Below are 57,671 nucleotides of genomic sequence, written 5' to 3'. Positions count from 1 at the left end.
GAATGCCGGATTCTTTTGGCGCAATGAAATCCGACAAGGCGTAATAAGGCTGTCCGTCGACTTTTTCGGCCTGCTGACGGAGGGTATGTATTTTAACCGATTGCCCTTCGTTACCAGAAATTTGCTGGCCTTGCGCATCGTAATCGGACACCCGCAGCTCGATATCATCTCCTACCGCATTTGCCGGCCAAAAACCGATTACGCCCCTTGCGGTTAGCAATTTTTCATCTAAAATCCGTTTCAGCAAAAGCTGCGCATCATCAAAAAGCTTTCTAGCTTCGTCGCCAACATTCTTATCCTCAAAAATCTTTGGGTAGCTGCCCCGAAGTTCCCAAGTGTGGAAAAATGGTGTCCAATCGATATACGGAACCAGTTCTTCCAATGAATAGTTATCAAAAACTCTCGTGCCAATAAATTCAGGCACGGGTAAGTCTGGCTTAAAGTCTATCTTAAATTTATTAGTTCTCGCTTCTTCCAAGGTTTTAAAGCGTTTATCAGAACGCTTATTCAAATGCGCTTCGCGTGCTTTTTCATACTCAGCTTTAATGCCGGCAACATAATCATTTTTTGTCTCAGGATTCATTAAAGTGCTGCAAACCGTTACGCTACGAGATGCATCTAAAACGTGTATCGCCGGACCAGAATAATTAGGAGCAACCTTAACGGCCGCATGTATACGCGATGTGGTCGCCCCACCAATTATCAATGGAATCGTAAATCCCTCCCGCTCCATTTCTTTCGCAAAATGAACCATTTCATCTAAAGAAGGTGTAATTAAGCCACTAAGGCCAATAATGTCTGCATTTATTTCTTTGGCTTTTTTGATGATTTCCTGTGCCGGAACCATTACGCCCATATCTACAATTTCAAAATTATTACAGGCGAGCACAACGCCCACAATATTTTTCCCAATATCATGAACATCACCTTTAACAGTTGCCATCAAAACTCTTCCTGCTGATGAATTCTGATCTTGATCAGGATTATCTAGCTTCTCCTGCTCAATGAAGGGCAGCAGGTAAGCCACCGCTTTTTTCATTACCCGGGCCGACTTTACAACCTGAGGCAGGAACATTTTTCCAGCTCCGAACAAGTCGCCGACAATGTTCATTCCATCCATCAGCGGACCTTCAATAACCTGAATTGGCCGGGGATATTTCTGACGTGCCTCTTCAACATCATCATCCAGATATTCAACAATACCTTTAACCAAGGCATGGGATAATCTTTCCTCTACCGGAGCCTTTCGCCACTCTTCATCTTTAACTATTTCTTTTCCTTTGGATTTTACCGTCTCGGCGTACTCAACCAATCGTTCGGTTGCATCTTCCCTGCGATTTAAAAGCACATCTTCTACACGTTCTAAAAGTTCTGGCGGAATCTCCTGGTAAACTTCGAGCATACCGGCATTTACAATGCCCATATCTAAACCCGCCTGGATGGCATGGTAAAGAAATGCGGAGTGCATCGCCTCGCGTACAACATTGTTACCTCTAAAAGAAAACGAAATATTTGAAACGCCACCACTTACTTTAGCGTGAGGGAGGTTTTCTTTTATCCATCGGGTTGCATTTATGAAATCGACAGCGTAGTTATTATGCTCCTCTAAACCTGTTGCTACAGTTAATATGTTCGGGTCAAAAATAATATCCTCTGCAGGGAAGCCAATTTCGTATACCAAAATATCGTAACTTCTTTTGCAAATTTCTTTTCTGCGCTCGTAATTGTCGGCCTGGCCCTGCTCATCGAAAGCCATTACAACAACGGCAGCACCATATTGCATAATTTTGCGGGCACTTTCGCGAAATTTATCTTCGCCCTCCTTTAATGAAATGGAATTTACAATTCCTTTGCCCTGCAGGCACTTTAACCCATTCTCAATTACCGACCATTTAGACGAATCGACCATAATAGGCAGCTTTGCAATATCAGGTTCGGAAGCAATTAGGTTCAGGAATTTAGTCATCGCGGCTTCCGAGTCGAGCATTCCCTCATCCATGTTTACGTCGATAACCTGGGCACCACCTTCAACCTGCTGCAAGGCAACAGCAAGGGCGGCCTCATAATCGCCACCTAAAATCAGTTTCGAGAATTTTGGCGAACCTGTTATGTTTGTTCTTTCGCCGATGTTTACAAAAATACTTTCAGGTGTTATGGTAACGGGCTCCAAACCGCTTAAACGCATAAAAGGCTCAATTTTGGGTATTTTCCTTGGCGATGCCTTTCGGGCATTTGCAGCAATACAGCCAATATGGTCTGGCGTGGTGCCGCAGCAACCGCCGACAATGTTCACAAATCCAGAGGCTATAAAATCATCAACAAGATGGGCAGTTTCATGGGGTTGTTCATCGTAAGCACCAAACTCGTTTGGCAAGCCGGCATTTGGATAAGCCGATACATAACATCCTGCCTTAGCAGCCAGTTCTTCAATATGGGGGCGCATTTCTTTGGCCCCAAGTGCGCAGTTGAAACCAATACTTAAGGGTTTTGCATGCATTACAGAGTTTAAAAAAGCTTCAGCTGTTTGTCCGGAAAGTGTTCTCCCTGACGCGTCGGTAATGGTCCCCGAAATCATAATTTCGAGTTTTCGACCAATTACCTCTTCGTATTTTTTAATGGCAACTATAGCCACCTTAGCATTTAGGGTATCGAAAATGGTTTCAATTAGCAGCACATCAGAACCGCCATCTACCAAACCGCGAACCTGCTCGTAATAGGCAGCTTCCAATTCGTCGAAATAAACAGCTCTAAAACCAGGGTCGTTTACATTTGGCGACATAGAAAGGGTGCGGTTAGTTGGGCCAATTGCACCAGCAACAAAGCATTTCCTGTCCGGGTTTGCTGCCATAAACTCTTCGACCGCCTGTTTAGCGACACGAGCACCCTCGAAACTCATTTCGTAGGATAGATCTTCCATCTGGTAATCGGCCATGGAAATGCGTTGCGTACTAAAGGTGTTTGTTTCGATAATATCTGCGCCAGCATTGAGGTACTCTAAATGTATGGCTTTAATAATATCTGGGCGGGTAATGTTAAGCAAATCGTTGTTGCCCTTTACATCACAGGGATGGTTTTTAAACCGTTCGCCCCGAAAATCTTCTTCGGTTAAAGTATAGCGCTGAATCATAGTGCCCATCGCACCATCAATCACCAAAATACGCTTTTCTAATTCTTCTCTAATGCTCATACTAGTATTTAGTAGTTAGTATCGAGTATCAATACATTCGACACGAGATGTAACTACGTTTCGACCCAATATGCAATCTGGAATTTATCGAAAAATACCCTAGATTATATACTAAGTACCAAAAAAAGCTTATTTAAAAAGTTGGCAATTAATTACCTTCCAAAACTTATCTTCTCTCGCTACTGCTGAGATTAGAATTTAGCACCTTGTTGGCACAGGTTGCTAAGACATCGTTGGGTCTAATCCCTCCGTCTTTCTTAATAAGCGTACAAAAATGCAACAAAGCAACATCAATTCCAAAAATTATCGTTTAGCAACCAAATAAAATTACAAAGGCCACGCAAAGTTGCATGGCCTAAAGAATATTGTTTTGTGTTAGACTTATTTTCTACTTCCAAAAATGCGAAGTAAGAAAAGGAATATGTTCAAGAAATCAAGGTATAAAGACAATGCGGCTACGATTGCCATTTTTTTCGATTCTACAGCCAATACTTGTTCGCCACTAGCCTCAATTCCTTCGCCAATACGCTTAATTTTTTGAACATCATAAGCAGTTAAAGCAGTAAAGATTGCTATACCAATGAAAGCCATTATCAAACTAAACTGCTCGCTTTGAATAAACATGTTTACCACGCTTGCTATTACCAAGCCAATTACGCCCACCATCAAAATGGGACCGAACTTACTCAAATCGATGTTTGTAGTGTAGCCCATTATCGCCATAATACCAAAAATACCCGCTGCACCTGCGAAACAGCTCACAACCGACCCTGAAGTATATGCAAGCAAAATAAAGCTTAAGCTTATACCTGTTAGCACTGAATAAAGTACGAAAACACCTACTAAAGCCGGTAAAGATAGTCTGCTTAAACCAAAGCCCATTAGTAAAACCAACCCAAGCGGTGCAAACATGGCAGCGTAGCCGAAGATGGACATTCCAACCTTTCCGGTTTCTGGATTGATAGTCATTAGGTACTGCATTAACTGTTCGTTAGTGCCGAAAAGATAAGCAGCCACAGTTGATAAACTCAACGCTACAAACATCCATAAAAAGACATTTGCAAAGAATTTTTTGGAAACAGAGCCTTCTTGTACGAAAACACTGTTGTCCTGATATTGATAATTTTGTTGATCCATTTTTGTTTTTTGTATTTAAATTATATAAAAATAAATATTTTAATTCAATCTTTTTGTCAGGAATTCTTCAACTTTTTTAAAGAATTGAAGTGGCTTTAAAGTGCGCCAGGGCATATTATCGAAAGCACCGCCAAAGTTAATGTAATAATCGATACTGTTTTCCTTAAACTCTCTTATTACATGTTCCTGAAAATTTACCCCAACAATCCAGCCGTCTTCAACTTCCTGAAACCATTCTTCGTAATAGCTATCATCTGAAGCGTGGAAGTTTAAAATATTTTCACCTATCAGGATAAATTTATTGATACCTTCATCCATCATCAGTTCCAGAATGTCCCGCTTCAAAAGCATTATATCGTTGTTAATGGCGTCGTTCCATTCCCCTATAAATTCGATAACAGCATAGCTCCTGTCGTAATCGGCGAAAAGCACTTTCATGTAAAGTGTATTAGAGCCAAATTCATCCCACTGCGGATGTAACAAAAAATTATATATCTGTTTATCGAAATATAATTCAGAATACTCGGTATTGTAGAAAGGTGAACGATCGTCTTCTGCCGAAATGTATTCATCTCTCCACTGGTAATAAGGCTCTATTTCGTGCATTTTCTATCTTTATTGAATAAGTGATTTTTGCATGAAAAAGTTTTAATTGAGCGAATCGTATTCACAACCGGCCAATAAAATTCAGGCTTACGTGCGTACACTTATTGAACAATTTTTTAACCCAATCATTAAGAATTTATCACCTAATCTTTCCCTAATAAGGTTACTTTTGCCCCGCTTCTACCGCTTTGCGAACGCTTCCATAACGGTTAAGTAAATCTGCAGCATTTTCATATTCAATGTTCAATTCATCGGCTACCATTTGCGTTCCGCGATCTACAAGCTTATTATTGGTTAACTGCATATCAACCATTTTATTGCCAACCACACGGCCCAGCTGAACCATAACTGTGGTACTCAGCATATTTAAAACTAATTTTTGCGCTGTTCCTGATTTCATTCTGGTAGAGCCGGTAATAAACTCCGGGCCAACTACAACTTCAACAGGGAAATCAGATTCTGCCGCTATCGGCCCACCGGTATTACAAACAATGCAGCCGGTTAAAACGCCAATTTTGCGGGCCGTATTTAAGCCGCCAATTACGTACGGTGTTGTGCCTGAAGCCGCTAAGCCAACCAGGCAGTCTTTTTCATTAATGTTGAATTCCTGCAAATCTTTCCAGGCTTGTTCGGGATCATCTTCTGCAAATTCTACGGCTTTTCTAATCGCTGTATCTCCACCCGCAATAATACCCACAACCCAATCGAAAGGAACTCCATAAGTTGGCGGACATTCAGATGCATCGACAACGCCTAAACGGCCGCTGGTACCCGCACCAATATAAAACAAACGCCCACCTTTTTTCATTCTTTCAGCAACTGCCGATGTAAGTTTTTCAATCTGAGGCAAACATTTTTCAACTGCAAAAGCAACAGTTTTATCTTCATTATTTATGCCTTGCAGCACTTCCAAAACAGACATTTTCTCTATGTTGTTATAATTGGATTCGTGCTCGGTAACTCTGTCCATAATTTTAATTTTGATAAAATTCGGTAATTTCTTTTTAAAATCTACCCTAAAAATCCAAAAATATCGATACCTGAATTTTGATGCGTTAATAATTGTTAAATATTAGAAACAAAAGACGATAAAAAGCAGTTAAAAAATTAATCAACCCGCTAATTTTCATAAATTTGCACAACGTCGATGAAAAAAAATACCCGCAATAACATCCTGATTGCTTTGAGCTATTCATTAATTTTGATAGTCGGGATGTTTTTGGGCATAAAATTTATTAAAGACCAGGGATTTGGCGTTGAGAGAAGTCCGGCCTTAACTGCAAAAAATTCTGACAAACTCGACGAAATTCTTCATATTATCAATGGCAACTACGTAGATGATATCAATACTGATTCGTTACAAAATCTGCCTATAGACAGTGTTCTGCATCAGCTGGATCCGCACAGCGTTTACCTCCCGCCGGCTAATGCTCAAGACATGCAAAATGATTTGGAGGGTAACTTTGAAGGTGTAGGCATTGAATATTATATGCTAAACGATACCATGATGGTTACCGGCGTTATTAAAGACGGACCTGCTTATCAGGCTGGTATAAAACTCGGCGATAAAATTTTAAGTATTGATACAGCAGTTGTTAGTGGCCGCAAATTACCTAAAGATCAACTCAGCGGCCGTTTTAGAGGTAAAGCAGGCAGCGGTGTAAACGTACTTTTAATGCACAGCGGAAGCCAGTTGCCTAACCGCGTAATGGTAACCAGGGGCAAAGTAAATATTAGCAGTATCGATGCCGCTTACATGATTAATACAGAAACCGGCTATGTACGCATCAGCAAATTTGGCGCAAATACCGACAGCGATTTTTCTGCTGCTGCCGCAAGCTTGAAGGCAAAAGGAATGAAAAAACTTATCCTCGATTTACGGGATAACGGCGGAGGTTACTTTAGTGCCGCTACAGGCCTCGCCGATCAGTTTTTGCCAGAAAACAAACTCATTGTTTACACGCAGGGTAAGCACGAACCGCGTACAGATTATTTCTCGACCGGCACCGGAGCCTTTCAACAAGGCAAACTTGCTATTTTAATAAATGAAAACACAGCTTCGGCAAGCGAAATTGTTGCCGGTGCAATACAGGATTTAGGTCGCGGAATAATTGTTGGCCGCCGTTCTTTTGGTAAAGGGCTTGTGCAGGAACAATTCTCTTTTGAAGATGGTTCTGCCTTAAACTTAACAATTGCCAGATATTATACTCCATCCGGAAAAAGCATCCAAAAATCTTATAAAAAAGGTTACGATGCGTACAAACATGAATTAGATGAAAGAATGACAGACGGAGAACTAACCGGCGACTTAACATCTTTCAGAGATTCTGTCGAAAAAAATGGGGGTATAAATTTGTCGCAGCCCAGAAAACCTAAAACGAGTGGTGGCATACAGCCCGATGTTTTTGTGAAGCTGGATACAACGGGTTACAACAAATTTTACAGTTCATTAGTTAGTAAAAGAGTCCTTTCCGATTACGTGTTCAATGTGCTCACAAGTAAATATACTGGTGCTTACATCGAACAAAATATTAATGTATTTAACTTAAACGACACGGACTTTAAAGATTTTATCGGCTTTCTGCAACGGAAAAATGTGCCGATAGACCGCTTTCAGCTGTATAATTCCAAAATAGTGATACTTAATGACTTGAAAGCACTTCTATGCAGATACTACCTTGGCGATGTTGGTTATTACCGTGCCGCCAACCAGAATGACAATGCGGTAAAGCAAGCACTTGCAAACCTACAGTAATTGCTGATTTGCAGTAATTTTAGCTCTTATTAATTCAACCTGCGGTATTTGGAAACTCGAAAATCTATCCTCCCAAATTCGAACTTAAACATGATAGAAACGGAAAGACTCATACTTCACCCGCTTACACACAACCAACTTTTAAAATACATTGCTAATGATAATTCGCTCGAGCAAGAATTGCAATTGCTTCCTTCTGAAAAGAAAATTTCTAATGAATTGAAAGAGGCTTTGGAGCAAACAATTTTACCCAATGTGCACAATAAGGATAAAAACTACCTATACAATACTTTGTGGGCATTGATTTCAAAAGCGGATAGAAAACTGATTGGCGATTTATGTTTTGTTGGCGAACCGGATGCGAACGGTGAAATAGAAATTGGTTACGGCACCTATGAAGCGTTTAGGGGAAAAGGATTTATGACCGAAGCAGTTGCCAGAATAATTGAATGGGCGAAGCAACAAGAAGGCGTGAAAATAATTACAGCATCAACAGCGGTCGATAATGTGGCATCGTACGCTATATTGGAAAAAAATAATTTTGTGAAAATTGCTGAAGGTGAGGGTATGTTTACCTGGAAATTAGACCTTCAATAATTAAACTTCGATTTCAAACAGACTTAAACTTATGCCTTCATAATGTTTTGGCAGACCTTCTGTTTTTTCCATAACAGCAACACCAACATAGTTAAAACCGCAGCCAGTATAATATTCTAATAACTTTTCATTGTCGGCCCAGGTATCCATTCTGATAAACTTAATGCCATTTTTAAGGGAAAATGCTTTTGCCCATTTAATAATCTCCTTTACAAAAGCAAAACCTCGAAATTTTGAATGTGTTACAATACGATGGATGTAAATTGAATCCTGATCTTTGTTGCCCCAAATCAGTTTATCGTTGAAAGTGACTGCAAAGATACAGGCCGTGGCACCATCTACCAGAATTTTATACTGCCTGTTCTCTGAAATTTCTGTTTCAATTAATGCCCTGCTGAAACCTTGCCAATGCTTATTAAAAACTTTTTTTTGATGAGCAACTGCGATATCGTAAAACTCGAAAATGAGTTCCATATCTGAAATTTGGCTGTTTTTAACCTCGATTTGCATTGTGCGAAGATAAGGATTACGATTTTAAATTATTTAAACCTGATTGAAGCGGAAATACTTTTTGATGAAGTTTGCAACGGGTTCACACTGACAAATCGCAAAAAGATTTTAGCAAAAAGCAGGGCTGCTTTCTCCGATGGAATGCGAACCCTGCTTTTCTGAATATTATAAATTTTAATCCGGCTTACTTCTGTCTGAAATAAATCTGAATCGGCGCACCCGAGAAATCAAAATTCTCTCTAAGCTTATTTTCTATGAAACGCTTATATGGATCCTTAATGTACTGAGGCAAGTTGCAGAAAAACGCGAACATTGGCGAAGTAGCATTAATTTGGGTGATGTATTTTATTTTGATGTGCTTACCTTTTAATGCCGGCGGTGGAAATTTCTCAATTAAAGGCAACATCACGTCGTTTAATTTTGACGTAGGTATTTTCTTGCTACGGTTCTTATAAACCTCGAGCGCAGCCTCAATAGCTTTAAAAATCCGCTGTTTGTTTAAAACCGAAGTAAAAACAATCGGTACATCGGTAAAAGGGCGAATACGTTCCTGAATCTGCTCTTCGAAAGCCTTCATGGTTTGCGTATTCTTCTCAATCAAATCCCACTTATTTACCAAAATAACAATACCTTTTTTGTTTTTTTCGGCAAGGTGGAAAATATTTATATCCTGGCTTTCGATACCTTCCTGCGCATCAATCATCAAAACAACAACATCGGCTTCTTCTAAAGCCTTTATGGTACGCATTACCGAATAAAATTCAAGGTTTTCTTTAACCTTGGTTTTCTTACGCAGCCCGGCTGTATCAATTAACATAAATTCATGCCCAAACTGGTTGTAATGAATTTTAATCGAATCGCGGGTTGTGCCAGCATTTGCCGTTACAATATTGCGCTCTTTACCAATTAAGGCATTAACTAAAGATGATTTACCAACATTCGGCCTTCCAGCAATGGTTATTTTTGGCAACTGGTTTTCTTCTTCCGGAATATCTTCGAAATGTTTAACTATTTCGTCAAGTAATTCGCCAGTTCCGGAGCCAGTCATTGATGAAAGTGGGAAAACCTCACCTAAGCCAAATCCGTAAAAAGTACTTATTTCGCTATGTAACGCTGTATTATCAACTTTATTTGCGGTAACAAACACTGGTTTATTGCTTTTGCGAAGAACCTGCGCAATGTCATCATCTAAATCGGTAATGCCGGTAGTTACATCAACCATAAAAATAAGCACGCTGGCTTCTTCTATGGCAATCATTACCTGCTCCCTGATTGCCGCTTCATAAACATCTTCAGAATTTGCAACATAGCCACCCGTATCAATCACGGTAAACTGCCTGTCGGTCCATTCGGCTGTACCGTAATGCCTGTCGCGGGTTACGCCACTTAAGTCATCTACAATAGCTTTACGGCTTTCGGTTAATCTGTTAAAAAGTGTGCTCTTGCCTACGTTTGGCCTGCCTACGATGGCTATAATGTTACTCATGGTATGTCTTAATTGATAGTTAATGGCTTATAGTTAACGGTCTGGATGTTCAGCAAGCTGCTTAAACTAATTAGGCTATCAGCCATTGACTATCAACTACTAACCGATTTATTTCGGGCTGCAAAGGTACGGTTAATTATCGTAACCAAAACTTTTTAGGTAGTTCTTTTTACTTCTCCAATCGGGAATTACTTTTACAAACATTTCGAGAAACACTTTTGTATCTAAAAACTTCTCGATTTCGATACGTGCTTCTGTACCAACTTTTTTAAGCATGCTGCCGCCAGTACCAATTAAAATATTTTTTTGCGAATCTCTTTCTACAACAATTTCTGCGGTAATGCGAACCATAGCCCCTTTACCATTTTTCATTTCTTCTTCTTTGAAACTCTTAACGATAACTTCGGTACTGTAAGGAATTTCTTTTTGATAGTTAAGAAAAATTTTCTCGCGAATAATCTCTGAAACGAAGAATCGCTCTGAGCGATCCGTCAAATCTTCTTTATCGTAGTACGGTGGGTGTTCGGGCAGCATTTCCAAAACCCTGTCCAGCAAACCATCAACATTATGGTTGTGTAGCGCCGAAATTGCATAAATAGCAACCGGATTTAATTTTTCCTGCCAAAAGGCTATCTTCTCATCAACCTGCTCTTGCAGGGCTTTGTCTATCTTGTTTATCAGAACAATAGTTGGGATGTTTCTATTAAGAATTTTCTCCAAAACATCTTCTTCATCGTAAGCTTCATTAATGTCGGTTACAAATAAAAGTACGTCTGCATCGGTCAAAGATCCGTTCACAAAACTCATCATACTCTCTTGTAAACTGTATTTTGGCTTGATAATTCCTGGAGTATCTGAGAAAACTATCTGATATTCTGCTTCATTTACGATACCTAAAATACGGTGTCTTGTGGTTTGAGCTTTAGGTGTAATAATGCTAAGTCGCTCGCCTACAAGCACATTCATGAGGGTTGATTTACCTACATTTGGTTTACCTATTATACTTACAAAACCTGCTTTATGCGCCATTAAAATATTTTTTAAAAAAAATTTGCAGTACAAAGAAACGAATTATATCTTTGCATTCCAATTCGGAAACAGAGTTAAGGATTTAATTGAATTGAAAAAACGAGTTGTATAAAGTGCGGGGTGGAGCAGTTGGTAGCTCGTCGGGCTCATAACCCGAAGGTCGCACGTTCGAGTCGTGTCCCCGCTACCAAATTGAGTGACGATTTTAGATTGACGATTTGAGATTTTTTAAATCATAATTCTAAAATTTCAAATCGTAAATCAAATGGCCCGTTCGTCTAGGGGTGAGGACGCCAGATTTTCATTCTGGAAACAGGGGTTCGATTCCCCTACGGGCTACGAAACCGCTTGACAAAAGTTTAGCGGTTTTTTTATCAAAAAAGGTTGGTATATCCTTAAAAATACAATAGAATGCGGGGTGGAGCAGTTGGTAGCTCGTCGGGCTCATAACCCGAAGGTCGCACGTTCGAGTCGTGTCCCCGCTACCAAATTGAGTGACGATTTTAGATTTTAGATTTTTTTTTAAATCGTACTTCTAAAATCGTAAATCAAATGGCCCGTTCGTCTAGGGGTGAGGACGCCAGATTTTCATTCTGGAAACAGGGGTTCGATTCCCCTACGGGCTACGAAAAAGCATTAACCTTGGGGTTGATGCTTTTTTTATATATAATCATTTCTAAAGATTTTCCTCCATTTTTCCTGGTTGCAAGTTGCCATAAATTTAGGTGACTATAATTTTAAACCGAATCGATTTCCCTTGCTAGATGCCTTCGAATTCGGCTTCTGTTACCGTTTTATAAAATATTTACAAAGTTTACATCTTTATTTACAATCCAAAATGTATTGCAGAAAAGCTATCAACGTAGATTTGTTCTATAAATACTGAAGGATATGAAAATTCAAAAAACTGTAATCTAGGCGCTGATTGTATCAATGGTGATAATAAGCGGACTTGTGTTTGCCAATCGTGAAATTAAGGGAGTAGACAGGCCTTTATCTGATAGTTCTAACAACGCCAGCTTGAATGAACGCAAAAGATGGGAAGCATCGCCAGACGGTATAAAATATAAAAAATGGGACGCATCGCCCGAAGGCAAGAAAGTACACGCCAGCAACGATAGAATAAAGCACTATTTAAAAAATTTTGAAAACATGGAGGCCGTGGTAAAGTCTGTTACTTTTTCGCGTCAGGGTGCCAAATCATCTTCACCAAAATGGCTCATTGTTGAGATTGATGGCGCAACATATATGATGCAATTTACCCTGAAAGAGTTTCGGCAATTTAGTAGTTTGAAAGTTGACGACAAAATAATTGTACGCAGCCACAGTGCCGGCTTTTCGCCCAATCATCCATACCTAATCGTATCGGGCGACTATATTGAGCAAAATAAAAAAGTGATTTTTAAACGCGACTTTAATAAAAATAATGGCTGTTAAGCTCTTTATTAACTGGTATTTGCAAAGGTCTTGGAACACTTTTCATAAGCGTCGCCCCTACTTGTTGCAGCGAAAAGCATTAATCTTTTGGTTGATGCTTTTTGCTAAATGCCACCATTTTTTACAACAGCGACAGTTACCATTAACTGACCCACATGACGCATTGTGTGTTCCGCCCCATGCACCAGTAAACCTATAACTGTAGATGGCAAACCTGCACGGCCAATGCCCCTGAAATCGCCGAAGGTGGATTCATCGGTAACCTTAATTTGCGCTAATGCCACATCAACCTGTTTGTTAAACCTTCCAACTAAATCTGAAACCGTATAGCCGATTGCCGAATCATTACCTTCTTCTGCAAGCTGCTCAAATTGAAATTCGGAAAGTTTTTCATTCCTTGCATAAGTAAAAACCCGGTCTAAAACTCCACTTAAATGCTGCAAATGAAAACCGGTAGAAGCCATACCGGCAGGACGATGCCAAAGCAATTCAACAGGAAAAGCAAACATATATTCATTAACCTCTTCTCTTGCCTGCAATAATGCATGGGCAATTGGCTGTAAAACCGGTAATATATCGGGCAATGGACCACGCTGCCAAACTTCTAATTTCTGAGCCATTTTAATTCTAAATTTTTGCTACCCAAATATTAGCGTTATGGAAAGAATAAAAATTAGCCATAGCGACAAAATTGCGACAAAATAAGGTTTTGTCAAGGCTTTATTCTTCTTTGCCCCCGCCACAGAGGTTACTCCGAAAAAAAATTCTAAAACTAATTCGATCATAACAATTTTTAAACTAAGATACTAAAAATGAAAATGTTGTTACAAAAATTGTCATTTTTAATTGTCTCATTCTATCCCTTAGTTTGTCTTAAGCTAACCGATCGTAACTTAGGTTTATCAATTAGCTTTGTTTCTAGTCTAGAATATATGAAAACCATACTAAACAAAGAAAATAGAGCAGAAATATTAAACAGAATTTCAAGCTTAAATGAAAACAACGAACCACTCTGGGGGAAAATGAACGTTTACCAAATGCTTAAACATTGTGTTCTTGCGGAAGAAATGTATTTAGGAAAAACACGGTATAAAAGAACATTTTTAGGTTTGCTCCTTGGCAAAATGATGTTAAAAAAGATGCTTAAAGATGGTCCAATGGAGAAAAACGCACCGACTAGCGCTCACTTTGTAATTCGAGAAACTGAAGGCGTTGCAGATACCGAGAAACAGAACTGGATTTCGTTGATTAAAGAATATGAATTTCTGCCGGACGATAACCTCAATCACTGGTTTTTTGGTAAAATGACTAAAGAACAAATAGGATACTTTGTATATAAACATGCTGATCATCACCTTCGTCAGTTTAACAACTAAAATAAAACCTTATCCATGAACAGGTTAACCTACAAAATAATTATTTTTATGCTAGTAGAATCACTCTTATTTTTATGGTCTACGCCTTTAAGTGCGCAGAACACTGCCGAGATGAAACAATCGATGAGTGCAGGTTATGCCCCTGTAAACGGAATAAAAATGTACTATGAGGTTTACGGGGAAGGCAATATCCCTCTGATATTAATTCATGGCGGCGGCTCGACAATCGAAACCTCTTTTGGAAACTTATTGCCTTTGCTTCACGACTATGGAAAAATTATAGCTGTAGAGTTGCAGGCACATGGCCGCACCACTGACCGTAATAAGCCGGAAACCTTTGAGCAGGACGCAGATGATGTGGCCGCTTTAATTAAATTTTTAAAACTGGAAAAAGTAAATATTTTAGGTTTCAGCAATGGTGGTACCACCACATTACAAATCGCAATCAGGCACCCCGAAGTGGTAAATAAAATTGTTGCGATCTCAGCCAGCTACAAACGCGATGGATTAATAAGTGGTTTCTTCGACGGCATGAAAAATGCCAGTTTGGACAACATGCCAGCACCCTTAAAAAAAGGATTTTTAGACGTAAATCCGAGCCAAAAAGGATTGCAGACAATGTTTGAAAAAGACAAAAACCGGATGATTAACTTCAAAGATTATGATGACGAAGCAATAAAATTTGTTAAAGCTAAAGCATTATTTATTGTTGCTGATAATGATGTAATCACCATCGAACACACGGTAAAAATGTCGCGTATGGTTTCAGGGTCGCAGCTTGCAGTTTTACCAGGAGTTCATGGCTCGTGTATTGGCGAAGTTTGTGTGAACATTGAAGGAAGCAAAATACCAGAAGCGACCTCACTCCTGATAAAAGAATTTCTAAATGAGCAACATTAACCGGCAGGCAAGTTAATATGATAACGTTATCGGAAAAAATAAGATATCTGGGCTTCCTAAAAGCATTAGCCGAATTACTGAATTTTAACAGCTTTGACTAAATAACCATTGCTCCTGTTATTTGGATCATGAACTACGGTAGCATCTATTAAAACTTTTGCGGCGTATTGAGGGTCTGATTGAAATTTGGGCGCTAATGCCAATACCTCTTCTAACTGTTTCTTCACTAAATCGTTATCAGCCCTTAGTACGTAGCTTCCATAAAAAAATGTTTGCTTATCAAGGCGTAATGCCAAACCTGTTGAGAAAAGCCTGTTGCTCTTCAATGAAATATTAAATGGTTCGTTCCCTGAATAAATTTCCTTATTAAGCACTTTCACAAACTTATACCACCTGCTTGGGCCATCCATTGGTGCAACATCGGGTATGTAAATTTCGGCGCTCACCTTGTAAGTATAGCCCAGTTCGCGTTCGTCAAATCCCTCCAGATAAGTATCAACAGGCGTTTTTGCCGGCAAATTAAAAATCATTTGTGCATCTGCGGTAGCATAATGGTCAACAAATAATTCGACGACCTTACCGTTTTCAGAATTCTTTTTGCACCCGATGGATAGCAACACTAAAAGTACAAGAGGAAGATAGCGCATAACTTATTTTTTTGACTGTAACGTTAGAAGATTTAAAAACGCTACTTCGAACATACATATTTTTTTCCAAGCCGTTGTGCACAATTTAGAATCTTCACCATCAAAAAGTTACGCGACTAACAAGTTGTTAATGATGGTTTAAATTATATTTGTTTGGCAAAACAAAATTTTACCCAGGTTTTGGTTTGCATCCTTAAACCAAATCTATTCCCATATGATTAAAAAACTTTACGCATTAGCGATGCTTGCACCACTATTTGTTTGCGAAACTACGTACGCACAAATTGCCCCTGCAGGTGCAAGAACGCAAACAGTAGCGCCCGCAACAAGCATTTCTGCCTTTACCAAAGATTTCAAAAAACAGGAAGGGTATTTTAATTTCTATTACGATGAAAAATCTGGAAAAGTGTTTCTGGAAATTTCTGCCTTTGATAAAGATTTCTTGTACTTCAGTTCGTTAACGGATGGAGCCGGAAGAAATGCGGAGCGTGGTGGGGCATCTACAGATGTTGCCCGTTTCATAAGGGTTGGTCCTAAAGTTTTTTTGCTTGAACCTAATCTGGCTTACCGTGCAGGGAATGGCAATCCTGATGAAGTAAAAACTGTTGAAGGATCGTTTGCGAAATCAGTTATTTGGGGCTTTGCGCCTGTTGCAATAGAAGGCGAGAAGGTTTTAGTTGATTTAACGCCGTTCATCATTCGTGATAGTCAGAATATTGGCGGTACCATTGGTGCGCCTGCTTCTTCTGGTGGTGCAGGCGGAAGAGGCGCAGCAAGTGGCGGCGGAACGTATCGTGTAGACGAAACACGCTCGGCAGTATATCTACCTAATACAAAAAACTTCCCAAAAAATACAGAGTTTGAGGCCATGCTCACTTTCACGGGTGGCGCACCGAGCGGAAGAGGCAACATAGCGCCCGACGCAAACGCGGTAACTGTCAGAATGCATCAATCTTTCGTCGAACTACCTGACAACAACTTCAAACAACGGAAATTTGATCCCCGTTCCAGTTACCAGCTTTTCAGTTACACTGATTTTTCTGCGCCAATGTCCGAACCGCTTGTTAAGCGCTTTACCAGAAGACATCGCCTGGAAAAAAAAGACCCGAATGCTAAAATGAGTGAGGCGGTTAAGCCAATTGTTTATTATATTGATAGAGGTGCGCCGGCGCCGATAAAGAAAGCATTAATTGAGGGTGGTGCCTTTTGGAATGAAGCTTTTGAAGCCGCTGGTTATAAAAATGCTTTTCAGGTAAAAGAATTACCTGAAGGTGCTGACCCAATGGATATCCGTTACAATGTTGTAAACTGGATTACCAGGGCCGGAAGCCCGAGGGCCTTCTCCTACGGTTCTTCTTATAGCGACCCAAGAACAGGTGAGATTATTAAAGGTGTGGTAACTTTGGGTTCCGACCGCCACCGCCAGGATTATTTAATTGCCGAAGGTTTATTGCAACCTTACGCAGATGGTAAACCCGTAAGCAAAGCGATGGAAGAGATGGCAATTGCCCGGATCAGACAATTATCAGCGCATGAAATCGGCCATACACTTGGTTTAAACCACAATTTTGCAGCGAGCCCGAAAGAGCGGGCCTCGGTAATGGATTACCCGTTTCCGCGTATCAAACAAAAAGCTGATGGTAGCATTGATTTATCTGATGCTTATGCAAAGGAAATTGGGAGCTGGGATAAAAGGGCAATAATTTGGGGTTACAGCGATTTCCCGAAAGGGGCAGATGAAAATGTCGAACTGGATAAAATTATGAACGAAACCTTAAAACAGGGGTTTCAGTACATTCCCGATATCGGTGGCTACACGCATCCAAATGCAAACCAATGGGAAGACGGCGAAAATACCATTACCGAACTGAACAGGTTAATGAAAATTCGCAGACAGGTTTTAGATAACTTTTCGGAGAAAGCTATTGTTAAAGACGCACCGATGGCTACACTACAAGAGGTTCTAGTGCCAATTTATTTATTGCACCGCTACGAAATTGAAGCTGTAGCAAAAAACATTGGCGGCTTATACTTTACGCATGCCGTAAAAAACGATGGACAAAAACCCACAAAAATGGTAGACCCTGCGCAACAATGGGCTGCTTTTGATGCATTGCTTGCAACTGTTAGCCCAGAGGCCTTAGCGCTACCTGAAAGCCTTATACAAAAAATTCCACCCCGCCCTTCCGGCTATCCCGCATCTGCTGAAACCTTTAGCGGCTACACGGGCCCAACATTCGACCCGATTGCTACCGCAGAGGCTGCGGCGAATGAGACCATTTCGTCGTTGTTAAATCCGGAGCGGGCATCACGTTTAGTCGAATATAATTCACGCGATTCAGAACAACCTGGCTTAATTGCCGTTGTCGAAAAATTACTATCAAAAACCTGGAGAGCCGAGCTTTTACCGGGCTATAAAGGCCAGTTGCAAGTTATGGTAAATAACCTTACGCTTAAATATTTGCTCCAGCTCGCTGCCAACAGTCGTGCTTCAGAAAGTGTTAGAGGCGAAGCGCTTCTGGAAATATCCGAACTAAAATCCTGGATGAACGGAAAACTAAGTGCTGCTGAGCCAAAGCGGAAGGCAAATATTCTATATGGCCTGTCGCAAATTAGGGCGTTTGAAGAGTCGCCCGCCAAATTTCAGCCAGAACCAGCACAGGTAATGCCGCCGGGTGCGCCAATTGGTATGGGTAGCATGGATTTTACCGAAGATTGGAAATAGCAAAAATACTAATGAAAGCATCAATCAGAAATGCCTGATGCTTTCATATTTTAGGTAATCATCCAATCATCCGTGGCTGATATGCCCCCCTCTGTCCAGATCCATTCTATTTTTTGATAGGAGAATGACACCTCTTCATACTCGTTAAATTTTGCAAGTTCAGGGTCTTTAACGTTAGGCATAACAAACCGAATGTTGCTAACTCTCGCATTTGTAAGGATTACCGTGTATTTCTGTATTTCGTTTCCAGCGCCGGCAACTTCAGCAGATGGCCCCCAGAACTCCAGTTTCCACTCTGTTATGTTTTCATTGGTCGCCAAAGCATTATACAAAAGAGGAGAAGATCTATCGAGCTCCTTAGTGATAACAAAAGGGGAATGAATTTTCCGCCCAACCGCCACAGCGCTTGCCAAACTTGTTGGCGTACTTAATTGATGGCTGGCTGCAATAACCAAAATCTTATCTTCTCTGCCTTTGATGGTCACCGATCCTTTTATCAGGCCAGACCTTTTACCTTTAATTGTTAAAAATGCGTTGAGCGCCATAATGCCATTGTTAGCGTGAACATAGAAGTTAACCAAATAAATATACTGATTATTAATGCTTTGCACAAAATAACTTATTGCAAATCCTGCGATTAGAGCCTTTCTAAATTAGAATGAAATTATGTTAGCACAAGCTATTGTTCTAAGTTTGCAGGTAAAACAAAACATAATTATGTCCAAAACAAAACTTACAATTAACAATAACGGTTCGGTTAAAATAGAGGGCGATTTCGAAATCGTAGATAGAAATGGCAACGAATACGGCTTGCAAGGCAGAACCATTGTTTCGATTTGCAGATGCGGACTATCCAAAAATAAACCCTTTTGCGATGGTGCACACAACGGCCATTTTGAGCATGAGGCCATTGCTTTTGACCTTCCTCCAAAAAAAGTTTAAAAAGAATTAAGTCGTCATTTCGGCCGCCGCTGCGAAGTGTTTTCACGTTGAAAATTTTGCGATGTGACGAAGATTTCGCTCAGAGATTAGAAACTGAGTGCCAACCGAAATGACGACTATTTATGCCTTAATGAAAGTTCCTGGGGGCATTATTTATTCCGCATCGTAGATAATTACTTTTTCGAATAAGCTGCGGAACTCATCTAAAAATGCTTTGTGTATTTCGTGAACCTGGTAAACATCGTGTGCAGCCAAATCTTCAAAAAACAAAACCAAACTGAAAGAATAAGTGCTATCTACAACTGCACGCTCAATTGGTGCAGGTATGCCAATATGGAATGTTTTTACAACTTCAATATTTTCCAGACTTTCTAAACCTTTGCGAAAAGCGGCTTTTTGTTCATTACTTGTATCGGCTTTAAGCCAGAATAAAACGTGATGTGCTATCATAAATATATTTTTTTCAAATATAATGATAAGCCAGATTTAAAAGCGTTTTAAGTCGAACTACCTTCCAAAATGCAAATTTTCCAATTTTTCATATTCCAGTTTAAGGTTTGGATAACGCCGAATTGCCTGTTTTCTCGTTTCGTAATTAGCGCAATGATTAAGCTCATCTATTTCTCCGGAACCTTTATTAGTGTTTTGCTGTTAAGATGTTAGTTAACCTAAAAATCAGAAATAATGGCTAAAGAAAAAAAGAAAACAGGCAAGAAAAAAGGTGGCAAGAAGAAGGATAAGAAAAAGAAGAAAGGCGTTAAAAAAAATAAGCTGGGTGTGAAAAATTCACTTGTCAACAATATCAACGCCCGCAAGAAAAAAGGGAAATCGCGATCGAAAAAGAAATCCAAAGTTAGTAAGAAAGCTTATGAAAAGATGCAGAAAGGCTGGAAGAAATAATCTCCAGCCCTTTCTCTGCGAAAAATCTTTTAAATGTCAATAAATTCTATCGGATAAAAATTAGCATAAATTATGTGTTATATTTGTAAGGTAAACTTATAAGTTTTACTTACAACTATGAGCATAGAAAAGAGCATAAAAATTGCGTCAGAACTTCGGCCTGTACTCGCGAGGCTAAATCGAAAACTGCGCAAATTATCTCCGTCTAATACCGCTTTGTCTCAAACCGAACGTTCAGTTTTAGTTTTGCTGGAACAGCATGAATATCTGCTTTCTGCGGAACTCGCTGTGTTGGAAAAAATCACACCGCAGAGCATGGGTGCTTTGTTAAATCACCTTGCCGAACTTAAGCTGATTTCTAAAACTGCATCTGAAAACGATAAGCGGAAAATACACATTTCGTTATCTGCCAGTGGAAAAGAAATGCTTGAACAGGTTAGGCATGAACGCGATGAATGGTTGGGTAAAACCATTGCAGAAGTTTGCACAGAAAATGAACAATTAATTTTAAAAGAAGCTATAGGTCCTTTAACAAAGCTGGTTAATTTTTAATCAAACGGCCTTGAATTATGAAAATAAGTACATTTAATGCTTTTAAAAGTAGAAATTATCGCCTCTATTTTGGCGGACAATCCGTTTCGTTAATCGGAACCTGGATGCAAAAAACCGCCGTAAGCTGGGTAGTTTACGAGCAAACGCATTCCAATTTTATGCTAGGGCTAACGCTGTTTGCAAGTTTATTTCCCTCGTTTATTTTTTCATTCATCGGTGGTGTCGCGTCAGACAGGTACAACAGGTATAAACTCTTATTGATAACGCAAATCGCATCAATGGTGCAGGCCATTTTAATGACGATATTAATTTTCTCCAAACACTATGAAATGTGGCAAATTATTGCACTAAGCGCATTTTTGGGAATGATAAATGCTTTTGATGTTCCGGCAAGACAATCGTTGGTTTACGAAATGGTTGATAATAAAGAGGATTTACCAAATGCTTTAGCCCTCAATTCATCAATGGTAAACCTATCAAGGCTCATCGGCCCCGGTCTAGCGGGTTTAGCATTAGAGAAACTTGGGGACGACGTGTGTTTTGGCTTAAACGCAGTGAGTTTCATCGCAGTTATTGGCTCATTACTGATGATGAGGTTACCAAAATATGTTGAAAAACCACACACCAAAAATATTATCGGTGAACTTAAGGAGGGTTTTGCCTACATCAAACAAACCCCTTCCATTGCTCATGTTTTAACCATGCTTGCGCTGATAAGTTTATTTGTTTTACCATTTAGCACACTCATTCCGGTTTATGCTAAAGATATTTTCCGTGGAACAGCTTCAACATTTGGTGTAATAGATAGCGTAATCGGATTGGGAGCCTTTACGGGCGCTATATTTCTCGCTTCGCTTAAACCCGGCCGAAACCTTCGAAAAATACTGGCCATAAACACTTTAATTTTTGGAGCGGGCTTAGCCTTGTTTTCGCACACTACCTTGTATCCGGTAGCTTTAATCTTTGCAGCCATTTCAGGTTTCGGTATGATGTCGCAAATTACAATTAGCAATACTTTAATTCAAACCACGGTTGATCCAGATATGCGTGGCAGAGTTATCAGCTTTTATGCAATGGCTTTTTTCGGTATGCAACCACTGGGCGGTTTGTTAATTGGTAGTGTATCCCAATTGGTGGGCACACAAAATACAGTGCTGTTTCAAGGCGCAATTGCTTTTCTAATCGGCATCATATCTTACAGGAAATTATATAAAGGAGAAATTAAAAACCTAAAGCCCGTTAAGCCAGTAAGCGAACTCGTTTTGGAAAAAGTATAAACGATAGCTCAAAAAAATTGCGCCATCGCCTGGAGTGGTTTTGAACTAAGCTAAACTAAGCCAAAAACTAATTATCGCTAAGTACTTTTGTGTTTATGTTGTTTTTCTAATTAAGCGTAGCTAGTTTTACTATCAAAAAGATACTACTTTCCAAAAGGATAGCGGTATCGTTTCGGAAAGCCATTAACTTTGAGTATGCCTTTTAAAAAAGAACAACACAGTAAAGAAAGTTGCAATACCCACCTAAATGCCGTTAAAGACGCTTTATATGTTTTGAACGGAAAATGGAAACTTCCTTTGATTTTAGCCCTGCAAAACGGCCCGCTCCGTTTCAACGAAATACAAAAATCACTCGGGGAGATTACACCGAAAATTTTATCGAAGGAATTAAAAGATTTGGAGTTAAATGAGTTTTTAAACCGCAAAGTTTTTTCTACAACACCAGTTACCGTTACATACGAATTGACAGCATACAGCGCCAGCTTAGAACGGGTAATTGACGAACTCAGAATTTGGGGAACGCAACACCGTGAAAGATTGGTGAACCATAGAAAAACCGACTACCGTATGCAAGAGGTGGCAACCTAAATAGCGGGCAGTCAGACTTTATTGCCAGGAAAAGATTGGCAAACAAAAGGTTTTGGGCCACCAGGATAAAAGTTTAAATCTGGTATTTACATGATTATCTGTAATATCGGTTATCTTTGTTCAAAATTTTAACAATGGCGGTATTACATAGAAAAGAAGAAAAAATTCAGGCAGTGTTGGGCAGGTTGCCTAAAAAATATACAGACGAACAATTTGTTGAGCAGTTTATTAAACTTTACTCTAAAGATTGGGGAAAAATTAAATCGGCTTACATTAAACAATCGCAGGATAAAGAACCTGGAACGGTGATTAACATGCCTAAGCCAGAAGTTTATCTGAAACAGGTTTTGGCTAATTATTTGCAACAAGCCGATGCGCCTAAAGCTGCTGAATTGAATGAGGAAGTTGTAGCAGAGCAGCCAGCTGTAGAGTTGAAAAAGGCCAAAGCGCCTGCAAAGAAAAAAGAGGTTGTTGCAGAAGCCATTACTGCTGAACCTAAAAAGAAAGCGCCCGCTAAAAAGAAAGTAGAAGCTGTTGAAGAACTTGTTACTGAAGTTAAAAAAACTAAAGCACCAGCAAAGAAAAAAGCCGAAGTTGTTGAAGAAGTTCCTGCTGTTGAGAAAAAACCAAAAGCCGCAGCAAAAAAACCTGCAGCAAAAAAATAAAAAAATTCGATACGATATAATAAATCTGCTTTTTGGTTGTTTATATATCTGAGAGCGTTAATTTAGATGACGGGGATAGGTCGGTATGATTTATCCCCGTTCCTTTTTTTAGGCTTTACCTAAACACACACTCAAGCGCATAAAAAAAGCCGCCAATTACTTGGCGACTTAACAATTAAACTAACCTAAAGTCTATTTATCGATCATTTTATAATATCGAACGTAATCAACTTCCATTGCTTGTGGCCAGATGGAATCATCTACACCTTGAGCGCCACCCCAATCGCCACCAACAGCAACATTTAACAACAGGTGAAATTTTTTATCAAATGGCCAGGCTTTATAACCTGTTCCTTCATTTGCAAATTCGAAAACCTTAACATCGTCATAGTAGCCCCGCACTGCGTAAGGCGTCCAATCAACCCGGTAGAGGTGAAAAGCTGAACTCGCCCCATCGATTTTTCTAGTGATGGTTTTCTGAGTATTAATTTTAAAATAATAGGCTTCGGTGTGTGTACTGAAGTGAACATTATCCTGGTCGTAACCTACGTGCTCCATAATGTCGATCTCACCAGACTTTGGCCAGTCGCCGTAAGCTCGTTCTGTTGGCAGCATCCAGATCGCCGGCCAGGTTCCTTTACCAAGTGGTAGTTTAGCTTTAATTTCAAAGCGACCATATAGCGCATCCAACTTACCTCTGGTAACCATACGTGATGATGTATAACGCATACCACCCATGCTTTCCTTTTTTGCGGTGATGGTTAAGAGTCCGTTAGCTACGCTCGCATTATTTGTTGTGCCGGTATAATACTCAAGTTCGTTATTACCCCAGCCGCCTCCACCAGTATCGTAATCCCAGTTAGTTGACAATGGTGCGCCACTATTTGTAAATTCGTCTGCCCAGGCAGGAGTGGTTTCAAAACTCCAGCTTTTATCTACGGGTGTAACCACAACTGGCGGCACATAAACTGGCCCGCCAGCATCTGTCCCTTTAGAACATCCGCTTATTCCAACCACTACAATCGCAAAAGCTGAAACAATTTCTTTCTTTAAGTACTTCACTGAATCCCTCATTTTTAAAAATTTAAACAGCAGTTTGCAGGTATGGCAAACTGCTGGTGTTTAGCACTATTTAAATTCAAAATCGTCAATATAGAATATACCTGGGTTTGGATGCCCTTCGCCGCCTAACTGTACAACAATTTTATCGTATAATGTTTGGCTGGCAGAGGCTGAATAATCAAATTCTAACTGCACCCACGTATTATATTGCGCTGCCGCTATAGTTTTAACAATTTCAATTTGCGTAGTGTAAGCATTTGCCCCCAATAATGAGTTCTGCAACTTAACAGAAACAGTTGGCGCAACTTTAGTAAAATCATTTCCTCCCGGGATGAATACCTTTAACCTAATCTTATTTTTCGCGGTTAAATCGAAACGGTAAGGCATGGTAATATTAATGTTTCCATACTGGCCATCGTTACCTGTTCTTTTCTCGTAGTAAGCTACTTTTGATGAAGTATTTACAGGGAATCTTGCAGGGTTATCATAACTTCTGTTGAAATCCATGTTTTCGGCCAGCCAGGCCATGCCTGTTGCCGCCTGGAAATCATCTGATAGATTGGCCGCCTGTATTGGTTTTTGTACCGGTGGCACGATTGGCCTCACGTAGCCTTTTCTAATTAACTTCAGATACCAGGCATTTCCTGCATTAGATTTATCTCCACACCTTAACCACATTTCATCCGCGGTAAGCGATAAAATCTGATAAGAAGAAACGCCAAGATAATATGAAATGAATCCGTTGTTACTTAAATTGATGTATTTCACACCATTTACATCATTTAAAATCCATGTTAAATTTGTCGGGACCGTATAATTAACCGTCGGGTCGTTACTTCCTGTTGGGCCGCCAATGCCCGGCGCATTTGATGCGTTGGCAAAAGTGGTTCCATTATTAGCGTAAGTGTATTTTAACGAAGATGCGCCCATGGCAAAAGTCATTTCGTCATCGTAAAAACCTAATCCGGCTTTCTCATTTGGCCCAGCCTGGTACCAATCGGGCGTTTGCGAAGTTATCGGACCAACGCCCAGGTGGCCAGGTTGCGTTTGGTCTATAACCCAGGTTTTACCGGCCGCATTCGATAAGCCACCAGAGAGCAGCGTATAAGCAGGATCGCTTAACATGCTTGTATTGGTTGTTGCAATGGTAATGGTTTTGGTTGTTGAAACCGAACCACCATCTGCCAAAACAGTTAACTTTACAGTGTAGGTACCCGCAATTGGGTACGATGACTGAACATCATTTCCGTCAGCGCTTGCGCCGTTTCCGAAATCCCAATGTGCGTTGATTCCATTGTATGCACTTTTGAAACTAACAATATTCGGGTTGGTAGCCGTTGGCGTAGAAGTGAACTGAATCTCTGCCGCGGTTGGCGGAATACCAATGTCTTTGGTGGTTTCGCTCTTTTTGCAGGAAACCATAATGCTAAGCACTAAACCCAGACTAAGCAGGATTGTTGCTTGTATTTTATCTTTAAATAATTTCATGTCAAATGCTGATTAATTATAACCTGGATTTTGTTTAATACCACCTTTAGTTACTTCAATTTCGTTTAGTGGAATTGGAAGGTACTCGCTTTTACCAGCCTTAAAGCCTTGCGAACCTAGCACTGCTACGGCTTTACCTGTTCTAACTAAATCGAAGAACCGGTGACCTTCAGTAGCTAATTCTAATCTGCGTTCTGCATAAACATTATCAAGCGTAGCCGGAATTGATGCTAATCCTACTCGTGCTCTTACTGCATCCAGCAACTCTTTTGCACGGCTTGCGCTACCGCCACTTCTTAATAAGGCCTCGGCCTGCATTAAATAAGTATCTGCCAAACGAATCTCAATTTCATCAATCGGCCAGTTTTGCTCTGCAACACCGCTTGCCGAACGGAACGCTTTTAATGGTGCATATTTTTTGATGAAATAATCTGTATTCTGATAACGGCCGTTGTAGGTTGCACCGGCTGCTTTTAATGCAGCACCGTCGATAATCGTTGCCGCAAAGCGAGGGTCATTTTTCATTACGCCAACCAAATCAAGTGTTACCGGACAAAAGCCCCATCCGCTCGAATATGTGTCGCCGTTATAGCTATCCATACCCACAAATTGGGTACCCACATTCCCTTCACCACCATTTATGTAACCCCAATCAGACCAGGCTGCATTATTTGAGTGTGGAATTTCCAGAATTGCCTCTGCATTAAACTTATTAGCCGGATTAAAGATATCAGCATAGTTCGGCAGTAACGAGTAGCCATACGGATTTCCGACGCGGTTTACGTCTTCAAATAAAGTAGCGGCTTCAGTCATTTTCGCATTGTCATTTTGATACAATAAAACCTTACCCAACTGCGCTTTTGCCGCACCCTGAGAAATTCTTCCCTTCTCGCCCGCCGAAATGGTGGCTGGCAATCCTGGAATTGCATCCCTTAAATCTTTCTCAATTTGAGCGTAAATTTGAGCCGGTGTAGATTGAACCTGCGTATAAAGTTCGCTGGTTTCTAAAACTTTGGTAATTAAAGGAACATTACCAAACCATCTTACCAAATCAAAATAAAAATAAGCCCTCAAAAACTTCGTTTCTGCAGTAACACGGGTTTTAAAAGCGGCACTTAGTGTTGTAGCCTTCTCAATTTTGCTCAAAATAACATTTGCCCGGTTTATACCACTGTAGTTTTTATTCCATAAACCAACCTGCGGACCAACACTCGAGTTCATGTTAAAATTATCATACGCAACCCAGTTCGGCTGGTCGGAAGCATTACTTCCGCCTGCAAAGCAATCGTCAGATGCGGCACTTAACAAAGGCATTTTCATGGTGTAGCCACCTGTTGTACCCCACTGCGTAACATCATACACAGCAATTACGCCCTGCATAACCTCAGTTTCATTTTTATAAAAGTTATCTTCAAGAGCTGTGCCGCGTGGCGTTAGCTCCAAATAATCCTTCTTACACGAAACAAAAACAACCATAACAGCAACTATTGCCATCAGGCTTTTAATATTTTTATTGTTCATCTTTTCCAATAATTAAAAACCAACATTTAAACCGGCAAAGAAGGTTCTTGCCTGCGGATAGAAACCGCGGTCAACACCATAACTTCCACCACCAATTTCCGGATCGTAACCTGTGTATTTTGTAAATGTTACCAGGTTATTCGCCATTACATAAAATCTTACTTTATCTAAACCAGCCTTAGCAACCAACTTTTTAGGCAGCGAATAACCTACCTGCAAAGTTTTGATTCGGAAATAAGAACCACTTTCAAGGAAAATACTCGAAACGCGACTGTAGTTTTGGTTCGTATCATCCAAAGTTACCCTTGGTATGGTATTGCTCGTTCCCTCACCTGTCCACCTGTTTAAGATTGCAGTGGTATAGTTTGCAGTTGGTAAATCGAATCTTCTTAATGCATTAAAAATCTGATTACCAGCTACGCCCTGCCCAAGAACGATTAAATCGAAACCTTTGTAAGCAAGGTTAAATGTCATTCCATAAGTAAAATCAGGTGTTGGGTCGCCAATAATCTGGCGGTCATCGTTATTGATCTGACCATCACCGTTTAGGTCGATAAACTTAATATCACCAGGTTTTGCATTTGGTTGAATAAGGGCACCACTCTGGCTTTTATAGTTATTAATTTGCGATTGATTTTGGAATAAACCATCGCTTTTATAGCCGTAAAACGAACCAATTGCATTCCCAACTTTGGTACGTGTAATTTCCAATGCCTGAGGTGTAACTGTTTGGCCGCCTAAGTATTCTTTATCATCACCTAAAAAGTCGATGTTGTTTTTAACGAATGCCCCATTTGCATTAACCTTTAAAGAAAATTCGCCAATTCTTTTTGTGTAACCAAGTTCCAGTTCGAAACCTCTGTTGGATAAATCAGCGATGTTGCCGATAGGACCAGCATTACCTACATAACCCGGTACGGCAATTTGAAGCAACATACCTGTGGTTTTTTTCTTGTACCAATCTGCTGTTAAGGTAAAATTGCCAAAGAGGCTCATGTCAACACCGATATCGGTTGATGAAGTTTGCTCCCATTTCAAATCAGGGTTTGAAAGTGCGTCAGGACTTACACCATTATTTAAACCGGCAGATGTACCTAAAGTAAAGTTCCTACCACCGCTAACGGTGGATAAATACCTGAAATCTCCAATATTATCATTACCCACAACTCCGTAAGAACCTCTGAATTTTACAAATGTTACGTAATCGTTTTTAGGAAAGAAGTCTTCTCTACTGGCCACCCAACCAACCGAAGCCGAAGGGAAATAACCAAACTTATTATTCGGTCCGAAACGCGAAGAACCATCTCTACGGATAATACCTGTTAAAAGATATTTCTCATCATAGTTGTAAGTTAAACGTGCGAAAGCCGAGTTCAAAGTGTTTAAATATTCACCACCGTAAAAAACATCATTAGCCCTTGATACCGGAAATTGTAGTGAAGCGTCTTTAATGTTATTTACCGGAATGCCATCTTTTGTTCCGCCCTGGGTTTCACCTCTGTTTTTTTGGAACGAGTAACCAATTAAACCGGTAACATTGTGTTTAGCAATTTGCTTGTTATAGCTAATTGTATTCTCCAACGAATAAAAAAGGCCGCGGTTTGATGACCTGTTGTATGAAGTTATTGTTGTTTGGTTAATCGAGTTTAGGTAGTAAATTGGCGTAAAACCTTCACTGCCATAAAAGGCTAAATCTACACCGCCTTGCGACCTTACTTTTAAACCTTTAATAATTTCGGCCTCAACAAAAGCGTTAGCAACCACTTTATCCGACCACCCGTTGCCTTGTGCAACTTGTAAAGCCGCAACAGGATTTAAAATTTCCGATTGTGCATATTGTGAAATTCCATAAGGAAAACCGGCTTCGTTTCTAACTACAGGATTGCCAATATAAGGCGCTGCACCATATTTAGCGGGGTCTGTTTCTACAATTGGCGTAATAGGATCGATGTTAATTGCCCTGTTTAACGGAGAACCATATTCGGTATTTGTACCAACGCCTACCGAGTTTGTGCGGGTATAGCCGATAGTTTGTCCAAATTTTATTGCCTTGGTTAACTGGTGTTCAGAGTTAAAACGTGCTGTAAATCGTTTATACTTAGAGTTACTTGTTGCAACAATACCTTCCTGATCGAAATAACCAAAAGAACTGTAATAGGTAGATTTTTCACCACCACCGCTAATGCTTAACTCGTGATTTTGAATCCTTGCATCATTATTAAAAACAGCAGCCTGCCAATCTGTTCCAACACCATACTGTGAAGGATTTGAAAATCTTGGTGTTGCTAAACCTGGTGTCTTTGCATACTCAGCCTCGTTATAAATAGTAGCATACTGCGTAGCATTTAACAAATCTAATTTTCTTGATGGTGCTTGTGTTCCTAAATAAGTATTGTAGTTAACAGCCATTCTGCCGTTCCTGCTACCTTTTTTAGTTGTAATAATGATTACACCGTTGGCAGCCCTGGCACCGTAAATTGCGCCAGATGCAGCGTCTTTTAAAACTTCGATAGATTCAATATCGGCCTGGTTAAGGTAGTCGATACCACCACCAACCTGCACACCGTCTACAATATACAAAGCCTCGCTGTTATTAATTGAAGTTGTACCACGAATACGCAGGGTTGCGCCTTCACCTGGCTGACCAGACGATGTTGTAATCGTTAAACCCGAAGTACGGCCTTGCAACGATTGCTCTACACGTACAACTGGCATATTCTCTAAATCGGTGCCTTTAACCTGCGAAATTGCTCCCGTAACCACGCTCTTCTTTTGCGTACCGTAACCAATAACAACAGCATCGGCAAGTATGCCGGCTTGCGGCGCCAGTTGGATATTTAAATCCCTTCCTGATGTTGCCGCAACTTCTTTATTCTCATACCCGATGTAAGAAACAACAATAATTGCGTTTTCTTCAACCGTTTTTAATATAAAACTACCGTTTACATCTGTAATTGTTCCCTGGTTAGAGCCCTTAACTTTAACACTTGCACCAATTAACGGCGCACCGGTTTCGTCTACAACTTTACCTCTTACATCTGCATAAGCACGGAGCAACAATGGCGAGCCATCTATTGCCTTTTTGTGTATAATAATGGTGTTGTTTTTTATCGTATAGCCGAGTGGCTGCTCGTTAAAAATTTGCCTCAGCGCTTCTTTTATATCCGTATTTCTTATATCAATAGTTACCAGTTTAGCTTCTTTTAAAAGTTCGGTATTGTATAAAAAGCTGTAGCCAACGCTTTTATTCAGTTTTCGGAAAACACTTAGTAAGCTTGTATTTTTTTCTGAAAGTGTTACGTTTTGAGCTTTCGCAGCGTAACTTATTTGAAGAAACGTAGTGATTAATAAGACAAAAGTCAATTTCATAATCAACAATAATTTAGATAGCCTGCCCTTAGGGTTGGGCAGCCATTCAGTATAAAAATTCATATATTTGGTTATTAGGTTTAGAATAGTTGTATCTCACAATTTTACGATTAAACAAAAGCCCTAATTTATGCCGGGAGCGTTGCCGCGCTTCCGGTTTTTAGTTATACTTCCGCCTAAATAATCGTCGTAACCGATAATAGAAAGTATAGGTTAAGGCATAACTAAAATCCTCCTTCCTTCAATTTTAAAATGAACATCGCCGGTTGTCTGCAGGGTTTCTAAAACTTCGTTGACACTGTTAAATCTCGAAATTCGTCCGCCAAAAAGCTTATCCATTTTTGCACCGCGATATGATATTTCTACATCATACCAGCGGGAAATTTTATTCATAATTGTTTGTAAATTTTCATCGTTAAAACTAAAAAAGCCGTCTTTCCAGGTTACTGCATCTTCTGCATCTACATTGCGCACCAATACCGCCGGCGTGGATGCTGCAATTACAGATTGCTGCCCAGGTTTTAAAATGTTCGATGTGGATGAGCTAAGGTTTACAGTACGCACTTTACCTTCCAGCAAAGTTGTTTTATTATTCGGCTCGTCTTTATAGGCGTTAATGTTAAAATGCGTTCCAATAACTTCCACCTGCTGCTTTCTTCCTTCTCCAACCTCGCTGTTCACCTTAAAAGGAACACGCCTGCCTTTTTTATCGTTCAGTTTTGCAACTTCAAAATAAGCTTCTCCGGTTAATTCAACCCGTCTTTCTTCGCTGTTAAATGCAGCCGGGTAACGTAAAGATGATTCTGCGTTGAGCCAAACTTTTGTACCATCAGGCAAATTAATTTGATATTGGCCACCGCGGGGCGTTTCAATGGTATTAAATAAGTTTTCCTTTTTAGCCGAATTTGTAGAAACGATAGAATAGACAAGCTCGCCATTTTTTGTTTTGGTAATGTTTATCCCGGCTTGCTTGGCAATAACACCGTTGTTGGCATCCGTTAATGATATTTTGGAGCCGTCAGCTAACGTTAAAGTTGCTTTATTGCTCCCTGGTTTTATTGCTTCGGTATTGTTGCTGCCCAAAGTTTGGCTGGCAAACTGTTTTTTAAATTGATTATTAATTATGAAACCGATAAAAAACAATACCACTGCCGCAGCGGCAACTTTTAACCAGGCCACACGTTTTAAAGCTGGTTTTATTTCAGTTCGTTCTTCAATAGCCTGCCAAATTTGGTTTTTGGCTTCAATTATATCTTCGTGCTTTAAATCAGATTGTTTTTCCGAAAGCGCTGCAAGGTGCCACGATTCTACCAAAGCTTTTTCCTGCGCGGTACAACGTCCATCCCTGTATTTTTCTAAAAGTTTTTCAACTTCTGGGTTATTCATCACTATAATATATTTGGCTAATTAAATACAAGTAGGTTAACAAACACCCAGGTAGTAGAACATTGAAAAATAAATTTCAATTGCCGCAAAAAGCGAGCTTAACTGGTCGGTGCTAAACTGCTGCTTCTTATTTTTTTGGAGCGCAAGGCTTTTGCGTTTAACAAAGCTGGTTCCCGTTTTTCGCTTTACTCCGCAAAACAGCCGAAATGGCTGTTGCTACGTGTTCGCTGCAACCGAGGCTAATTTGCAAAGACGGTGTTCCATTTTAATGGTTTGCAATGCGCAAAACCCTTCGTTTATAAACCTGATAGAGCGGAATAGCCCGCAGCGCAGCGAGGACTATAAGCGATAGCAGGACTGATGGCTGCCAAAAGCACTGCCTTTCATTTCCAAACCATCTTTAAAATGATAATTAAATGAATCTGAAAATTTAATAAAAAAGCTGCTGTTTCTTATTTTTTTTGGAGCGCAAGGCTTTTGCAATTAACAAAGCTGGTTCCCGTTTTACGCTTACTCCGCAAAAACAGCCGAAATGGCTGTTGCTACGTGTTCGCTGCAACCGGGGCTAATTTGCAAAGACGGTGTTCCATTTTAATGGTTTGCAATGCGCAAAACCCTTCGTTTATAAACCTGATAGAGCGGAATAGCCCGCAGCGTAGCGAGGACTATAAGCGATAGCAGGACTGATGGCTGCCAAAAGCACTGCCTTTCATTTCCATAATCCTTTGAAGCATTCCAAATTAAAAACTTAAAGGAAAGCTTCCCGGTGTTTAAAAAACGAAAGAATTTTTATCGAATAAACAAAATAAAGGCAATTGAGATAAAAGAGGTAAGCTTTAAGCGAAGAACCTTAAGGGCGTTGCTCATTTGCTTTTTTACAGTCTTATCTGACAGATGAAGAATTTCTGCAATTTGTTTTTGCGAAAGATGTTGCTGCCTGCTCATTTCGAAAATTTGCCGCATTTTGGGTGGTAATAAACTCACCTCTTTCTCTATTATTGATGCGAACTCTTTCTCCCGGATATAATGATCAGTTATGCAATAGCCACGTTCTGCAAAGTTTTCCAGTGAGCGCAAATAGTTTGATTTCGACTTATTTTTATCGAGCCAGTCGAACACCTTGTAACGTACCGCTGTGTATAAATAAGCAGATAACTGAGCTTTGATTTTTATACCCGGATTGCTCCACAAATAAACAAAAATTTCCTGCACAATATCTCTCGCGTCTTCCTTATCAGTAACCAGTTTGCAGGCATAAATGTACAGCAAACCATTAAAGCGCTCGTATATTTCTTCGAAAGCAAACTTATCTCCAGCCTGCGTAAGTTCGAAAAGTTCGTTGTCTGTTAATGGTTTATAGTGAAACATCTGGTTAGAATGATTAAACGAATGTAAGAATTAGTTTAAGTTAAATCCTAACAAAATTTTGCATCGCGTATTTATTTAAAACGTTTTAACAACGTTTATCAGCAACTTTCACACAGGTTTGTAATCTTAAATTTAATATTGGTATATCGGGAAAAGCCGATATATATTTGCATCATGGATCAGGTAGAAATATTTAAGGCTTTATCAAATAAAACCCGCTTGCAGATTTTAAATTGGTTAAAAGATCCGGCTTTAAATTTTCCTGAGCAACCAAACGCCGATTTTGAAAATGTTGGTGTTTGCGTTGGGCAAATTCAAATTAAAGCCGGCTTATCTCAGAGTACAATTTCCGAATACCTTGCCATTTTACAGCGGGCAGATTTGGTTTCAGCAACCCGTGTTGGCCAGTGGACTTATTACAAGCGCAACCAGGAAGGCATAGCGCAATTAAGCAAAATCATTAACTCAGAATTATAAATTTTAACAATATGAACACAGATAGTTTATTCAGACCATTTAATCTGAAAACATTAAATACAAAAAACAGAATCGTAATGGCGCCAATGACGCGTTCGTTCTCGCCAGATGGTATACCAACAGCCGATGTTGCAACTTACTATGCAAAACGGGCAGCGGCCGAGGTTGGCTTAATTTTGTCGGAAGGTACTGTGATAAACAGGACATCATCGTCTGCAGACCCAAACATTCCACATTTTTATGGTGAAAAGGCATTGTCAGCCTGGCAAGATGTAATCAATGGTGTGCATGCAGAAGGCGGCCAAATGGGCCCTCAAATCTGGCACCAGGGCATACATGCAAACCACCCATCGGGCTGGTTGCCGGGCACACCTTTCGAAGGCCCATCAACCTTTAACAGCCCGGGTTTTGAAAACGGCGTGGCCATGACGGATGCTGCAATTGCAGATACGATTGCCGCATTTGGTCAGGCTGCTGCAGATGCAAAGGCTCTGGGTTTTGATACAGTTGAAATTCATGGAGCGCACCAATATCTGATAGATCAGTTTTTTTGGGATGCTACCAATAACCGCACAGATATTTGGGGTGGTAAAACACTTGGCGAACGCACCCGGTTTGCTGTCGAAGTCATAAAAGAAGTTCGTAAAAGAGTTGGCGAAGATTTCGCTCTAATCATCAGACTGTCGCAATTTAAACCTTCGGCTTACGATTATAAACTGGCTAAGAATGAAAGCGAAATGGAGCAATGGTTAGCACCGATGGTTGATGCCGGAATAGATATTTTTCACTGTTCGCAACGTCGTTTTTGGGAACCGGAATTTGAGGGCTCGGACTTAAACTTTGCTGGCTGGGCTAAGAAAATTACCGGTAAAGCAACAATTTCTGTAGGTTCAGTTGGGTTAGACGGTGATTTCTTTGGTGCATTTGCCGGCCAGAGTTCTCAGCCTAGCTCTTTAGATGAGTTGGTACGCAGAATGGATAGGGGCGACTTTGATTTGGTTGCCGTTGGCCGCCCATTATTGGCTGACCCACAATGGGTAGAAAAAATTAAAGCGAACAGAACCGACGAACTTCAAGGCTTTACTAAAGAGGCTTTAGCACAATTGGTTTAAATAGTTAAACATTATAAAGGCATCTCCGCTGGGGATGCCTTTTTTTTGTGCCTTAAACAACGTGTGCGGGCGAGGCTTGCAACTAAGCTTTCAAGTTTTTGCAATAACGGGTTTTAAACTTTTTACTTAAATTCACAGCATCAAACAAAAAACGATATGTCGAACATTAAACTGATTATAGATGAACGCCCGGCTAACATTGGCAATTTTATGGTTGGCAGATTGCTGCCATTCAGAGAAAAAAGAATGGTTGGCCCTTTTTCCTTTATAGACCATATGGGTCCGGCGGCTATGAGCGACCACGAAAATCTGGATGTTCCGCCACATCCACACATCGGCCTGTCTACCTTAACCTTTTTGTTTGAAGGCGAAATTACACACAAAGATTCTTTGGGAAATAATGTGGTTATTAAACCCGGCCAGGTAAACTGGATGACCTCGGGTAGTGGAATTGTTCACTCAGAAAGAACACCTGAGCATTTAAGGCATACAGATAAAATGCTTCATGGTTTACAAATCTGGGTTGCGTTGCCGAAAGCTTTAGAACAGATGGAACCTGAGTTTTTTCATGTTGAAGAAAAAGACATCCCACATTGGGAAGAAAACGGCTTACAGTTTAAGTTAATTGCTGGCGAAGCCTTCGGGAAAAAATCTGCCGTTCCGGTTTATTGTCCGCTTTATTTTATCGAGATTAAAAGTACAGCGAGGCAAAAAGTTAACATCGGCGAACACCTTTTCGGCGAAAGCGCTTTATACATTTTAGAAGGCGCCATAGCAAGCGAAGGAAATGTTTTCGAGCCAAAACACATCCTTATTGCCAACGATGCGAAGTTGTGTGAATTCGAAATGCTCGAAAACTCAACAATTTACATTTTTGGCGGCGAACCTTTCCCTGAAGAACGTTTTATGCACTGGAACTTTGTAGCTACCGACAGGGCTTTAATTGAGGAAGCCAAAACCAAATGGCTTAACCAAAGTTACAAACCTGTACCCGGCGAAACAGATTTTGTGCCTTTACCTACACAAAGCATGCGTTAAGCTAATTCGCTTTTTTGAACAAATTCATATTTACCGAAACCGCAACACCTGTTGATGACAACTTTGAGTTTCCATAACCAATATCAGTTAACGGAATTTTTATAAATGGTCGTGCACTAATGCTGAACTTGTTGTTTATTTTATGCTGTATGGCTACGCCCAAATTCGCAATTCCTAAATAGTGCTGGTTTTGGTTTCTAACTTCGTAATCTGCCGGACCCGGATAAGTTGAATTATAGGTATAACTGTATTTTTCCTTAAGCATCAGGTAACTGGATAAACCTGTACTAACAGCTATCGAATTTCTTTTACCCTCAAACACTTTAAAATTAAGATTTAGGGGAATATCCAGCACATCGCAATTTGCCCGCACATTTGTGGGCTGTGTTCTAAAAACGTAAGTAGAATTAGGATTATACAAGCTGAAATCAGACTCGTAAATCTTTTTAGCATAAGCTGCACCAGTTGTTATGCTCAATCTTTTTGTTAACGAAAAAGTAAGTTCGGCGCCAATGCTTCCGCTCAAATTGCTTCTTCCTGATGATTGCACAGAAGTTAAATCGGGAGCCGCCAAGATGCTCAAAACAAACCTTTGCCTGTTCCCCGTGCTTTTAAAAACCACTTTATCTTTGGGCTTACCAAAATCAGCAGGAAATCTTTTACTGCCGTCTAACGAAACAATCTTAGTCGGCGCCTCAGCTAAAACGGAACTGTTTAAAGCCACCGTATGCGCTAACCGGTTGCCACTCATTATGCCCGCTTCAAAATCTGTGTTTGCTAAAGTTACCGGCTGGCTAAAGCCAACTGCTTTTGAAACCGCTAAATTTCGATTGCCATCAGCAAATAAAGGCTTATTTTTACTAACCATACGCTCTGGCGCTTTCTTGCTCAACTTATCTTGCAGCCCTAGTCCATTCCTGCTGTTGCTCTTCTCCGCATTTACATCCTTTACTTTTGTTTTAACCACGGCGTTCGTGTTTAAGCGTTCTTTTTTAGGTTCCATTAAAAAAAATACGATCACCAAAGCGGCGGCGATACCGCTAAATGCTGTAAACCAGATTACCGGGGCAATTCTACGCTTTGGTTTTGGATGCAGCCGCTCCTCCATCGCCTGCCAGTGCGCATCATTAAAAGGAATTTCGGGCTCCTCTAATCCTTCTTTAAAAAATTTATCTATGTCGTTCCCGTTTTTCATTTCGTGTTTGTGTTAAAATTCACCCGCACATTATTTCTGTCAAAAGCCACCATTTTGCGCTCATAACCATTTGTTTGAGGCGGCGCAAGCATTTCCTGTAGTTTTTGCCTTGCCTTAAACAGATTAGATTTTGATGTTCCGACAGAAATAGAAAGTATCTCTGAAATTTCCTCGTGCGAGTAACCGTCTATAGCAAAAAGGTTAAAAACCGTTCTGTATGCTGGCGTTAATTTTTGTACAAGAGCCAGTAAATCTTCATAGGCTAACTTCGAATAAACAGATTGTTGCTGCGAAACTTCATCATGATCAGAAATGTCGTCATGGTCTGCAAATTTTAAATTCGACCGGTAATAATCAATTGCAGTATTGGTGATGATCCGGCCTAGCCAAGCCTTAAAAGACTTATCCTTTTCGTATTTCGCGATATTCCTGAAAACCTTAAAAAACCCTTCATTTAGTATCCCGGCAGCATCAAGCCGATTATTTGCATAACGCAAACAAATGCCCATGGCAAAGCCATAGAAATGTTTGTAAAGCGCCTGCTGCGCTTCGCGTTCATATCTAATGCAGCCGTTAATGGTACTTTCTAAAGCATTTTCATTGTTGCGATTAGGGATCACTAATTCTCCTTTCTAAATCATCATACGGATAAAAAAATAAAAGGTTGCCTGAAATAAATATTTTTCTCATTTTCTAAAAAGTTGGCCTCCGGTTTAATTAATTAATCAACCAGGCAACCTTTTAGCTTCCGCAAGCGTAACAGGATTATCTTACACATTAAACAAAATCGTTATGCTAATCTACTTAAAAAAATCACTACTTGCGGTGTTATGCATTACCCTGGTAATTGCTTCATCTTGTAAAAAAAGTACAGATAATCCAGTCGCAAAGAAGGGTATTCAGCTGACTACAGATGCAAAGTTTGGCACAATACTTACCGATAACGCCGGCAAAACCCTTTATATGTTTTCCAGTGATGTTGCCGGCTTGCCAACTTGTACGGGTGGTTGCGAAACCGTTTGGCCACCATATTATGCCGCAGATGCCAGTACCGACCTGAAACTTAACGCGGCAGATGTTGGCGAAATTGCCAGAGCCGACGGGCGCAAGCAAAACACCTACAAAGGCTACCCGCTTTATTATTATCAAAATGATGTAGCCACGGGCGATGTGAAAGGCGATGGTGTGGGTGGGATATGGTTTGTTGCCAAACCAGACTATTCTTTGATGCTGGCAAATGCACAAATGATTGGTTTAAACGGAAAACTTTATACCAGCACCTATGCCGAAGGTAGTGGATTAACAAGATACTTTACTGATGCATCGGGAAGAGCACTTTATTCTTTTTCTCCTGATAAAAACAATAAAAATACATTTACTAAAGCCGATTTAAGTAACAATACCATCTGGCCTGTATATGAAGCCGAATTGAAAAGCCTGCCTTCAATTATCACTAAGGATATGATTTCTACAATTGATGTTTTTGGAAAAAAGCAGATGACCTATAAAGGATGGCCACTATATTATTTCGGACAGGATACAAAGCGAGGAGATAATAAGGGTTCGAGCGTTGGCCCGGCGCCAGGCTTTTGGCCAATGTTAAACGCAACAACGGCTGTTGCACCTGCCGCTGCACCATAAAACCAGGTAAACGATGAAATGAGTCGGCTTATGAATTTAAAGCCGACTCATTCGTTAAGCTTCTAACAAAGCGTGTTTTATTTTTTCTGCAGCTTCTGCAAGTTCTTCCTGACTTGGCGATAATTTTTCTTTGCTGAAATTCATGTCGCTAACATTGTTCATCGGGATAAGATGGATGTGTGCATGCGGCACTTCAAGTCCGATTACCGAAACACCAACTTTTTTACATGGAAAAGCGGCCTTAACACCCTTGGCAACAATCTTCGCGAACATCCACAGACCAACATAAAGGTCTTCTTCCATATCGAAAATGTAGTCTACATCAACTTTCGGAATGACCAGAACGTGGCCGGCCGTTAGTGGCTGCACATCTAAAAAAGCTAAATATTCTACAGTTTCTGCAACAACATGAGCAGGAATTTCTCCGGCAACAATTTTTGAAAAGATAGTCATAGTTCGGTTGTTTGTTAGGTTACAAGTTAGGGTTTGCTATTTTAATAACCCATAACTCACAACATTTTTATCTCGAGATTTCTAAAACTTCGAACTGCATTTTACCTGCAGGCACTTCAATTTCGGCAAATTCGCCAACAGATTTACCCAATAAACCTTGTGCTATAGGCGATTTAACGGAAATTTTTCCGGTTTTCAAATCTGCTTCACTTTCTGCTACAAGCTGGTAGGTCATGGTAGCTCCGTTTTTAACATTTTTGATTTTAACTATCGATAAAGCTAAAACTTTAGATAAATCCAGTTTAGATTCATCAATTAAACGGGCATTAGCTAATGTATTTTTTAATTTCGAGATTTTCGCCTCATGCAAACCCTGTGCTTCTTTTGCTGCATCGTATTCCGCATTTTCCGATAAATCCCCTTTATCTCTCGCCTCAGCAATTGCTTTAGATATTAGCTGACGCCCTGTTGTTGTTAGATAATGAACTTCCTCTTTTAGTTTATCTAACCCCTCTTGTGTGTAGTACGTTACCTCTGTCATTGCTCTATTAATTTTTGTTCAAACGCTATAAAAAACAAACAAGACTACATAGTTGGTTTCCTACATAGTCTTGCTTCAATTATAACGAAGATAAAATGTGGAAATTACAAAAGCAAATAAAAGAACAGGATTTTTGTGATTCGAGCCTGAGATCTTAGTGCCATATCAATATATACCGTTTTAAATAGTCGTTATTATTGGGCAAACCGGCCAGGAAATTATACCCATTCCCTTCATTCTAAATTCATTCATTATTTTTAGATTAGCCGAAATTATTCAGAAAAATGAAAAAGTTAATATCTCTGGCCGTTTTGGCTGCTCTGGCAAGTTCTGCAGTTTCTGCGCAAGAACTTTACATGCCCAGAAACATAAAAGCGGCCTATGCAAATGGTACCCGTTCTGCTAACGGTGCGCCAGGCCCAAATTATTGGCAAAACCATGGTAAATACAATATGGATATTAAGGTGGATGCCGTTACAAAGGTGGTGAGCGGAAGCGAGGAAATTGTTTACAGCAACAACAGCACCGATACCCTTAAAACGCTCGCTATACGCTTCGTGAACAATTTACACAAGCCTGCATCACCAAGAAATGGTAGCGTTAGTGATGATTTTTTAAGCTCAGGTTTAAACATTTCTGCCTTTTCCGTTGATGGGGAAACCATAGCTGTGAATGCGAAATACTGGGGCACTGTTGGTAACGTGCGACTGAAAAAACCACTTCCGCCTAAATCAAAAATCACCGTTAAAATTGATTGGGATTATCCTTTATCAAAGGAAAGTGGTCGCGAGGGGCAAATTGACCCCACAACTTTATATGTTGCCTACAGTTACCCAAGAATTTCCGTGTACGATGATTACAACGGCTGGGACCGGATTCCGCATACCGACAGAGGCGAGTTTTACAACGATTTTAACGATTACACTTTCTCGGTTAAAGCACCAAAAAACTACGTGGTTTATGCTACCGGCGATTTGTTAAATCCTGATGAGGTTTTACAACCAGAAATTGCTTCAAGGTTAAAAAAATCTTATTTAACAGATGAAATCCAACACATTGCGAACGAACAGGAGTTAAAAGATGGAAAGGTTACTTTACAAAAAGACTGGAATACCTGGAAGTTTAAAGCAAACCACATTACCGATGTATGTTTTGGTTTAAGCAGCACCTACCTTTGGGATGCAGCAAGTGTAATTGTTGATGCAAAAGCAAACAGGCGGGTAAGCACACAGGCAGCCTATAATGTAAAATCCAAAGATTTTCCAAACTCAGTTAAAAATAATTTATTTGCACTTAACTGGTTCTCTAACAATTGGCCGGGCGTACCTTACCCATTCTCTAAGATGACCGCTTTTCAGGGTTTTGCAGATATGGAATATCCAATGATGGTTAACGATTCTGACAGCGGCGACCCGGTTTTTGCGCAATTGGTTCAGGATCATGAAGTGGCGCACACGTACTTCCCGTTCTATATGGGCATTAATGAAACCCGTTATGCATACATGGACGAAGGTTGGGCAACCACCTTAGAATATTTAATCGGCATTGCCGAGCATGGCAAAGAAGCTGCTGATAAATTTTATAAGTCATTCAGGGTTCAGCGCTACATTAACGATAAATCTGCCGAAGAAGACCAGCCAATAATTTCAATGTCTGATCAGGTTTCAGGTGCTGGTTATGGTAACAATTCTTATGGCAAGGCTTCGCTTTCTTACCTAGCATTAAAAGATATGCTGGGCGATGACTTGTTTAAAAAAGCACTTCACCACTACATGAATAATTGGAATGGGAAACATCCAATTCCATGGGATTACTTTAATTCGATGAACACAGGCTCTGGTCAGAATTTAAACTGGTTTTTCCAAAACTGGTTTTTTACCAATAACTACATCGATTTGGCGATAAACAAAGCGCAGATTTCGAGTGGCAAGGCAACATTCGTAATTAAAAATGAAGGCGGTTTTGCAATTCCGTTTGATATTCTGGTAACAGATACTGAAGGCAAAACAGAAACAATCCACAAAACGCCCTCTGTTTGGAAAGTTAACCAAAAGGAATTCACCATGACGGTTAATACAAATCGTAAAATAAAATCGATTAAACTGGATGGGGGCATTTTTATGGATGCCACACCTGCAGATAATGTTTATGAGGTGAAATAATTTGCAATACCTGAAATTTATCACATTGAGCTTGCCAAAGTTTTTGCATTAAATTGCTTTGACTGCTCAATGTGCTAATTAAACGCCAACAAAATTACACCTGTTTATCAGCTGTTTTCTGCCTTGCAACTCGCTTCATGCCTCACCGGAAAATTGAGCGAATTCGCGATGAAACACATTTTGTTCGCTTCCTGATGAAGCGATTCTGCAAGCTCAAAATGCGCCTTGTCTGCTATTAAAACCTGCGGATGCAGGGTCACCTCTCTAAATTTACCACTTCCATCTGCCGATTCTTCCATTGTGCCAACGGCTTCATCTTTATAATCTATAACAACGATTTCGTTTTTAGAACATAAGTGCAAATACCACAACATGTGGCAGCTCGAAATTGAGGCCAGCAATAAATCTTCAGGGTTGTATTTCGATTTATCGCCCAGAAATGCAGAATCAGACGAACCCGAAATATTAGCTTTGCCCGTTACAGAAATTAAATAATCGCGATCGTAGGAGCGGTAGTCCATTGTGCCCGAGCCTTTATTGCCCGTCCAGGTTACCGTAGTTTTGTATTGATGATCTTTCGGCATGATGTAAATGGTTAGAATTGTATTGCCAATTTAAGAAATTAAGATTGATTTATTTAGGAAAGGTTGTGGAAGAAGTTTTTTTGCTGAGGTATAAATAATTATCTTCCTTCGAATAAAAATTCCCTGAATTATGCTCAGCCCCACTACCCACCTCACCTCAATACAAAAAAGCCAGATTTCCAGACTCTGGAATAATGAGTATCCAAAATCTTTAAACTTTGCTGATGCAACTGGTTTTGATAATTACCTGGCTGGTTTATCGGACCCAGTTCACTATTTACTGGAAGCTGAAAATGGCAAAATATTAGCCTGGGCTTGCAAATTCATCAGAGCTGAAGAAAAATGGTTTGCGATAATTCTTGACGAAGAAATTCAGGGGCAAGGGAAAGGAAGAGCAATGTTAAATGCCTTGAAAAAAGATGAACATGTGTTAACCGCCTGGGTCATAGATAAAGAAGATGCGCTGAAATTAAACGGCGAAACCTATAATTCGCCGCTAAACTTTTATTTAAAAAATGATTTTATCACTATTCCGGAAATTAGACTGGAGAATGAAAAAATGTCGGCCATAAAAATTACTTGGACTAAGGCATCCGCCTCTCTCTAAAGTGTCGCGTTCAACTTACATACCCGGAAGTCCAACTTGCTTACAACAAAGTTTAACCTGTTTACGGTAACCTCATAACGGCTTTAAGCAATAATGAACTAAGTCAGGTTTCGCAGTTTCTCAGCTAAAACTTCTGATATTTTTCGGTATGAATCGAATGTCCAGCCGCCAACGTGTGGTGTCAAGATAACCTTCGCATTACCTTTCAATTCTTCATACCAGCTTTGTTCGCTCAGTGCAGGAAATTTTTCAGTCTCTAAAACATCTAAGCCTGCACCCAAAACTTTGCCTGATTTAAGGCTATTCAACACCGCTTGGGTATTCACAATTTCGCCCCTGGCCGTGTTAATGAAGAAGATTGGCTTTTTAAAATGGAAAAAATACTCATCATCAACTAGCTGCTTAGTTTCTGTTGTAAGCGGTATATGTAAACTCAGTACATCACTGTGTTTAACAATTTCTTCCATACTCACCTCGCGGGCAAAAGCATCGCTAAAACCTGTTTTATACTTATCATAAGCCATAACATCAACTTCAAAGCCAGCAAGTTTTCTTGCGAAACTTTGTCCCATAAAGCCATAACCGATGATGCCAACTTTTTTACCTTTCAGTTCGTAACCACGGTTGCCTTCCCTATCCCAAACGCCATTTCTAATTTCCATATCCGCCCTGCGGAAGTTATTCATCAGCGATAAAAGCAAACCCGTCGCATGCTCGCCGACAGCATCACAATTGCCTTCAGGGGCGTTAATCAGCTTTATGTTGCGCTCAAGAGCAATTTTCTCATCAATATTATCCAAACCGGCGCCGGCACGTGCAACAAATTTTAACTTCGCCGCAGCAGAAAATATTTCAGCATCTATTCGGAATTTCGTTCTAACCGCAATGCCATCATAACCGGCAATCCTCTCCAAGGTTTCCTGGCGGGTAATTTTCGGCTCATCATCAACTTCATAGCCCAAACTTATGGCCTGTTCTTTAAACGCCGGATGCAAATCATCAACAATTAATATTTTTTTACTCATGATAACAAAAGTAACATTTTAAGATTTTTAGTGGGGCACTAATTGCTGTTAGAAAGCAATAATTCACCCATAGAAGTGAACCTGGTTTAACGCTTCAAAACAACAAAAATATTACTGTAAAGTAGCTGTAATAAAATAGTTACGGCACTTATTTTAAACTTCCTTGCCGTTTCTTTGTCACTCTTTACGAAAACTACTAAAACTTTTATAATTTAATGAGACTTTTACATTCAAAAACGATAAAAATTGCCACTTTCTTTTTGCTACTTTCTTTCAGTTTATTTGCTCAAACAGGTAACAAAGCCAAAATTTCTGGTGTGCTTAAAGATGCTAAAACGCAGGAGACCATCCCTTTTGCTACAGCTGTATTAATTAATAAGGAAACAAAGGCAAATGTTAAAGTTGCGCAAACCGATATCAACGGCGCCTTTACCATGGCCGATTTACCTACCGGAACCTTTACTTTTAAAATAAGTTTTGTAGGCTACCAAACCATGGTAAGAGATAATGTTTCAATTACTGCTGCAACAGGCACACTAAATTTTGGTGACATAAAAATGAACCCTGCCGCTGGTAATGTACTGAAAGACGTTACGGTTACAGCGCAGAAGGCGGCCATTCAAATGGGTATTGATAAGAAGGTTTTCTCTGTTGATCAGAGTTTGGTGAGCGAAGGTGGTTCTGCCGGCGATTTATTACAAAACGTACCTTCAGTATCTACCGATATGGATGGAAACGTGAGTTTACGTGGCTCTACAGGTGTAAAAGTTTTAATCGATGGTAAACCCTCTTTAATAGCGGGCGGAAACGTTGCCCAGATTTTGCAATCTATTCCTGCAAGTTCCATTGAAAGTGTTGAAGTTATTACAAACCCTTCGGCAAAGTATGATGCTGAGGGCCAGTCGGGTATTATTAACATCGTTCTAAAGAAAAATACGAAACTTGGCTTTAACGGGTCGGTGGCTTTAACGGCCGGTAACCGCGATAACTACAATGCAAATACCAATTTGAGTTTTCAAAATAGCAAAGTTAATGTTTACGGAAACTACAGCTACCGTTACGGAAACCGTATTGGTGGTGGTTTTCAGGATATTACCTACAAGAATTCGCCAAGTTCAACGGTATTTGCGAACCAGAACACGGTTTCTTCATCGTTAGATAAAGGGCATAATGCTAAAGCGGGCATTGATTATTATGTTGCGCCAAAGAGTGTTTTGAGTTTATCAGGAGGATTTAATGCCCGTGATAACGACCGCAACGAGGCCATTAATATCAGGCAATTGGGCGCTTCTTTAAACCCTGTTTTATTAAGCAACAGAAATAACGTAACAAGCGGCACCGGAAATAGCTACGATTTAAATCTTGATTACAGTCAGAAATTTAAAAGACCAAAGGAGGAACTAACCTTTAACTTTGGTTATTCTTATGGCACAAATGATAACGACCAGACTTACAACACCAACGTTACGAATTTAAACGGCGCAGCAATAAACCTTAACCGAAGCCTTCAGCGTACTTTTAATACCGGCGATAATACCAATTACAACATCCAGGCTGATTATAGTTTGCCTGTTGGCAAAGCCGGAAAAATTGAAGCAGGTTATCGCAGCCAAATCCGCCTTGGCGATAATGGCCAGTACGCCGATTCAATATTAAATGCAACGAATATTTATGTTCAAAACAACAGACTAATTAACAATTTCGATAGCAAGGATCAGGTGCATGCACTCTATTTAAATTATCAGAATCAAATTAAAGATTTTGGATATCAATTGGGTTTAAGAGCCGAAGATGCCCGTTTGGATACCCATCTGGAAGGTTATACAAATAACGTGCTCACAAGCAGCGCCGGAAACATTCATTACAAAAGGTTATACCCAAGTGTATTTTTAACACAAAAACTTAAGGGCGATAATACCATCCAATTAAGTTATACCCGCCGGGTTAATCGTCCGAGGCCTTGGGATACAAACCCATTTTTAGACGTTTCTGACCCGCTAAACTACAGAGCTGGTAACCCAAATTTATTACCTGAAGATGTGCATTCATTTGAGTTAGGCTACAGTAAATATTTTAAAAAGGTAACTTTAACATCTAGCTTATATTATCGTCAAACCAATGATGTTATCCAAAGGGTTAGGAGTACGCCTGATATTAACGGAATTATTACCTCGACACCTCAAAACCTTTCCCGCCAGATTAATAGCGGTTTAGAGTTAATTGGCCGTTTCGATTTAATTAAAGCACTAAACTTTACCACAAACGTAAATCTGTACCAAAGCAAATTTTTTGGCGATGACCGCTTTAATATTGCAACAACAAGCGGCTTTAGCTGGAATGCAAACATTACCGGAAACCTAACAGTTGTTAAAAATTTATCATTGCAGGTTCGTGGCGATTACAGAGCCCCGGAAGTGATGGCGCAGGGTAAACGTAATGCCATGTACGGCATTGATGGTGGTGCGAAATACGATTTCCCGAACAAAAAAGCTTCGCTTAGTTTCAACGTTAGAGATGTATTTAACACCCGTAGATGGAGCATGACCACAGAAGATGCCGCAACCATCGTTGATTTTCAACGCCAGATGCAAGGTACAATGGGTAACATAACATTCTCTTACCGTTTCGGGAAAACATTGTTTAACAACACTAAAAAACCTAAAAAGGACGACCAACAGGAAAACAGACCTGACGAAGGTTCATTCTAAAACATCTTAAAGCGCTTTAAAGAAATTTAAAGCGCTTTTTTTATATAAACCGGCAAAGTCGATTGAAAAGCCACCAATTTTCTATCTTGCAATATGGAAGAAATTAATCCCTGGAAAACCCTGGAAAGCGAAGTTAAATATGATAATAACTGGATTAGAATTACTGAACATCAGGTAATCAACCCATCCGGTGGCGAAGGAATTTATGGCGAAGTGCATTTTAAAAATTTCGCTATCGGTATTTTGCCCTTGGATGAAGAATACAATACCTGGCTGGTTGGGCAATATCGTTTTCCGTTAAAAGCTTACAGCTGGGAAATACCGGAAGGCGGTGGCCCGTTAAACGGAGAACCTATCGACAGCGCCAGGAGAGAATTGCTTGAAGAAACCGGAATGAGTGCAAAACAGTGGAAAGAGATTCAGCGAATGCATTTGTCAAATTCGGTAAGTGATGAGTTAAGCATTATTTATATTGCTACAGGATTAATCCACGGCATTGCAATGCCTGAAGAAACAGAACAACTGGTTGTTAAAAAATTGCCTTTCGAAGAGGCTTATCAAATGGTATTAAAGGGAGAAATTACAGATTCGATGAGTGTAGCCGCAATTTTAAAAGCAAAGCTGATGATGATAAACAACGAATTGTAAAACCTCGGAAAAACGCCATTTGCAAAGAACTTTTGAAAGAAAATATCTTCATTGTTAAAGGCTTTTGAGCTTGAATATGATGACAGGCTCTTATTACACTTCCCGAATAATCTAATTCATTTGATTTTATTGCGACACACAATATTTCTATCTTTGCTACAGTTAAACTAACCACATGAGCAAATTTTTCGGCTACATATTAACCCCTTTATTTTATTTTTCCTTTGGATTAAGCCTCTGCATTTTTCATCCGATACAATGGATTTGCATTAAGTTTTTTGGCTACAAGGCCCATAAAATTTCAGTTGATGCGCTAAATTTTTTCCTTACCTACTCGCAAATCTTTCTTTTAAATTCGATTTCGTTTAAAAATGAATTCAATTTGCCTACAGACCGACCAATAATATTTGCTGCCAATCATCAAAGCATGTACGATATTCCATCGTTAATATGGTTTTTACGGAGGCATCATGCAAAGTTCATTTCCAAAATCGAGCTCACAAAAGGTATTCCTTCAATTTCCATAAACCTACGCGTTGGCGGTGGTGCAAATATCGATCGTAAAGATAATAAGCAGGCAATATCAGAAATTATTAAGCTGGGCCGGAGAATGAAAGAAAATAATTGGAGCACGGTAATATTTCCGGAAGGCACCAGGGCTAAAGACGGGCAGGTAAAAACCTTTCAGTTTGGCGGCATTGCAACGTTATTAAAAGCGGTTCCAAATGCCTTGGTGGTACCAGTTGCGATAGAAAACTCATGGAAAATTGTTCGCTTCGGGATGTACCCGCTTACAACAGGTAACGCTTTACGGTGGACGGTTTTAAAACCTATTGAACCTGCCGATAAAACACCAAATGAAATTACCCTAGAGGTTGAAACCGAAATTAGAAAAGTCCTCGGGCAGGCTACCAGCCAGGTTTCTTAAATATTTTTATTGCCGATTACTTTAAAAAACTCATCGCGATAGGTATCTCCGACAGGAATTATTTTCTTGTTAATCGTAATTCGGCTACGTTCTATACTTTCAATTTTGTCGACCGCAACAATGTAAGATTTATGAACCCTTATGAACTGACTTTGAGGTAACGCTTCTTCCATTTTCTTCATGCTCTGCAGCGTAATGATCCGCTCATCCTTTGTAAAAATAGAAATGTAATCCTTTAATCCTTCGATATATAAAATGTCGTGCAGATAAATCTTTTGGATTTTGTGTTCTGTTTTAACAAAAATAAAATCCTGGACCGGGTTCGGACTACCCGAGAACGGGGCTGCAGTTACCAACGGCTGTATAGGCGGTGGCCCTACATCTGCAGGTTTTGCCTGATTATGTACTTTCTCTACAGCTTTATAAAAGCGATCGAATGCTATCGGTTTCAAAAGATAATCAGAAACGTTTAGGTCGTAACTTTCCAAGGCATACTGCGGGTAAGCCGTGGTTAAAATATAATGGCATTTGTTGCCGGCAATTTTTAGAAACTGGATGCCGGTAAGCTCTGGCATCTGGATATCTAAAAAAACAAGATCTACACCGCCACCCTGAACAATTTGTAAAGCTTCAATCGGGTTTTCGCATCTTTTAACCATTGTTAAAAAAGGTACTTTGGATATATAATCTTCCAAAATATCAAGCGCTAACGGCTCATCATCAACAACAATACAGTTTAAGTTCATTTTTAGTAGCAGCTATAATTTAGTAAAACAGACAGGTAAATTTAGTTAGTTGGTTCGAAACTTAAATATCAATCATCAACTCACAAGTATAATGAGTAGCCGAATTTACAACATTTAATTTATATCTGTCAGGATAAATCAACTGAAGACGGCGTTCTACATTCGTTAAACCCACCCCACCCTGAGCATCTTTATTTTGGTTATTTTTCTTGTTGATAACGCTGAAATGCAAAATTTTCTGATTTGCGATAATGTCAATTTTAACGGGTTCCTGCGGGTCGGTAACCACGCCATGTTTAAATGCATTCTCAACAAAAGAGATTAACATCAGTGGAACAATTTTCTGATCATCAATTTCGCCGTTTAATGTCATTTCCACGAAGGCGCCATCTTTAAATCTGATTTTTTGTAACTCAATGTAATTTTTAAGGTAATCCACCTCTTTACTTAAAGAAACCGTTGGCGTATTGCTTTCATAAATCATGTAGCGCATAATCTCAGAAAGTTTCATAATGGCATCGGCCGTTTTATCCGATTTCTGATAAGCTAAAGAGTATATGTTGTTTAGTGAATTAAATAAAAAGTGTGGGTTTAACTGCGATTTCAAAAACTGAAGTTCCATTTCACGGCGCTCGCTTTCCAGATTACGCTGTACCCGCTGACTGGAGAACCAATCGATAATAAAACTAATTATTGAACTGCTAACCAGGAAAAAACCCGCAACTAACAATTTGGCAATTACATATTCATTTACGGTATACTCAGCCTTTTTGCCTTCCACTTGAAAACTCATCATATCTGAAGGATTCAAAACCGCAATGGTTGTCTTAACAAGTGCCGAAGCAACAATAAGTAAAAAGAAGGCAAAAACGTACAGCCAATACTTTTTCCTTTTTTTAATTAATTCAGGAATTAAAAAAATATAGTTGATATAGAACAGCGAAACGTTTAAGATTCCGAATCCTCCATATGAAATGAATTGTCTTTTCATGGTTGGATGTTCGTTGCCATTTATCATGAAAAACGCTGCAATGATTAGTACGAAACTCCAAAAAAAACAGTGTAAAATTAAAGGCCCTTTGCTTTTCTTCATATTTAAAATTATAGGAATGTAGGTTATCAGTCCTACAAAAAATGATGCAACCAAAATAAATAAAGAAAGTTGCATTTAACTACACAATCTACCAACTGGCTTTTTTTTTCTACCAACGGCCCAATGGCCAAAATTTATCGACAAACGCCAAAAATGCCAGTTTATCTATAATCTTTAACACTTGGTATAATAGATTTTAGCAGCGTTATTTTCTTGTGTTTCTTTGAATCATCAAAACGAAACAATTATGAAAACGTCAGCAGTAAACACATCAAAAAATCAACTATCAATTACCGCTGAACGTTTCACCGCTCTTAAACTAAATGAACCAATTATGAAAAAGTTAGCCAACACCTCGCCATTTTTACTTTTATTATTGCCAGTATTTATGTTAATGGTTTTCTCACTTACTATCAATACAAACCAAAATGCAACTGGTGAAATAGTAGTTAAGCCTGCTAAAACTTCAACATCTGTTGTAAAACAAGCAACTGCTATTTTTAAATAGTATGAGCAATTTCGCAATCGAAACTGTTGGCTTAACCTATAACTTCGGTAACCAAACCGTTGTTAAAGATTTGTCCTTACAAGTGCCAAACGGCAGTATATATGGTTTTCTGGGGCCGAATGGTGCCGGCAAAACCACAACAATAAAAATATTATTAAATCTGCTTCAGTCGCCAGCTGACCAGGTTTTTATTTTTGGAAAAGAAATTAACCGCAACCGGATTGCAACCTTAAAACGAGTGGGCGCATTGGTAGAACAACCTGCCATTTACGGCCATTTAAGTGGTAAAGAAAATTTAATTAACCGTTGCATTTTATTAGGCATTAAAAAAAGCAAAGCAGATGACATGCTGGCGCTTGTAGGTTTAACAGAAGCTGCGAATAAAAAATCCAGTAAATACTCCTTAGGCATGAAACAGCGACTTGGAATCGCACTGGCACTGGTTTCCGATCCCGAACTGCTTTTATTAGATGAACCCACAAACGGCTTAGACCCTAATGGTATTATTGAGGTTCGTAACCTGATGATAGATTTAGCCACCAAACACAATAAAACAATACTTGTATCCAGTCATTTACTAGCAGAAATAGAACGCACCGCAACGCATGTTGGCATCATTAACAAAGGTTCCTTATTATTTCAGGGCACCATTAACGAGTTGCATCTGCTCAGCAAACCAATGCTCGAAATCGAAGTAGATCAGATAGAAAGTGCCGCAAAACTTTTATCGGCTTCAGGCTTCGAAGTTTTAGAATCAACACTTAAAAAAATTATTGTTCCATTCGCTTCGCCTAAAAATAGCGGCGAAATAAATACGCTCCTTGTGCAAAATGGCTTTACGGTTTCCAGCCTTTATCAGCAAAGAAAAGATTTAGAAAACTTGTTTCTAGACATCACAAAAAATAATTAACATGCGCTCATTATACATTTCTATCTTTTCAGAATTCTACAAATCGAGAAAAACACTCGCCTTCTGGGCTGCAATCCTGCTTCCTGTTGTAATTTGTAGTCTGGTAACTTTCGGCTTCTATTCCAATTCAGATAAAATACTAAAAATGGGTTACCCGGGCCTAATGCTATGGGCTAGATACAGCGGCGCAACCCTTAACGTTATGGGTATGTTGATAATGCCCTTCTACGTAATCTTTATGGCATTTTCTGTAAACAATATAGAACACAAAAACGACACCTGGAAAACCCTGTTCGCTCAGCCATTAAATAAATTTTCTATCTATGCCGCCAAATATTTATATGCAGTATTGCTTATATTCATTTGTCTGGCGTTGTTTGCTGCATTAACATTTGGCCTCGGTTATTTACTTCAGGCGCTGGTACCAAAATATACCTTTAATCAGTATAACCCATCAACAGTCTTAATTAATTCTTACACCAAACTTTTTCTTTCATCGCTGGGTATTTTATCCCTCCAATTTATTTTGAGTTTAATTTGGGCCGATTTTTTAAAACCGATGGGCGTAGGCTTTATCGGAACCATTATGGGCATCGTTACAGCAAGTTTAAACTGGAAATATGCATATTTAATTCCTTACAGTTTGCCTGCACTTGCCTTACAAATAACGAAAGTAAAACCTGGTGGCGACCCGTTGGCTTTTGAGATTTTTACAAAAGAAATTTATACCAGTTTAATATATGCGCTTGTACTTTTTATTATCGGCTACTTTATTGTGTCCAAAAAAAGCATAAAATAGCAGGAGTTTCTTTTGAAAAGCAATTGTTTTGCTAAAACTTAAGCACGTCCTTCTTTCCTCTCCAAGTCCGCTCCCGATGAAGAACCGGGATTGCGGGCTTTTCGTTTCAATAAGGTTTAAATTACCACGGTTTTTGCTACTATGAAAGGATAAAAACCTAAACGCCAGCAAAATCTTGTAAAAATCTCATGGTAAAAGCATTTAATTTATAATTAAAGTTATTTTTAGATGAAAATAAATCAAACCTAACTAAAAATGATAAAAAGATTTACAACCACAGCATTTGCTTTGGGCTTATGCCTGTATGCTTTTGCACAGGAAACTCCTGATGCCGCAATTGTATCAAAAATTAGAAAAGAAGGCTTAGAAAACTCAAAGGTAATGGACATTTCATTCAACCTTACCGATGCAAACGGCCCACGCCTTTCTAATTCACCAGGCTTAAAGAGAGCGCAGGAATGGGCAATGAAACAACTAACCGACTGGGGCCTAAAAAACGCACATCTAGAAGCCTGGGGCACTTTTGGCAAAGGCTGGCAGGTAGATAAATATTATGCCGCTACCACCCTTCCATACTATCATGCAATTATTGCCTCACCAAAAGCATGGACACCGGGAACAAACGGCCCTATCAAATCGGGTGTGATTTTAATTAAGGCCGATAGTGTTGCAGATTTAGCTAAATATAAAGGCAAACTTAGCGGTAAAATTGTTATGATGGATGCGGGCGCTCCGTTGCAAAGTGGCATCAGAGCTGATTTCTCTCGTTATGCAGACACAACTTTGGCAAAAATGGCTGAAGCTAAACCTCCCGTAGCCAGTGCTGCAAGAGGCCCTCGCCCTGGTGGTGCTAATAACATGATGGCGCAAATGATGAAGATGCGTGAAGTTCGTGCGGCCATGAGCGCAATGCTGGTAGAAGAAAAAGTAGGCTTAATTTTAACATACGCACGTGGCGGCCAAGGCACATTTTTTACCAGTAATGGTGCTTCTTACGCTTTGGATGCTAAACCAGTTTCACCCGAGTTGGAGGTAGCAGCTGAAGATTATCTGCACATTTTACGCTTACTCCGTGCGGGCAAACCTGTAGAGTTAGAGGCAGATATTAAAACATCATTTTACGACCAGGATCCTCAGGGCTACAACGTAATTGCCGAAATTCCGGGAACTGACAAGAAACTTAAAGATGAGTTGGTGATGATTGGCGGTCACTTCGATTCGTGGCATGCAGGCACAGGTGCTACCGATAACGCTGCCGGTTCTGCAGTAATGATGGAAGCAATGCGCATTTTAAAAACCATCGACTTCAAACCAAAACGCACAATCAGAATTGCACTTTGGAGTTCTGAAGAACAAGGGTTGTTTGGCTCACGAGGGTATGTTGCAAAGCATTTCGGCGACCCAAAAACGATGGTTTTAACACCAGATCAGAAAAAAATCTCGGCTTACTATAATCTTGATAACGGTACAGGTAAAATCAGAGGCGTTTATTTGCAAGGTAATGTTGCAGCAGGCCCGATTTTTAAAAGCTGGCTAACCCCTTTTGCAGATTTAGGCGCAACTACAATTACAGCCAGCAATACCGGCGGTACAGATCACCAGGCCTTTGATGCCGTAGGCATACCAGGTTTTCAGTTTATTCAAGACCCGATGGATTACAACACACGTACGCACCACAGTAATATGGATACCTACGACAGACTTGTTGAAGATGATTTGAAACAGGCCGCGACGATTGTTGCATCATTTGTTTATAACACTTCACAACGCGACGCACAAATACCTAGAAAAGAATTGCCTGCTGCGCCAGCAGCAGCCGCTACAGGAACGGCTACACCAGCACGTAACTAGCTCTAAAAAATGGATTTAAATAAGATAGGTCCCGATTTGCATCGGGACCTTTTCTTTGGATTGTTTTTCATAAATCCTAAAACAGCTAAAAATTTGAGAGACTGAACCTGTTATTTCTGAGGTATCAACGTTATTTTAGGGCTTTATCTTTATCTGCCTTTCCATCATATTAATGGCTACTGAGAGCGCTCAAATTACACAAGTACCAGCTACATCAGAGTCATCAATTAATTGATGACCTGATAAGCTGTTTAAACTAAGGTATTTGAGAGTCGTGCTGAAACAGCAATATTTTTTGTTAAATTTTTAATAGGAAAGTTTGTTTCAAAGGTGCTGCATAGGTTATTCTCTGGCATTAAAAGGCTTGGTTCAATTGAACCAGTTATTTATGCAGGCTAGAATATCATACTATTTATTTGTTTTGGTTATCCAAATTTATCATCAAACCCAAAATAGTATCAGGATGGAATCACCCTTTTTTACAGGGTATTTTTACGGTATTTAAACAGGGCGATTTAACGGTTGATAAACTGGGTAATTATCCCCAATTTTAACTTATATACATCCCAAACAAATCATGATCAAAAATCCCCGTACAAGAGATGGTGTAAACAACACTATTCCTGTTGACATAGCAAAAAAAATGACTGCCGCTTTCCGGGAAAGTCAGCAGGGTGATAAAGGAAGTTTTACAGAAGCCGCCTGGTTTCCGGCAAAGCAGATTGCCCAATTGGCAGAAAAAGTAGCAAAGTTTGATGGCGATGGAGTACGCATTTATTTTGGGAGATACACGCGTGAAATAATCGAGTCTATCAATAAATTAGAATATGGCGATAAGGTGCCGGATAGCTATGCAGAAATGAATACGTTGCTTTTTGTGGTAACAAAAGTTATTGATGGCAAAGCCAGAACAGATTACTTCGCAGAAAAAGTAGGCCATGGTCATGGGAATGGGCATAAGATTGCCTTAATATCGGCAAAACCTAGATACGGTAGCGAACCAATTCCAACCGACCCCGGTAACAGAGCAGATTTATGTCCGGCAATGTGCGACGATGGAAGCGAATTGATGAAACCATGAACAGTATTATTTAATAGAGGAAAATATGCTTAAACTATTTTCCGTGAATTCACTAATTGAATTCGCTTGTCTAATATTTGCCCTTATTTTTCTAATCAGAGACAAGAGTATCTTTTGGCGAATAACGCTGGCTTACATTTTCATTGTCGTTTTTACAGAAACCTTTGCTAGATACATCGGTAAAGTATACCACAGCAATTTAATTGTTTATAATATATTTACATTTGTAGAACTAACCTATATAACATTTGCCTTTTACTGTTTCCTAAAAGACTTTTTAGACATTAAGAAAATAATCATCCCAGTATATCTTATTCTATTATCGATATACATTGTGTTTTCTATAAACAACAACATGATATTGGTTTATAACGCAATTACCATAAGCGTAATGTCAGTTGTTTTCGTCATTTATGGTTTAATGTATTTCTTTCTGCTTTTGAAAGACGAAAAATACATCGACTTAAAATTTCACCCGGCATTTTGGTGGGTTGGCGGGGCCATAATATTTTATTTTGGCGGCACCTTAGCTAACTTTTTTGATGACATCATACAGCAAAAGTTTCTGGGTAAATTCATTCCCCGATATATTATATACACAACCCTTAACTTGTTTTTATACGGTTTTTGGTCTTACTCATTTATATGCAGAGCTCGTCAACGGAAAATATGTCGATAATCTTATTGGCATCATTAGTTTTTCTTTTGATGCCAATTGGGCTGTTGGTTTACATTCGATCTTACAACCGCCACAAAAAAAATCACTTTTTTGAGAAAGAAAGTATGCGTCAAAAATTTGAGTCTGAAATTTTAAAAACTCATATCGAAGTTCAGGAACAAACCATGCAAACAATCGCCGCCGAGCTTCATGACAACATCGGGCAGCTATTAAGCTTAACCACGCTAACGCTGAATTCGATAAATGTTACTGAAAATGAAAAGGCATCAGAAAAGATCGCAAACTCGCTTTCGCTGGTCAATAAATCAATTAAAGAAATAAGGGAACTGGCGAAAATTCTGCATGGTGAACAAATTGTTGAATCTGGAATTGGCAATGCCATTGAGCAGGAATTAAGCTGGCTCAGAAAAGTTGGTACTTATCAGCTTCAGGTAAATAACGGCCTGCTCGATTTAAAGAATGCTTCGGCAGATAAGGACCTGATTATTCTCCGCCTGTTGCAGGAAATCATCAATAACATTATTAAACATGCGCAGGCAACATTTATTCAAATCGATACTTATTTAAAAGGTGACACACTCTTTTTAACGGTTAAAGAAGACGGCATAGGTTTTAATTACGACGAAGCCATGGTTAACAAAACCGGAATGGGTTTGGCGTCGGTGGAGAAAAGAGTAAAATTAATCAAAGGAAAAATTGAAGTAAATTCTGTTCCCGAAAAAGGTACATCAATTTTTATCGAAATCCCCTATCCTTAACTTATGCAAACAGAACCTCTTTTAATTGGAATAGTAGATGACCACACACTTTTTCGCTCGGGCCTGGCAAACCTCTTAGCCGAATTTGCAGAAATAAACGTCTTATTTCAGGCAACTAACGGCGTAGATATGCAAAAAAAAATTGCACAACACCCGGAAGTTCAGATTATTCTAATGGACATCAATATGCCGGTTATGGATGGCTATGCGGCTACAAAATATGTAAAAAAAACTCATCCATCGGTAAATGTTCTTGCATTAAGCATGCATGAGGATGAAAACGCAATAATCGGAATGCTTAAAGCAGGTGCAGGCGGCTACATTTTAAAAGGTTCTACACCTACAGATTTGGTTATCGCCATCAAAGCCGTAAAAGAAAAAGGATTTTACATCAACGAAATGGTTTCCGGCCGACTACTTTTTTCTTTGAAACAAGACGAGCCAAAACCACTGATTACCGAAAAAGAACACATATTTCTTCAGCATTGTAGTACCGAACTTACCTACAAAGAGATAGCAGATTTAATGAACATCAGCCCCAGAACAGTTGATAACTACCGCGAATCACTTTTTGCCAAGCTCAACATAAAAACCCGAACCGGTTTGGTGGTTTATGG

The 57,671-nt window shown here is 39.6% G+C and carries 53 protein-coding genes, 4 tRNA genes and 1 riboswitch (2 of these 58 cut by a window edge); of the genes, 32 read left to right on the top strand and 25 right to left on the bottom strand.

Annotated features, from left to right (window positions below):
* From metH to murQ, 4 genes are all read right to left on the bottom strand, one after another.
* Positions 1-3,187, bottom strand: the 5' portion of a protein-coding gene (metH, locus tag ASG14_RS02925; protein WP_056869548.1) for a methionine synthase. The gene continues 512 nt to the left of window position 1, outside the view; 3,187 of the gene's 3,699 nt are visible here — the first part of the coding sequence; it begins with the start codon at positions 3,185-3,187; the stop codon falls past the left edge of the window.
* Positions 3,188-3,350: 163 nt separating this feature from the next.
* Positions 3,351-3,454: riboswitch (SAM riboswitch) on the bottom strand.
* Positions 3,455-3,568: 114 nt separating this feature from the next.
* The gene (locus ASG14_RS02920; protein WP_056869547.1) at positions 3,569-4,324 is read right to left on the bottom strand and encodes a Bax inhibitor-1/YccA family protein; all 756 of its coding nucleotides are present in this window, start codon (positions 4,322-4,324) and stop codon (positions 3,569-3,571) included.
* A gap of 39 nt (positions 4,325-4,363) precedes the next feature.
* Positions 4,364-4,930: a hypothetical protein gene (locus tag ASG14_RS02915; RefSeq protein WP_056869546.1), complete on the bottom strand. Its 567-nt coding sequence runs from the start codon at positions 4,928-4,930 to the stop codon at positions 4,364-4,366.
* Between the two features lie 163 nt (positions 4,931-5,093).
* Positions 5,094-5,900 carry an N-acetylmuramic acid 6-phosphate etherase gene (gene murQ, locus ASG14_RS02910; protein WP_056869545.1) on the bottom strand — a complete coding sequence of 269 codons (807 nt, stop codon included), beginning with the start codon at positions 5,898-5,900 and terminating at the stop codon, positions 5,094-5,096.
* A gap of 177 nt (positions 5,901-6,077) precedes the next feature.
* On the opposite strand from murQ, the gene ASG14_RS02905 reads away from it, so the two are divergent.
* Together ASG14_RS02905 and ASG14_RS02900 are read left to right on the top strand one after the other, a co-directional pair.
* Positions 6,078-7,685, top strand: a complete 1,608-nt coding sequence (locus ASG14_RS02905) for a S41 family peptidase (protein WP_056869544.1) — start codon at positions 6,078-6,080, stop codon at positions 7,683-7,685.
* Positions 7,686-7,775: 90 nt separating this feature from the next.
* Positions 7,776-8,282, top strand: coding sequence for a GNAT family N-acetyltransferase (locus ASG14_RS02900; RefSeq protein WP_056869543.1), 507 nt, complete (start codon positions 7,776-7,778; stop codon positions 8,280-8,282).
* Here ASG14_RS02900 and ASG14_RS02895 read toward each other — a convergent pair whose 3' ends face one another.
* The 3 genes from ASG14_RS02895 to era all read right to left on the bottom strand — a co-directional run bounded on the left by ASG14_RS02895 (position 8,283) and on the right by era (position 11,307).
* Entirely contained in the window at positions 8,283-8,756 is a 474-nt protein-coding gene (locus tag ASG14_RS02895) for an N-acetyltransferase (protein ID WP_200940306.1), read from the bottom strand. It lies immediately after the preceding gene.
* 220 nt (positions 8,757-8,976) lie between these two features.
* Entirely contained in the window at positions 8,977-10,278 is a 1,302-nt protein-coding gene (der, locus tag ASG14_RS02890; protein ID WP_056869542.1) for a ribosome biogenesis GTPase Der, read from the bottom strand.
* 132 nt (positions 10,279-10,410) lie between these two features.
* The gene (era, locus tag ASG14_RS02885; RefSeq protein ID WP_056869541.1) at positions 10,411-11,307 is read right to left on the bottom strand and encodes a GTPase Era; all 897 of its coding nucleotides are present in this window, start codon (positions 11,305-11,307) and stop codon (positions 10,411-10,413) included.
* A 114-nt stretch (positions 11,308-11,421) separates the two neighbouring features.
* Between era and ASG14_RS02880 the strand changes: the two genes are divergently transcribed.
* From ASG14_RS02880 to ASG14_RS02860, 5 genes are all read left to right on the top strand, one after another.
* Positions 11,422-11,497: transfer RNA gene (locus ASG14_RS02880), tRNA-Met, on the top strand.
* A 77-nt stretch (positions 11,498-11,574) separates the two neighbouring features.
* Positions 11,575-11,646: transfer RNA gene (locus ASG14_RS02875), tRNA-Glu, on the top strand.
* A 73-nt stretch (positions 11,647-11,719) separates the two neighbouring features.
* A tRNA-Met gene (locus tag ASG14_RS02870) sits at positions 11,720-11,795 on the top strand.
* Between the two features lie 66 nt (positions 11,796-11,861).
* Positions 11,862-11,933, top strand: a tRNA-Glu gene (locus tag ASG14_RS02865).
* 307 nt (positions 11,934-12,240) lie between these two features.
* On the top strand, positions 12,241-12,744 hold the full coding sequence (locus ASG14_RS02860) for a hypothetical protein (protein ID WP_056869540.1): 504 nt from the start codon (positions 12,241-12,243) through the stop codon (positions 12,742-12,744).
* A gap of 104 nt (positions 12,745-12,848) precedes the next feature.
* Here ASG14_RS02860 and ASG14_RS02855 read toward each other — a convergent pair whose 3' ends face one another.
* A complete protein-coding gene (locus ASG14_RS02855) occupies positions 12,849-13,364 on the bottom strand; it encodes a DinB family protein (protein ID WP_056869539.1) in 516 nt (171 codons plus the stop codon).
* A gap of 312 nt (positions 13,365-13,676) precedes the next feature.
* Here ASG14_RS02855 and ASG14_RS02850 point away from each other — a divergent pair, with 312 nt between their 5' ends.
* Both ASG14_RS02850 and ASG14_RS02845 read left to right on the top strand, forming a co-directional pair.
* Positions 13,677-14,120, top strand: a complete 444-nt coding sequence (locus ASG14_RS02850) for a DUF1569 domain-containing protein (protein WP_056869538.1) — start codon at positions 13,677-13,679, stop codon at positions 14,118-14,120.
* A 48-nt stretch (positions 14,121-14,168) separates the two neighbouring features.
* Positions 14,169-15,020 carry an alpha/beta fold hydrolase gene (locus ASG14_RS02845; protein WP_056870214.1) on the top strand — a complete coding sequence of 284 codons (852 nt, stop codon included), beginning with the start codon at positions 14,169-14,171 and terminating at the stop codon, positions 15,018-15,020.
* A gap of 74 nt (positions 15,021-15,094) precedes the next feature.
* On the opposite strand, the gene ASG14_RS02840 is transcribed toward ASG14_RS02845, so the two are convergent.
* A complete protein-coding gene (locus ASG14_RS02840; protein WP_056869537.1) occupies positions 15,095-15,667 on the bottom strand; it encodes a hypothetical protein in 573 nt (190 codons plus the stop codon).
* A gap of 214 nt (positions 15,668-15,881) precedes the next feature.
* Between ASG14_RS02840 and ASG14_RS02835 the strand changes: the two genes are divergently transcribed.
* Positions 15,882-18,392: a zinc-dependent metalloprotease gene (locus tag ASG14_RS02835; protein WP_056869536.1), complete on the top strand. Its 2,511-nt coding sequence runs from the start codon at positions 15,882-15,884 to the stop codon at positions 18,390-18,392.
* A 50-nt stretch (positions 18,393-18,442) separates the two neighbouring features.
* Here the strand turns inward: ASG14_RS02835 and tssD are convergent, their stop codons facing one another.
* Positions 18,443-18,937 carry a type VI secretion system tube protein TssD gene (gene tssD / locus ASG14_RS02830; protein WP_056870213.1) on the bottom strand — a complete coding sequence of 165 codons (495 nt, stop codon included), beginning with the start codon at positions 18,935-18,937 and terminating at the stop codon, positions 18,443-18,445.
* A gap of 172 nt (positions 18,938-19,109) precedes the next feature.
* On the opposite strand from tssD, the gene ASG14_RS02825 reads away from it, so the two are divergent.
* Complete coding sequence (locus ASG14_RS02825; protein WP_056869535.1) at positions 19,110-19,334, top strand: CDGSH iron-sulfur domain-containing protein; 225 nt, start codon at positions 19,110-19,112, stop codon at positions 19,332-19,334.
* A gap of 153 nt (positions 19,335-19,487) precedes the next feature.
* On the opposite strand, the gene ASG14_RS02820 is transcribed toward ASG14_RS02825, so the two are convergent.
* Positions 19,488-19,784 carry a Dabb family protein gene (locus ASG14_RS02820; RefSeq protein ID WP_056869534.1) on the bottom strand — a complete coding sequence of 99 codons (297 nt, stop codon included), beginning with the start codon at positions 19,782-19,784 and terminating at the stop codon, positions 19,488-19,490.
* A 234-nt stretch (positions 19,785-20,018) separates the two neighbouring features.
* On the opposite strand from ASG14_RS02820, the gene ASG14_RS02815 reads away from it, so the two are divergent.
* The 5 genes from ASG14_RS02815 to ASG14_RS20480 all read left to right on the top strand — a co-directional run bounded on the left by ASG14_RS02815 (position 20,019) and on the right by ASG14_RS20480 (position 23,316).
* Positions 20,019-20,234, top strand: a complete 216-nt coding sequence (locus ASG14_RS02815; RefSeq protein ID WP_056869533.1) for a hypothetical protein — start codon at positions 20,019-20,021, stop codon at positions 20,232-20,234.
* A 117-nt stretch (positions 20,235-20,351) separates the two neighbouring features.
* On the top strand, positions 20,352-20,786 hold the full coding sequence (locus tag ASG14_RS02810; protein WP_056869532.1) for a MarR family winged helix-turn-helix transcriptional regulator: 435 nt from the start codon (positions 20,352-20,354) through the stop codon (positions 20,784-20,786).
* 17 nt (positions 20,787-20,803) lie between these two features.
* A complete protein-coding gene (locus ASG14_RS02805; RefSeq protein WP_056869531.1) occupies positions 20,804-22,063 on the top strand; it encodes an MFS transporter in 1,260 nt (419 codons plus the stop codon).
* 195 nt (positions 22,064-22,258) lie between these two features.
* Positions 22,259-22,651: a helix-turn-helix domain-containing protein gene (locus tag ASG14_RS02800; protein WP_056869530.1), complete on the top strand. Its 393-nt coding sequence runs from the start codon at positions 22,259-22,261 to the stop codon at positions 22,649-22,651.
* A 134-nt stretch (positions 22,652-22,785) separates the two neighbouring features.
* Positions 22,786-23,316 (top strand): hypothetical protein, encoded by a 531-nt coding sequence (locus ASG14_RS20480; protein ID WP_235528494.1) that lies wholly within the window; start codon positions 22,786-22,788, stop codon positions 23,314-23,316.
* Positions 23,317-23,508: 192 nt separating this feature from the next.
* Here the strand turns inward: ASG14_RS20480 and ASG14_RS02790 are convergent, their stop codons facing one another.
* The 6 genes from ASG14_RS02790 to ASG14_RS02765 form a co-directional block, all read right to left on the bottom strand.
* The gene (locus tag ASG14_RS02790; protein WP_056869529.1) at positions 23,509-24,390 is read right to left on the bottom strand and encodes a family 16 glycosylhydrolase; all 882 of its coding nucleotides are present in this window, start codon (positions 24,388-24,390) and stop codon (positions 23,509-23,511) included.
* A gap of 54 nt (positions 24,391-24,444) precedes the next feature.
* Positions 24,445-25,866, bottom strand: a complete 1,422-nt coding sequence (locus tag ASG14_RS02785; protein WP_056869528.1) for a PKD domain-containing protein — start codon at positions 25,864-25,866, stop codon at positions 24,445-24,447.
* A gap of 12 nt (positions 25,867-25,878) precedes the next feature.
* Positions 25,879-27,387: a RagB/SusD family nutrient uptake outer membrane protein gene (locus ASG14_RS02780; protein ID WP_056869527.1), complete on the bottom strand. Its 1,509-nt coding sequence runs from the start codon at positions 27,385-27,387 to the stop codon at positions 25,879-25,881.
* 12 nt (positions 27,388-27,399) lie between these two features.
* On the bottom strand, positions 27,400-30,756 hold the full coding sequence (locus tag ASG14_RS02775) for a TonB-dependent receptor (RefSeq protein ID WP_235528492.1): 3,357 nt from the start codon (positions 30,754-30,756) through the stop codon (positions 27,400-27,402).
* A gap of 213 nt (positions 30,757-30,969) precedes the next feature.
* Positions 30,970-32,142, bottom strand: coding sequence for a FecR family protein (locus ASG14_RS02770; protein WP_056869526.1), 1,173 nt, complete (start codon positions 32,140-32,142; stop codon positions 30,970-30,972).
* A gap of 789 nt (positions 32,143-32,931) precedes the next feature.
* Entirely contained in the window at positions 32,932-33,510 is a 579-nt protein-coding gene (locus tag ASG14_RS02765) for an RNA polymerase sigma factor (RefSeq protein WP_056869525.1), read from the bottom strand.
* Positions 33,511-33,684: 174 nt separating this feature from the next.
* On the opposite strand from ASG14_RS02765, the gene ASG14_RS02760 reads away from it, so the two are divergent.
* The 3 genes from ASG14_RS02760 to ASG14_RS02750 all read left to right on the top strand — a co-directional run bounded on the left by ASG14_RS02760 (position 33,685) and on the right by ASG14_RS02750 (position 36,137).
* The gene (locus ASG14_RS02760; protein WP_056869524.1) at positions 33,685-33,987 is read left to right on the top strand and encodes a helix-turn-helix transcriptional regulator; all 303 of its coding nucleotides are present in this window, start codon (positions 33,685-33,687) and stop codon (positions 33,985-33,987) included.
* Positions 33,988-33,998: 11 nt separating this feature from the next.
* Positions 33,999-35,099: an NADH:flavin oxidoreductase gene (locus ASG14_RS02755; protein ID WP_056869523.1), complete on the top strand. Its 1,101-nt coding sequence runs from the start codon at positions 33,999-34,001 to the stop codon at positions 35,097-35,099.
* Positions 35,100-35,255: 156 nt separating this feature from the next.
* Positions 35,256-36,137: a pirin family protein gene (locus tag ASG14_RS02750; protein ID WP_056869522.1), complete on the top strand. Its 882-nt coding sequence runs from the start codon at positions 35,256-35,258 to the stop codon at positions 36,135-36,137.
* Between the two features lies 1 nt (position 36,138).
* Here ASG14_RS02750 and ASG14_RS02745 read toward each other — a convergent pair whose 3' ends face one another.
* Together ASG14_RS02745 and ASG14_RS02740 are read right to left on the bottom strand one after the other, a co-directional pair.
* A complete protein-coding gene (locus ASG14_RS02745) occupies positions 36,139-37,332 on the bottom strand; it encodes a hypothetical protein (RefSeq protein ID WP_056869521.1) in 1,194 nt (397 codons plus the stop codon).
* A complete protein-coding gene (locus ASG14_RS02740; RefSeq protein ID WP_235528491.1) occupies positions 37,329-37,952 on the bottom strand; it encodes an RNA polymerase sigma factor in 624 nt (207 codons plus the stop codon). Before ASG14_RS02740 ends, ASG14_RS02745 begins: the two co-directional genes overlap by 4 nt.
* Before the next feature lie 172 nt (positions 37,953-38,124).
* On the opposite strand from ASG14_RS02740, the gene ASG14_RS02735 reads away from it, so the two are divergent.
* Positions 38,125-38,973 (top strand): hypothetical protein, encoded by an 849-nt coding sequence (locus ASG14_RS02735; protein WP_056869520.1) that lies wholly within the window; start codon positions 38,125-38,127, stop codon positions 38,971-38,973.
* Positions 38,974-39,027: 54 nt separating this feature from the next.
* On the opposite strand, the gene ASG14_RS02730 is transcribed toward ASG14_RS02735, so the two are convergent.
* On the bottom strand, positions 39,028-39,426 hold the full coding sequence (locus ASG14_RS02730; protein WP_056869519.1) for an HIT family protein: 399 nt from the start codon (positions 39,424-39,426) through the stop codon (positions 39,028-39,030).
* Positions 39,427-39,493: 67 nt separating this feature from the next.
* Positions 39,494-39,967: a transcription elongation factor GreA gene (gene greA / locus ASG14_RS02725; RefSeq protein ID WP_047798983.1), complete on the bottom strand. Its 474-nt coding sequence runs from the start codon at positions 39,965-39,967 to the stop codon at positions 39,494-39,496.
* 284 nt (positions 39,968-40,251) lie between these two features.
* Here greA and ASG14_RS02720 point away from each other — a divergent pair, with 284 nt between their 5' ends.
* On the top strand, positions 40,252-42,129 hold the full coding sequence (locus ASG14_RS02720) for a M1 family metallopeptidase (protein WP_056869518.1): 1,878 nt from the start codon (positions 40,252-40,254) through the stop codon (positions 42,127-42,129).
* 107 nt (positions 42,130-42,236) lie between these two features.
* Here the strand turns inward: ASG14_RS02720 and ASG14_RS02715 are convergent, their stop codons facing one another.
* Entirely contained in the window at positions 42,237-42,713 is a 477-nt protein-coding gene (locus ASG14_RS02715) for an OsmC family protein (RefSeq protein ID WP_056869517.1), read from the bottom strand.
* Between the two features lie 130 nt (positions 42,714-42,843).
* On the opposite strand from ASG14_RS02715, the gene ASG14_RS20360 reads away from it, so the two are divergent.
* A complete protein-coding gene (locus tag ASG14_RS20360; RefSeq protein WP_056869516.1) occupies positions 42,844-43,320 on the top strand; it encodes a GNAT family N-acetyltransferase in 477 nt (158 codons plus the stop codon).
* A 98-nt stretch (positions 43,321-43,418) separates the two neighbouring features.
* On the opposite strand, the gene ASG14_RS02705 is transcribed toward ASG14_RS20360, so the two are convergent.
* Positions 43,419-44,345, bottom strand: a complete 927-nt coding sequence (locus ASG14_RS02705) for a 2-hydroxyacid dehydrogenase (RefSeq protein WP_056869515.1) — start codon at positions 44,343-44,345, stop codon at positions 43,419-43,421.
* 215 nt (positions 44,346-44,560) lie between these two features.
* Here ASG14_RS02705 and ASG14_RS02700 point away from each other — a divergent pair, with 215 nt between their 5' ends.
* The 3 genes from ASG14_RS02700 (at position 44,561) to ASG14_RS02690 (ending at position 48,629) form a co-directional block, all read left to right on the top strand.
* Positions 44,561-47,053, top strand: coding sequence for an outer membrane beta-barrel family protein (locus ASG14_RS02700; protein ID WP_056869514.1), 2,493 nt, complete (start codon positions 44,561-44,563; stop codon positions 47,051-47,053).
* A gap of 93 nt (positions 47,054-47,146) precedes the next feature.
* A complete protein-coding gene (locus tag ASG14_RS02695; RefSeq protein WP_056869513.1) occupies positions 47,147-47,701 on the top strand; it encodes an NUDIX hydrolase in 555 nt (184 codons plus the stop codon).
* Positions 47,702-47,876: 175 nt separating this feature from the next.
* On the top strand, positions 47,877-48,629 hold the full coding sequence (locus tag ASG14_RS02690) for a 1-acyl-sn-glycerol-3-phosphate acyltransferase (protein ID WP_056869512.1): 753 nt from the start codon (positions 47,877-47,879) through the stop codon (positions 48,627-48,629).
* On the opposite strand, the gene ASG14_RS02685 is transcribed toward ASG14_RS02690, so the two are convergent.
* Both ASG14_RS02685 and ASG14_RS02680 read right to left on the bottom strand, forming a co-directional pair.
* A complete protein-coding gene (locus ASG14_RS02685) occupies positions 48,626-49,375 on the bottom strand; it encodes a LytTR family DNA-binding domain-containing protein (protein WP_056869511.1) in 750 nt (249 codons plus the stop codon). The genes ASG14_RS02690 and ASG14_RS02685 overlap by 4 nt on opposite strands.
* A gap of 61 nt (positions 49,376-49,436) precedes the next feature.
* A complete protein-coding gene (locus ASG14_RS02680) occupies positions 49,437-50,366 on the bottom strand; it encodes a sensor histidine kinase (protein ID WP_235528489.1) in 930 nt (309 codons plus the stop codon).
* Positions 50,367-50,715: 349 nt separating this feature from the next.
* Here ASG14_RS02680 and ASG14_RS02675 point away from each other — a divergent pair, with 349 nt between their 5' ends.
* The 7 genes from ASG14_RS02675 to ASG14_RS02640 form a co-directional block, all read left to right on the top strand.
* A complete protein-coding gene (locus ASG14_RS02675; protein WP_056869510.1) occupies positions 50,716-50,976 on the top strand; it encodes a hypothetical protein in 261 nt (86 codons plus the stop codon).
* A gap of 1 nt (position 50,977) precedes the next feature.
* Positions 50,978-51,886 (top strand): ABC transporter ATP-binding protein, encoded by a 909-nt coding sequence (locus ASG14_RS02670; protein ID WP_056869509.1) that lies wholly within the window; start codon positions 50,978-50,980, stop codon positions 51,884-51,886.
* A 1-nt stretch (position 51,887) separates the two neighbouring features.
* Complete coding sequence (locus ASG14_RS02665) at positions 51,888-52,685, top strand: ABC transporter permease (protein WP_056869508.1); 798 nt, start codon at positions 51,888-51,890, stop codon at positions 52,683-52,685.
* Positions 52,686-52,940: 255 nt separating this feature from the next.
* Positions 52,941-54,536 (top strand): M20/M25/M40 family metallo-hydrolase, encoded by a 1,596-nt coding sequence (locus tag ASG14_RS02660; protein ID WP_056869507.1) that lies wholly within the window; start codon positions 52,941-52,943, stop codon positions 54,534-54,536.
* A gap of 577 nt (positions 54,537-55,113) precedes the next feature.
* The gene (locus ASG14_RS02655; protein WP_056869506.1) at positions 55,114-55,617 is read left to right on the top strand and encodes a hypothetical protein; all 504 of its coding nucleotides are present in this window, start codon (positions 55,114-55,116) and stop codon (positions 55,615-55,617) included.
* Between the two features lie 669 nt (positions 55,618-56,286).
* The gene (locus tag ASG14_RS02645) at positions 56,287-57,054 is read left to right on the top strand and encodes a sensor histidine kinase (RefSeq protein WP_056869504.1); all 768 of its coding nucleotides are present in this window, start codon (positions 56,287-56,289) and stop codon (positions 57,052-57,054) included.
* A gap of 3 nt (positions 57,055-57,057) precedes the next feature.
* Positions 57,058-57,671, top strand: the 5' portion of a protein-coding gene (locus tag ASG14_RS02640) for a response regulator transcription factor (protein WP_056869503.1). 28 nt of this gene lie beyond the right edge of the window; only the first 614 of its 642 coding nucleotides appear in the window; it begins with the start codon at positions 57,058-57,060; the stop codon falls past the right edge of the window.

It is taken from the genome of Pedobacter sp. Leaf194 (assembly GCF_001423945.1).
Taxonomy (GTDB): domain Bacteria; phylum Bacteroidota; class Bacteroidia; order Sphingobacteriales; family Sphingobacteriaceae; genus Pedobacter.
Note: the sequence above shows the minus strand (reverse complement) of the source record. Positions and strands in the feature narration are given on the sequence as shown.

Coding starts and splice junctions, on each gene's coding strand:
- ASG14_RS02920 (WP_056869547.1), bottom strand. CDS start 4,324: ATGGATCAACAAAATTATCAATATCAGGACAACAGTGTTTTCGTACAA.
- ASG14_RS02915 (WP_056869546.1), bottom strand. CDS start 4,930: ATGCACGAAATAGAGCCTTATTACCAGTGGAGAGATGAATACATTTCG.
- murQ (WP_056869545.1), bottom strand. CDS start 5,900: ATGGACAGAGTTACCGAGCACGAATCCAATTATAACAACATAGAGAAA.
- ASG14_RS02905 (WP_056869544.1), top strand. CDS start 6,078: ATGAAAAAAAATACCCGCAATAACATCCTGATTGCTTTGAGCTATTCA.
- ASG14_RS02900 (WP_056869543.1), top strand. CDS start 7,776: ATGATAGAAACGGAAAGACTCATACTTCACCCGCTTACACACAACCAA.
- ASG14_RS02895 (WP_200940306.1), bottom strand. CDS start 8,756: ATGGAACTCATTTTCGAGTTTTACGATATCGCAGTTGCTCATCAAAAA.
- der (WP_056869542.1), bottom strand. CDS start 10,278: ATGAGTAACATTATAGCCATCGTAGGCAGGCCAAACGTAGGCAAGAGC.
- era (WP_056869541.1), bottom strand. CDS start 11,307: ATGGCGCATAAAGCAGGTTTTGTAAGTATAATAGGTAAACCAAATGTA.
- ASG14_RS02860 (WP_056869540.1), top strand. CDS start 12,241: ATGGTGATAATAAGCGGACTTGTGTTTGCCAATCGTGAAATTAAGGGA.
- ASG14_RS02855 (WP_056869539.1), bottom strand. CDS start 13,364: ATGGCTCAGAAATTAGAAGTTTGGCAGCGTGGTCCATTGCCCGATATA.
- ASG14_RS02850 (WP_056869538.1), top strand. CDS start 13,677: ATGAAAACCATACTAAACAAAGAAAATAGAGCAGAAATATTAAACAGA.
- ASG14_RS02845 (WP_056870214.1), top strand. CDS start 14,169: ATGCTAGTAGAATCACTCTTATTTTTATGGTCTACGCCTTTAAGTGCG.
- ASG14_RS02840 (WP_056869537.1), bottom strand. CDS start 15,667: ATGCGCTATCTTCCTCTTGTACTTTTAGTGTTGCTATCCATCGGGTGC.
- ASG14_RS02835 (WP_056869536.1), top strand. CDS start 15,882: ATGATTAAAAAACTTTACGCATTAGCGATGCTTGCACCACTATTTGTT.
- tssD (WP_056870213.1), bottom strand. CDS start 18,937: ATGGCGCTCAACGCATTTTTAACAATTAAAGGTAAAAGGTCTGGCCTG.
- ASG14_RS02825 (WP_056869535.1), top strand. CDS start 19,110: ATGTCCAAAACAAAACTTACAATTAACAATAACGGTTCGGTTAAAATA.
- ASG14_RS02820 (WP_056869534.1), bottom strand. CDS start 19,784: ATGATAGCACATCACGTTTTATTCTGGCTTAAAGCCGATACAAGTAAT.
- ASG14_RS02815 (WP_056869533.1), top strand. CDS start 20,019: ATGGCTAAAGAAAAAAAGAAAACAGGCAAGAAAAAAGGTGGCAAGAAG.
- ASG14_RS02810 (WP_056869532.1), top strand. CDS start 20,352: ATGAGCATAGAAAAGAGCATAAAAATTGCGTCAGAACTTCGGCCTGTA.
- ASG14_RS02805 (WP_056869531.1), top strand. CDS start 20,804: ATGAAAATAAGTACATTTAATGCTTTTAAAAGTAGAAATTATCGCCTC.
- ASG14_RS02800 (WP_056869530.1), top strand. CDS start 22,259: ATGCCTTTTAAAAAAGAACAACACAGTAAAGAAAGTTGCAATACCCAC.
- ASG14_RS20480 (WP_235528494.1), top strand. CDS start 22,786: ATGGCGGTATTACATAGAAAAGAAGAAAAAATTCAGGCAGTGTTGGGC.
- ASG14_RS02790 (WP_056869529.1), bottom strand. CDS start 24,390: ATGAGGGATTCAGTGAAGTACTTAAAGAAAGAAATTGTTTCAGCTTTT.
- ASG14_RS02785 (WP_056869528.1), bottom strand. CDS start 25,866: ATGAAATTATTTAAAGATAAAATACAAGCAACAATCCTGCTTAGTCTG.
- ASG14_RS02780 (WP_056869527.1), bottom strand. CDS start 27,387: ATGAACAATAAAAATATTAAAAGCCTGATGGCAATAGTTGCTGTTATG.
- ASG14_RS02775 (WP_235528492.1), bottom strand. CDS start 30,756: ATGAAATTGACTTTTGTCTTATTAATCACTACGTTTCTTCAAATAAGT.
- ASG14_RS02770 (WP_056869526.1), bottom strand. CDS start 32,142: ATGAATAACCCAGAAGTTGAAAAACTTTTAGAAAAATACAGGGATGGA.
- ASG14_RS02765 (WP_056869525.1), bottom strand. CDS start 33,510: ATGTTTCACTATAAACCATTAACAGACAACGAACTTTTCGAACTTACG.
- ASG14_RS02760 (WP_056869524.1), top strand. CDS start 33,685: ATGGATCAGGTAGAAATATTTAAGGCTTTATCAAATAAAACCCGCTTG.
- ASG14_RS02755 (WP_056869523.1), top strand. CDS start 33,999: ATGAACACAGATAGTTTATTCAGACCATTTAATCTGAAAACATTAAAT.
- ASG14_RS02750 (WP_056869522.1), top strand. CDS start 35,256: ATGTCGAACATTAAACTGATTATAGATGAACGCCCGGCTAACATTGGC.
- ASG14_RS02745 (WP_056869521.1), bottom strand. CDS start 37,332: ATGAAAAACGGGAACGACATAGATAAATTTTTTAAAGAAGGATTAGAG.
- ASG14_RS02735 (WP_056869520.1), top strand. CDS start 38,125: ATGCTAATCTACTTAAAAAAATCACTACTTGCGGTGTTATGCATTACC.
- ASG14_RS02730 (WP_056869519.1), bottom strand. CDS start 39,426: ATGACTATCTTTTCAAAAATTGTTGCCGGAGAAATTCCTGCTCATGTT.
- greA (WP_047798983.1), bottom strand. CDS start 39,967: ATGACAGAGGTAACGTACTACACACAAGAGGGGTTAGATAAACTAAAA.
- ASG14_RS02720 (WP_056869518.1), top strand. CDS start 40,252: ATGAAAAAGTTAATATCTCTGGCCGTTTTGGCTGCTCTGGCAAGTTCT.
- ASG14_RS02715 (WP_056869517.1), bottom strand. CDS start 42,713: ATGCCGAAAGATCATCAATACAAAACTACGGTAACCTGGACGGGCAAT.
- ASG14_RS20360 (WP_056869516.1), top strand. CDS start 42,844: ATGCTCAGCCCCACTACCCACCTCACCTCAATACAAAAAAGCCAGATT.
- ASG14_RS02705 (WP_056869515.1), bottom strand. CDS start 44,345: ATGAGTAAAAAAATATTAATTGTTGATGATTTGCATCCGGCGTTTAAA.
- ASG14_RS02700 (WP_056869514.1), top strand. CDS start 44,561: ATGAGACTTTTACATTCAAAAACGATAAAAATTGCCACTTTCTTTTTG.
- ASG14_RS02695 (WP_056869513.1), top strand. CDS start 47,147: ATGGAAGAAATTAATCCCTGGAAAACCCTGGAAAGCGAAGTTAAATAT.
- ASG14_RS02690 (WP_056869512.1), top strand. CDS start 47,877: ATGAGCAAATTTTTCGGCTACATATTAACCCCTTTATTTTATTTTTCC.
- ASG14_RS02685 (WP_056869511.1), bottom strand. CDS start 49,375: ATGAACTTAAACTGTATTGTTGTTGATGATGAGCCGTTAGCGCTTGAT.
- ASG14_RS02680 (WP_235528489.1), bottom strand. CDS start 50,366: ATGAAAAGACAATTCATTTCATATGGAGGATTCGGAATCTTAAACGTT.
- ASG14_RS02675 (WP_056869510.1), top strand. CDS start 50,716: ATGAAAACGTCAGCAGTAAACACATCAAAAAATCAACTATCAATTACC.
- ASG14_RS02670 (WP_056869509.1), top strand. CDS start 50,978: ATGAGCAATTTCGCAATCGAAACTGTTGGCTTAACCTATAACTTCGGT.
- ASG14_RS02665 (WP_056869508.1), top strand. CDS start 51,888: ATGCGCTCATTATACATTTCTATCTTTTCAGAATTCTACAAATCGAGA.
- ASG14_RS02660 (WP_056869507.1), top strand. CDS start 52,941: ATGATAAAAAGATTTACAACCACAGCATTTGCTTTGGGCTTATGCCTG.
- ASG14_RS02655 (WP_056869506.1), top strand. CDS start 55,114: ATGATCAAAAATCCCCGTACAAGAGATGGTGTAAACAACACTATTCCT.
- ASG14_RS02645 (WP_056869504.1), top strand. CDS start 56,287: ATGTCGATAATCTTATTGGCATCATTAGTTTTTCTTTTGATGCCAATT.